Source organism: Streptomyces sp. H39-C1, assembly GCF_027158125.1.
Lineage (GTDB): Bacteria > Actinomycetota > Actinomycetes > Streptomycetales > Streptomycetaceae > Actinacidiphila > Actinacidiphila fildesensis.
Map to the genome: position 1 here is coordinate 59,045 of NZ_JAPVLS010000025.1, position 48,095 is coordinate 107,139.

Annotated in this window: 54 protein-coding genes; 49 read left to right on the plus strand and 5 right to left on the minus strand. The window is 67.2% G+C overall.

Features of this window, described 5'->3' with window-relative positions:
• Nucleotides 1-118 precede the first annotated feature (118 nt).
• The gene (locus O3W51_RS18545) at nucleotides 119-1,852 is read right to left on the minus strand and encodes a tyrosine-type recombinase/integrase (RefSeq protein WP_269286909.1); all 1,734 of its coding nucleotides are present in this window, start codon (nucleotides 1,850-1,852) and stop codon (nucleotides 119-121) included.
• Between the two features lie 356 nt (nucleotides 1,853-2,208).
• Here O3W51_RS18545 and O3W51_RS18550 point away from each other — a divergent pair, with 356 nt between their 5' ends.
• Nucleotides 2,209-3,171: a recombinase family protein gene (locus O3W51_RS18550; RefSeq protein WP_269286912.1), complete on the plus strand. Its 963-nt coding sequence runs from the start codon at nucleotides 2,209-2,211 to the stop codon at nucleotides 3,169-3,171.
• Here the strand turns inward: O3W51_RS18550 and O3W51_RS18555 are convergent.
• Both O3W51_RS18555 and O3W51_RS18560 read right to left on the minus strand, forming a co-directional pair.
• Complete coding sequence (locus O3W51_RS18555; RefSeq protein WP_269286914.1) at nucleotides 3,157-3,924, minus strand: hypothetical protein; 768 nt, start codon at nucleotides 3,922-3,924, stop codon at nucleotides 3,157-3,159. The two genes, O3W51_RS18550 and O3W51_RS18555, sit on opposite strands and share 15 nt — an antisense overlap.
• Nucleotides 3,925-3,929: 5 nt before the next feature.
• A complete protein-coding gene (locus O3W51_RS18560; protein WP_269286916.1) occupies nucleotides 3,930-4,415 on the minus strand; it encodes a hypothetical protein in 486 nt (161 codons plus the stop codon).
• 386 nt (nucleotides 4,416-4,801) lie between these two features.
• On the opposite strand from O3W51_RS18560, the gene O3W51_RS18565 reads away from it, so the two are divergent.
• From O3W51_RS18565 to O3W51_RS18665, 21 genes are all read left to right on the plus strand, one after another.
• Complete coding sequence (locus O3W51_RS18565) at nucleotides 4,802-4,972, plus strand: hypothetical protein (protein WP_269286918.1); 171 nt, start codon at nucleotides 4,802-4,804, stop codon at nucleotides 4,970-4,972.
• 167 nt (nucleotides 4,973-5,139) lie between these two features.
• Nucleotides 5,140-6,300, plus strand: a complete 1,161-nt coding sequence (locus O3W51_RS18570; RefSeq protein WP_269286920.1) for a ParB/RepB/Spo0J family partition protein — start codon at nucleotides 5,140-5,142, stop codon at nucleotides 6,298-6,300.
• Nucleotides 6,301-6,326: 26 nt separating this feature from the next.
• Nucleotides 6,327-6,710 carry a hypothetical protein gene (locus tag O3W51_RS18575; RefSeq protein WP_269286923.1) on the plus strand — a complete coding sequence of 128 codons (384 nt, stop codon included), beginning with the start codon at nucleotides 6,327-6,329 and terminating at the stop codon, nucleotides 6,708-6,710.
• A complete protein-coding gene (locus O3W51_RS18580; RefSeq protein ID WP_269286924.1) occupies nucleotides 6,707-6,958 on the plus strand; it encodes a hypothetical protein in 252 nt (83 codons plus the stop codon). The genes O3W51_RS18575 and O3W51_RS18580 overlap by 4 nt, the downstream gene beginning before the upstream one ends.
• 15 nt (nucleotides 6,959-6,973) lie before the next feature.
• Nucleotides 6,974-7,888, plus strand: a complete 915-nt coding sequence (locus O3W51_RS18585) for a hypothetical protein (RefSeq protein WP_269286927.1) — start codon at nucleotides 6,974-6,976, stop codon at nucleotides 7,886-7,888.
• 652 nt (nucleotides 7,889-8,540) lie between these two features.
• Nucleotides 8,541-9,236, plus strand: coding sequence for a poly-gamma-glutamate hydrolase family protein (locus O3W51_RS18590; RefSeq protein ID WP_269286928.1), 696 nt, complete (start codon nucleotides 8,541-8,543; stop codon nucleotides 9,234-9,236).
• Entirely contained in the window at nucleotides 9,233-9,457 is a 225-nt protein-coding gene (locus O3W51_RS18595) for a hypothetical protein (protein ID WP_269286929.1), read from the plus strand. Before O3W51_RS18590 ends, O3W51_RS18595 begins: the two co-directional genes overlap by 4 nt.
• A 55-nt stretch (nucleotides 9,458-9,512) precedes the next feature.
• A complete protein-coding gene (locus O3W51_RS18600; protein ID WP_269286930.1) occupies nucleotides 9,513-10,172 on the plus strand; it encodes a ParB/RepB/Spo0J family partition protein in 660 nt (219 codons plus the stop codon).
• A complete protein-coding gene (locus O3W51_RS18605; RefSeq protein WP_269286931.1) occupies nucleotides 10,169-11,614 on the plus strand; it encodes a methyltransferase domain-containing protein in 1,446 nt (481 codons plus the stop codon). The genes O3W51_RS18600 and O3W51_RS18605 overlap by 4 nt, the downstream gene beginning before the upstream one ends.
• Before the next feature lie 86 nt (nucleotides 11,615-11,700).
• Nucleotides 11,701-12,147: a hypothetical protein gene (locus O3W51_RS18610; protein ID WP_269286932.1), complete on the plus strand. Its 447-nt coding sequence runs from the start codon at nucleotides 11,701-11,703 to the stop codon at nucleotides 12,145-12,147.
• Between the two features lie 179 nt (nucleotides 12,148-12,326).
• Nucleotides 12,327-12,863 (plus strand): hypothetical protein, encoded by a 537-nt coding sequence (locus tag O3W51_RS18615; protein WP_269286937.1) that lies wholly within the window; start codon nucleotides 12,327-12,329, stop codon nucleotides 12,861-12,863.
• Nucleotides 12,860-14,398, plus strand: a complete 1,539-nt coding sequence (locus tag O3W51_RS18620) for a terminase large subunit domain-containing protein (RefSeq protein WP_269286939.1) — start codon at nucleotides 12,860-12,862, stop codon at nucleotides 14,396-14,398. The genes O3W51_RS18615 and O3W51_RS18620 overlap by 4 nt, the downstream gene beginning before the upstream one ends.
• Nucleotides 14,399-14,486: 88 nt before the next feature.
• Nucleotides 14,487-14,873: a hypothetical protein gene (locus tag O3W51_RS18625; RefSeq protein ID WP_269286941.1), complete on the plus strand. Its 387-nt coding sequence runs from the start codon at nucleotides 14,487-14,489 to the stop codon at nucleotides 14,871-14,873.
• 98 nt (nucleotides 14,874-14,971) lie between these two features.
• Nucleotides 14,972-16,738 (plus strand): hypothetical protein, encoded by a 1,767-nt coding sequence (locus tag O3W51_RS18630; protein ID WP_269286943.1) that lies wholly within the window; start codon nucleotides 14,972-14,974, stop codon nucleotides 16,736-16,738.
• A 49-nt stretch (nucleotides 16,739-16,787) separates the two neighbouring features.
• A complete protein-coding gene (locus O3W51_RS18635) occupies nucleotides 16,788-17,351 on the plus strand; it encodes a hypothetical protein (protein WP_269286945.1) in 564 nt (187 codons plus the stop codon).
• 98 nt (nucleotides 17,352-17,449) lie between these two features.
• Entirely contained in the window at nucleotides 17,450-18,136 is a 687-nt protein-coding gene (locus tag O3W51_RS18640; protein ID WP_269286946.1) for a hypothetical protein, read from the plus strand.
• A 149-nt stretch (nucleotides 18,137-18,285) separates the two neighbouring features.
• Nucleotides 18,286-18,705: a head decoration protein gene (locus tag O3W51_RS18645; protein WP_269286948.1), complete on the plus strand. Its 420-nt coding sequence runs from the start codon at nucleotides 18,286-18,288 to the stop codon at nucleotides 18,703-18,705.
• Nucleotides 18,706-18,718: 13 nt separating this feature from the next.
• A complete protein-coding gene (locus O3W51_RS18650) occupies nucleotides 18,719-19,774 on the plus strand; it encodes a major capsid protein (protein ID WP_269286950.1) in 1,056 nt (351 codons plus the stop codon).
• Entirely contained in the window at nucleotides 19,774-20,079 is a 306-nt protein-coding gene (locus O3W51_RS18655; protein ID WP_269286952.1) for a hypothetical protein, read from the plus strand. The genes O3W51_RS18650 and O3W51_RS18655 overlap by 1 nt, the downstream gene beginning before the upstream one ends.
• 69 nt (nucleotides 20,080-20,148) lie before the next feature.
• Nucleotides 20,149-20,475 carry a hypothetical protein gene (locus O3W51_RS18660; protein ID WP_269286954.1) on the plus strand — a complete coding sequence of 109 codons (327 nt, stop codon included), beginning with the start codon at nucleotides 20,149-20,151 and terminating at the stop codon, nucleotides 20,473-20,475.
• A gap of 6 nt (nucleotides 20,476-20,481) precedes the next feature.
• A complete protein-coding gene (locus O3W51_RS18665; RefSeq protein ID WP_269286956.1) occupies nucleotides 20,482-21,297 on the plus strand; it encodes a hypothetical protein in 816 nt (271 codons plus the stop codon).
• Nucleotides 21,298-21,412: 115 nt separating this feature from the next.
• Here the strand turns inward: O3W51_RS18665 and O3W51_RS18670 are convergent, their stop codons facing one another.
• The gene (locus O3W51_RS18670) at nucleotides 21,413-21,652 is read right to left on the minus strand and encodes a DUF397 domain-containing protein (RefSeq protein ID WP_331284075.1); all 240 of its coding nucleotides are present in this window, start codon (nucleotides 21,650-21,652) and stop codon (nucleotides 21,413-21,415) included.
• A gap of 4 nt (nucleotides 21,653-21,656) precedes the next feature.
• The gene (locus tag O3W51_RS18675) at nucleotides 21,657-22,544 is read right to left on the minus strand and encodes a helix-turn-helix domain-containing protein (protein WP_269286958.1); all 888 of its coding nucleotides are present in this window, start codon (nucleotides 22,542-22,544) and stop codon (nucleotides 21,657-21,659) included.
• A gap of 275 nt (nucleotides 22,545-22,819) precedes the next feature.
• Here O3W51_RS18675 and O3W51_RS18680 point away from each other — a divergent pair, with 275 nt between their 5' ends.
• The 27 genes from O3W51_RS18680 to O3W51_RS18810 all read left to right on the plus strand — a co-directional run bounded on the left by O3W51_RS18680 (nucleotide 22,820) and on the right by O3W51_RS18810 (nucleotide 47,804).
• A complete protein-coding gene (locus O3W51_RS18680; protein WP_269286960.1) occupies nucleotides 22,820-23,323 on the plus strand; it encodes an ATP-binding protein in 504 nt (167 codons plus the stop codon).
• Nucleotides 23,324-23,331: 8 nt separating this feature from the next.
• Nucleotides 23,332-23,748: a DUF6415 family natural product biosynthesis protein gene (locus O3W51_RS18685; RefSeq protein WP_269286962.1), complete on the plus strand. Its 417-nt coding sequence runs from the start codon at nucleotides 23,332-23,334 to the stop codon at nucleotides 23,746-23,748.
• Nucleotides 23,745-24,272 carry a DUF6302 family protein gene (locus O3W51_RS18690; protein WP_269286964.1) on the plus strand — a complete coding sequence of 176 codons (528 nt, stop codon included), beginning with the start codon at nucleotides 23,745-23,747 and terminating at the stop codon, nucleotides 24,270-24,272. The genes O3W51_RS18685 and O3W51_RS18690 overlap by 4 nt, the downstream gene beginning before the upstream one ends.
• 8 nt (nucleotides 24,273-24,280) lie before the next feature.
• Nucleotides 24,281-24,481 carry a DUF5999 family protein gene (locus O3W51_RS18695; protein ID WP_269286966.1) on the plus strand — a complete coding sequence of 67 codons (201 nt, stop codon included), beginning with the start codon at nucleotides 24,281-24,283 and terminating at the stop codon, nucleotides 24,479-24,481.
• A complete protein-coding gene (locus tag O3W51_RS18700; protein WP_269286967.1) occupies nucleotides 24,478-25,158 on the plus strand; it encodes a hypothetical protein in 681 nt (226 codons plus the stop codon). The genes O3W51_RS18695 and O3W51_RS18700 overlap by 4 nt, the downstream gene beginning before the upstream one ends.
• A gap of 220 nt (nucleotides 25,159-25,378) precedes the next feature.
• On the plus strand, nucleotides 25,379-25,555 hold the full coding sequence (locus O3W51_RS18705) for an FxLD family lanthipeptide (RefSeq protein WP_269286968.1): 177 nt from the start codon (nucleotides 25,379-25,381) through the stop codon (nucleotides 25,553-25,555).
• An 86-nt stretch (nucleotides 25,556-25,641) separates the two neighbouring features.
• Nucleotides 25,642-28,713, plus strand: a complete 3,072-nt coding sequence (locus tag O3W51_RS18710) for a lantibiotic dehydratase (RefSeq protein WP_269286969.1) — start codon at nucleotides 25,642-25,644, stop codon at nucleotides 28,711-28,713.
• Complete coding sequence (locus O3W51_RS18715; RefSeq protein WP_269286972.1) at nucleotides 28,710-29,981, plus strand: lanthionine synthetase C family protein; 1,272 nt, start codon at nucleotides 28,710-28,712, stop codon at nucleotides 29,979-29,981. Before O3W51_RS18710 ends, O3W51_RS18715 begins: the two co-directional genes overlap by 4 nt.
• 23 nt (nucleotides 29,982-30,004) lie before the next feature.
• The gene (fxlM, locus tag O3W51_RS18720; RefSeq protein WP_269286973.1) at nucleotides 30,005-32,086 is read left to right on the plus strand and encodes a methyltransferase, FxLD system; all 2,082 of its coding nucleotides are present in this window, start codon (nucleotides 30,005-30,007) and stop codon (nucleotides 32,084-32,086) included.
• Between the two features lie 98 nt (nucleotides 32,087-32,184).
• Nucleotides 32,185-33,291 (plus strand): hypothetical protein, encoded by a 1,107-nt coding sequence (locus O3W51_RS18725; RefSeq protein ID WP_269286975.1) that lies wholly within the window; start codon nucleotides 32,185-32,187, stop codon nucleotides 33,289-33,291.
• Nucleotides 33,292-33,339: 48 nt separating this feature from the next.
• Nucleotides 33,340-33,771 (plus strand): DUF6093 family protein, encoded by a 432-nt coding sequence (locus O3W51_RS18730; protein WP_269286978.1) that lies wholly within the window; start codon nucleotides 33,340-33,342, stop codon nucleotides 33,769-33,771.
• Nucleotides 33,768-34,190, plus strand: a complete 423-nt coding sequence (locus O3W51_RS18735) for a DUF6093 family protein (protein ID WP_269286980.1) — start codon at nucleotides 33,768-33,770, stop codon at nucleotides 34,188-34,190. Before O3W51_RS18730 ends, O3W51_RS18735 begins: the two co-directional genes overlap by 4 nt.
• 87 nt (nucleotides 34,191-34,277) lie before the next feature.
• Nucleotides 34,278-34,673: a hypothetical protein gene (locus O3W51_RS18740; protein WP_269286982.1), complete on the plus strand. Its 396-nt coding sequence runs from the start codon at nucleotides 34,278-34,280 to the stop codon at nucleotides 34,671-34,673.
• On the plus strand, nucleotides 34,674-35,090 hold the full coding sequence (locus O3W51_RS18745) for an HK97 gp10 family phage protein (protein WP_269286984.1): 417 nt from the start codon (nucleotides 34,674-34,676) through the stop codon (nucleotides 35,088-35,090).
• Entirely contained in the window at nucleotides 35,087-35,527 is a 441-nt protein-coding gene (locus O3W51_RS18750) for a hypothetical protein (protein ID WP_269286986.1), read from the plus strand. The genes O3W51_RS18745 and O3W51_RS18750 overlap by 4 nt, the downstream gene beginning before the upstream one ends.
• A gap of 128 nt (nucleotides 35,528-35,655) precedes the next feature.
• Nucleotides 35,656-36,150, plus strand: coding sequence for a phage tail tube protein (locus O3W51_RS18755; protein ID WP_269286988.1), 495 nt, complete (start codon nucleotides 35,656-35,658; stop codon nucleotides 36,148-36,150).
• Nucleotides 36,122-36,772, plus strand: coding sequence for a hypothetical protein (locus O3W51_RS18760; RefSeq protein ID WP_269286990.1), 651 nt, complete (start codon nucleotides 36,122-36,124; stop codon nucleotides 36,770-36,772). Before O3W51_RS18755 ends, O3W51_RS18760 begins: the two co-directional genes overlap by 29 nt.
• A 26-nt stretch (nucleotides 36,773-36,798) precedes the next feature.
• Nucleotides 36,799-37,104 (plus strand): hypothetical protein, encoded by a 306-nt coding sequence (locus tag O3W51_RS18765; protein ID WP_269286992.1) that lies wholly within the window; start codon nucleotides 36,799-36,801, stop codon nucleotides 37,102-37,104.
• Nucleotides 37,105-37,107: 3 nt separating this feature from the next.
• Entirely contained in the window at nucleotides 37,108-41,367 is a 4,260-nt protein-coding gene (locus O3W51_RS18770) for a phage tail tape measure protein (protein ID WP_269286994.1), read from the plus strand.
• Complete coding sequence (locus O3W51_RS18775) at nucleotides 41,367-42,263, plus strand: phage distal tail protein (protein ID WP_269286996.1); 897 nt, start codon at nucleotides 41,367-41,369, stop codon at nucleotides 42,261-42,263. The genes O3W51_RS18770 and O3W51_RS18775 overlap by 1 nt, the downstream gene beginning before the upstream one ends.
• A 14-nt stretch (nucleotides 42,264-42,277) precedes the next feature.
• On the plus strand, nucleotides 42,278-43,207 hold the full coding sequence (locus tag O3W51_RS18780; protein ID WP_269286998.1) for a hypothetical protein: 930 nt from the start codon (nucleotides 42,278-42,280) through the stop codon (nucleotides 43,205-43,207).
• Between the two features lie 50 nt (nucleotides 43,208-43,257).
• Nucleotides 43,258-44,298: a hypothetical protein gene (locus tag O3W51_RS18785; RefSeq protein ID WP_269287000.1), complete on the plus strand. Its 1,041-nt coding sequence runs from the start codon at nucleotides 43,258-43,260 to the stop codon at nucleotides 44,296-44,298.
• Between the two features lie 2 nt (nucleotides 44,299-44,300).
• Complete coding sequence (locus tag O3W51_RS18790; protein ID WP_269287002.1) at nucleotides 44,301-45,845, plus strand: hypothetical protein; 1,545 nt, start codon at nucleotides 44,301-44,303, stop codon at nucleotides 45,843-45,845.
• A gap of 132 nt (nucleotides 45,846-45,977) precedes the next feature.
• Nucleotides 45,978-46,334: a hypothetical protein gene (locus O3W51_RS18795; protein WP_269287004.1), complete on the plus strand. Its 357-nt coding sequence runs from the start codon at nucleotides 45,978-45,980 to the stop codon at nucleotides 46,332-46,334.
• A gap of 58 nt (nucleotides 46,335-46,392) precedes the next feature.
• Nucleotides 46,393-46,554, plus strand: a complete 162-nt coding sequence (locus tag O3W51_RS18800) for a hypothetical protein (RefSeq protein WP_269287007.1) — start codon at nucleotides 46,393-46,395, stop codon at nucleotides 46,552-46,554.
• A complete protein-coding gene (locus O3W51_RS18805) occupies nucleotides 46,551-47,537 on the plus strand; it encodes a peptidoglycan-binding protein (RefSeq protein WP_269287009.1) in 987 nt (328 codons plus the stop codon). Before O3W51_RS18800 ends, O3W51_RS18805 begins: the two co-directional genes overlap by 4 nt.
• A gap of 33 nt (nucleotides 47,538-47,570) precedes the next feature.
• Complete coding sequence (locus O3W51_RS18810) at nucleotides 47,571-47,804, plus strand: hypothetical protein (protein ID WP_269287012.1); 234 nt, start codon at nucleotides 47,571-47,573, stop codon at nucleotides 47,802-47,804.
• The last annotated feature ends 291 nt before the right edge of the window (nucleotides 47,805-48,095 follow it).

Genomic DNA, 48,095 nt, shown 5'->3' on the forward strand with positions numbered 1-48,095 from the left:
ACGGTTCAAAGAATCGTTCTGACCAGGCACTTAGCAGGTCAGGGGCATAAGCAGAAGGATCTTGGCGGCCCGTCCCGATCACGTTTTCATGATCGACAGGACAAATTCGGGACGCAGGTCAAGCGGCGGGACGTAGTCCCTCGTCCGGTCCATCTTCACCAGACTCGGGGGCCTCTTCAGTGCCCCCTTCTTCCTGGCTCTCCGGATCGCTGCGCTCGTCGTCCGGAGGGACCTCCTTCTGCTGAGACCGGGGCACGACGGCGCTCGTTGACTCGGCCTCGGCAGTCATGAGCTGAGGCAGGACGCTCGTGTACGTGTCCGAAGTGATCTGGCGCGAACTGTGCCCCAGCCGCTCCTGGACGACCTTGATGTCCGCCCCGCCGAGGAGTGCCAGCGTTGCCGACAGGTGGCGGGTGTCGTGCAGACGGACCGGGGGAAGCCCGGACAGCTCCACGAGCCGGTTGAACCGTCGGCTGATCCAGTCTGGGTGTAGCGGTTTGCCGTTCTCGTGTGTCCAGACTCGGTTGCTCTCCACCCAGGCTTCTTCACCGGACCACTGCTCACGCTCATTGGCCTGAGTGGTCTGCCAGCCCTGCCAGTGGTCACGAGTCAGAGAGTCGAGGGTGACGGTACGGACGCTGTCCTGCTTCGGAGCCTCGTCGTACAGCCGGTACGCGACCTCAACGACCTGCGCGGAGATCCGGAACCACGAGCCGGACAGACTGACCTCCGTCCAGGGCAGGGCCGCCATCTCACCGCGCCGAGGACCACGGAAAATGAACCCGTGCCACATGCCGTACAGCCGGTCATCGCAGATGAAGTCGAGGAACTGGCCGGTCTGCTCCGGCGTCCAGACCATGACGGGGCTGGGCTTCTGGCCCGTCCGCTTCCACTCTTCGACCCGCTCCGGTGTCCAGACCAGAGCCTTGGGCCGCTTGACCGCCGGCAGTTCGACCATCGCGGACCAATTCGTCGCGTATTCGCCGCGCTTGATGCCAGCGCCCAGGAAGGAGCTGAGGGTGGCGTTGATGCGATGCATCGTCGCTGCGCTGGTGATCTTCCGCTTGCCCTTGCTTCCCTCGCGGAACGCGGCGTTGGCTTCGAGGTAGAGCCGACGGGTGAGGCGGCGTGCCGTCTTCTTCCCCGCCGTACGGACCCAGGCTGTGTAGGCGGCGTCGCGTGCCTCCTTCAACTCGACCACCTTGGCATGGTGAAGCAGCCGCTCGGCGTTCTCCCGCTCGATCGCGTCGTACATGGCCTCGACGTGGCGCAGTCTGAGGTCACGGCGCTTGATATGCCCGAGATGCGGTTCGAGGTAGAGATTGATGTGCTCTTCGTACCCATGCCGAGTCGTGCGGGCCAGCCGCCTCTTCCTCTTGAGCCAGGCGGTCAGGTCCTCCCCGACGGTGGTGTTGCTGAGCACGTCCGCGCCGCCGATGACGTCGCGGTAGACCTCGGCCGACTTGGCTTTCGCCTCATCCTTCGTGGCGAATCCACCTCGGCGCACCCGTCGGCGCTTCCCGCCCTCGCCGGCTTCGAGCTCGAAGTAGAAGTACCAGGTGCCATGACCCTTTTGCGTCAGCTTGGGGCAGCTCGCGCCGAGTTTGCGCATCTTCGGCGCGCCGTCAGCGTCGATTATCGGAGTGCCGTCGTCCTCGACGATGGGCTCCTGGCAGGCACAGCGCCGCTGGTAGCTGGGATCGAACACGTGTATCCCCTTCGTGGCTTCGCTTGTGGATCTTCTGTGTCGGTCCTTGTCGAACCGATGCTCTATCTTGCCCCAACACTCCAGTGTTGGCGTATCCTTAAACCACGTTGGCGCGGGGGAGAACGCGACAACGGAAAATGACAACGAAGGACGCCTCCGCAACTACGGACTCCGGGGCCGCCAGCCCGATGACCCTGGAGGAACTGCTCGCACTGCCGCCGACGGTGAACGTCACTACGGCCGCGCGAGTCCTGGGGATCGGTGTGCACAAGGCTTACAACTTGATCAAGGGGGGATCTTTCCCCGTGCAGACGCTCACACTGGGCAGCACGGTGAGGGTCCCTACGGCTGCGCTCTGGCGAGTGCTCGGAGTGACGCCGCCTCGCAGTGATCATTCGTAGCTTTGGCGTATCGATTCCGAGGTCACGGCCCTGTTCCTAGGGCCGTGACCTAGGATCAGGCGGCTACGGGAGGCGCATTAGAGAAGGACGGACCACGGCATGCCACGGCTCTATGGTTTCGAGGACGCGTCGAGGCGTCGTCTACGCGATGACGAAGTGGACCCGCTTCGCCAGATGGCGAGCCGGGCGCTGGAGGGTCAGTCGAACGCGGACGTCGCTGTCTGGGCGAACGGCGCAGGCTACCGGGGCACGCTCGGCGGGGAGTGGAAGGACGCCTCAGTTGGACGCCTCTTCCGTAATCCCGCCATCGCCGGACTGCGCTACGACGATGACGGCGAACTCGTCGACGCCGGCCACCCGGGCGCCATCACGCGTGAGGAGTTCGTGCGGCTCCAGGAGAGGGACCAGAGCCGCAAGAAGGCTGACGCGGCACCGCCCTACGACTATCTCCTGGTGGACGGCGCGTGCACGTGCGGGAAGTGCACCTGGGCTCTCCAGGGCGCACGGACTAACGCTGGCACCCCCGGTTACCGCTGTCGCCCCAAGGACAAGGACGGCCGCGGTGGATGCGGCGAGGTCCGCATGGGCGCGGAGCTGCTAGAGGACTACGTCGGTGAGAACGTCGTGGCGGAACTCCTCAAGCCGGGCATCCGCAAGCAGATCCTCAAGGCTCAAGAAGCCGTCCGCGCCCAGGTCGAGAAGATGAAGACCTCAATCGAGGACCTTGGGGGCCGCCGGATCGAAGCGGCGACCCTCTACGGCAAGCGCCAGATCAGCAGCGACGCGTTCGTGACCGCAGAGCGAGAGATCACGGCCAGCCTCAAGGACACCCGAAACCGTCTGCGGTACGCAGAGCAGATGGCGAACTTCTCCCTCGGCGATGCCAAGGACCTCGTGCGCTGGTGGAACACAGCGCCGTCCGCGTCGAAGAGAGCCATCACGAGGCTGTTCTTCGAGAACATCGAGGTCTTCCCTGCAAGCGCACGGGGCATCCGCACCGTTGAGCCCGGCAGGGTGGTCCTCCACTGGCGCAAGCTGCCTGGCCTCTCAGATGGCCTGTGACGCAAGGACCTCGCGTGATGCACGTCGCCTGCCGACCATGGCGAGGGTCAGTCCCGTGATCAGCGCAACCACGGCGAGCCCGGCCAAAGCCGGGGAAACGATCTCCTCGGCGTCCAGCGACCACGGGTGGCCGAGGTAGTGAGTTACCAGGTATGACCCCTTGCTGGCCGCGTAGGCGACCCCGAGGACGGCTGCAACCGCTGACATGCCGAGACCCTTCGCGGTCCAGGCATGGCCGGTCTGCCGTGCGGACAGAGCCATGCCGGAGCAGAGGAACGCGATCTCCCCGCAGGTGATCGCCACGTAGGCCAGATAGATCATGAGGTAGACGGTCACGCCCGGAGCCGTCGCGTACTCGGTCGTGAACTCAACGCTCTCGTCTGTCGTCGCGACGAACAGCGGCAGCATCGCGGCGAGGACACACACGGCGAAGGCGATGCGCGCGAACACGCTGGCTATCAGCACCTCATGGTCGTAGGACCAGTCGACAAGCATGAGCTGAAGGCTGCCGCACCACAGCACGGCGCAGAAGTGCGCTCCGAGCTTGGCCGCGTTGTCCATCCCGGTCGCGGACTCAACGAGATCTTCGACCGGAGGCACGGCGAGGATCACGCCGACCGTACAAACTCCGAAGGCGGCGGCGCGGGCGAAGCGGTATTCGTTCCGGTCGCGCTGACGCCAGGCTTCACGGGCGGAGAGCACTGTGCCCGCGATGCCGAACAGGGCGCAGAGGCCGAAGACGAGGCCGTCCATGTGGTTCAGGTCCCTTCCAGGTCAGCGACGGCACGTTCGGCCGCCTCTGTGAAGCTGAGCCGTCTCCGCCGGCCTGGCCGTGGTGGTTCGGCGACAGGCGGCAGTGGATCGGGCACTTCGGGGACCGCGCGATCCGTACGTCCATGTCTTGTACGGATCTCACGTGCGGCCTCCAGAAGTTCGGCGACCCCGCCTTGGCCCAGGTCGTGGACCAGTCGGAGCGCCTCGCGAGCGTCTTGGTGCTCCTCGTAGACCGACAGCGAGGTCAAACCGTTGTACCCAGGAAGGAGATAAGCTACCGGACACTCGAATGCGCGTGCGAGACCCAGTAGTTGCGAGATTGACGGATTGGCCTTGATCCCGTTCAGGAGGTCGTTCACTACCTGATGGGTCATCGCCGGCCTGCCGCCGGGCGTCTCGGCGGTCGCGGCGGCGATGACACGCGTACTCGGGGTCTTCCCGTCGGCTCCGCGCTTCCTGCTGAGCAGCACGGCGAGCTTGCTGGCGAGAGGGGTGTCCGGGCCGGGCCGCATGAGTCTGACTACTCCTCGGGTACGCGTCAGGTTCGCTCACGGGGCCGCAGAGGCGACCCGCTGGGCATGTTCAGTGGCGGTCATGGGGCGGGTGAGATTCCTGGGGCAGCCTAATGTCTATGTTGGTTGACAATGAGTGTTGCCCCCGCGCAAGATCGGTAACGGCAATTTGTGGATTGTGCACTCAGCATGCAGGCCGCCACCCTCCTCTGCTCTCCAAGCTGCGAGATTGTGACCGGCTCCCCCCTGCCGCCTGATGTGTGCCGATATTTTGCCTGTGTGGGGATCTAAGCGTGTCGTTACTCGTTAGGAGGGCGGAACGCTGCAACGCGGGAGGGATGCGGGTGGGGATCGAGCTGGGACGAGTGCTGGCCCGGTTGGAAGAGTCCGGTGGCGTGGAGAATGTCGCCCTGAATGACGAGTCGGCTCACGAGGTGCTGGGGGCCCTGTCGATCGTCGACCCGAAGCATGTCGGGTGCGAGGCTGAACGTCTGAGCGGCAACGCCGCACGCTGATCACCGAGGCGGTAATGGGACGCGGAACCCTGGACGGGGTTCCGCGTCCACGCGTTTGACCTGCAAAAACTTCTCGAAAATTGTGGACCCCTCCCCTTGATGCATATAGAATAGAACTACAAGGAAGGGGGAGAGAAGAAACCCCCACCGACCTCTTGGAGACCGAAATGCCGCACAAGTACGCGACCTTGAAGATGCGCCAGATCCGCCGCAACCCGAACCAGCCCCGCGAGACCTTCAACGAGGAGGCCCTGACCGAGCTGGCCAACTCGATCAAGGAGCACGGCCTCCTCCAGCCGATCGTCGTCCGCAAGCTCACGGTAGAGCTGGTCAACAGCAAGCCCCAGCCGATCGTTTACGAGCTGGTCGCCGGCGAGCGCCGCTTCCGTGCCAACGAGCTGGCGGGCAACATCACCATCGAGACGAAGATCCTCCTGTCCGAGGGCGACGCCGAGATCAGCGACATGGACTCCTTCAAGAAGGCCATGGCCGAGAACCTGAACCGCGAGGACATGCTTCCACTGGAGGAGGCGCGCGGCTTCAAGAAGGTCCTCGACGAAGAGGAGGACGCCACCCCCGCGACCGTCGCGAAGATCTTCTCCAAGTCGGTCCAGTACGTCACGCAGCGCCTGGTGTTGCTCTCCCTGCGCCCCGAGATCCAGATGGCCGTTGACCTCGGGCACATCGGCACCCAGGCCGCAGTCCAGATCGCCGCCCTGTCCAGGGACAACCAGAAGGCCGTCTTCGAGGACTGGAAGAAGGGCGACAAGAGCGACAACCAGCTCGTCCACATCGCCTACGCCATGCGCAAGCAGGAGAAGGCGGCTCAGCAGGACTCGATGGTCGACGTCGAGGAGATGACCCCCGAGGAGAAGACCGAGCGCACTCGTGCCCAGGCCAAGACCAAGAGCGACCTCGACGAGATCGAGCGCATGTGCGACCTGCTGGACGGCATCGGCAAGGCGGACCCGATGGAGCTGGCCCGCGCGCTGGAGGGACAGGTGGGCAAGCGGCTGGAGCAGATGGACCGGGTCGCCAACTTCGTTCAGAAGGCCCGCTTCCAGCTCCGTCAGGCCAAGGCGCACGCCGATGCCAGCGAGATCATGGTCAACCCCGCGGCGGCTGCCCCTGACCTGGTCGCGGAGGCCGACGCCGCACTCGTCCGCCTGGAGCCCGCCGCCGACGTCACCTCGGAGACAGACGCGGAGGCGGAGGCGGAGCCCACCTCCGCGCCGCAGGCCAAGACTGACGACGCCGAGCCGGAGAACACCCCGGCGCCCGAGGAGACGGTCGACGCCGACGCTCAGCCGGTCGCCGTCGCCGCCTGAACCACTCACCGAGGGGGCGGCCCCCAATGGGCCGCCCCCTCCTCGCCTCTCTCTACCTGGAGCCCCCCGCGATGAACGACATCCACGCCATGCGCAACGTCAACCGCAACCTGTTCGAGGGAGTGCCGGCCACGGCCGACGCCCTTGAGGAGTACGACTCCGACGCGGCCCGACTCGTCCGCGAGGCCGCCCAGCATCTGTTCAAGGGCCGCCGCGACAACGACCCGGAGGCCATAGCCGATGCCAGCAACGCAACCTTCATCGCCGGTGCTGAACTCCTCAATGGGGCCGGGCGTTCTGTCTACGTCCGTTTCCCCATCATGGTCGCGGCGCGTCTGGTGGAACTCGAAGCGGCACTCCTCGCCGCCGGTGCCCAGACCGCCAACAAGGCGGAGGGGCAGACGGCATGAAGCGGCCCGCGCACATCGGCGGCCTCAAGACCTGGCCCGAGGACGGGACGCTGCCGACCGAGGTCTGTCGCCTCTGTGACGCCGACCTGGCCGACACCTTCAACCGGCTCGCCTCCGCGATCTGTGTCGTCTGCGGCTACTGGGTCTGCGAGCTGTGCGACGGCGGCACCGACCCCACTACGGGCGATGCGGTGTGCGCAGATCACAAGGGCCACCCGCTCGCCGCCAACTGCACCCAGTACGCCTGAACAGGAGTTCCAGCCATGCAGATAGATCCCGACGTTCTCAACGTTCTTCGCGCAGCCACGGTCGACGGCCCGGCACTCCGTCTGAACGGCCAGCTCGACCGCAAGCTGTACGAGCGCGTCAACCTCGCCCTTCACGCGTTGGGCGGCGTCTGGCACCGCTACAAGAAGGTGCATCTCTTCACCATCGACGGCGCCGACGCCATAGCCGGGCTGCTCGCCACGGGCGAGGTGATCACTGATGTCGACCGGCAGTTCTACCCGACGCCCGAGCCCACCGTCGAACGCCTCTTGGACCTGGCCGAACTCGAACCTGGATGCGAGGTGCTGGAGCCGTCGGCGGGGCGCGGCGCCATCGCCGAAGCCGTCGCAGCCCGCGGGGCCATCGTGGACTGCGTCGAACTCGACGCTGCTCGCGCGGAGCACATCCGCGCCGGCGGGTACGCCCGGCAGGTCACGACGGCGGACTTCTTCGGTGTGCCGGTGGAGCGCCGCTATCAGCGGGCCATCATGAACCCGCCGTTCGCGGGACGCCAGGACATCCGGCACGTGGAGCGGGCGCTGCGCTTCATTCAGCCCGGCGGCCTCCTCGTCGCGATCATGTACGGCAGCATCACCTACCGGGACGATCACAGGAGCAGGGACTTCCTCGCCCGGATATGGGAGGCGCGGGGAACCCTGTGGGAGTTGCCCGCAGACGCGTTCCCGGCGGTAGGGGTGGCCACGGCAATCGCGGTCATTCCAGTCCGCGACGTGGCTCCCCCTCGCGGCATGCGACAGATCACGCTCAGGCCCGAGGACTTCACGGCCCAGCCCCACGCGGTGCAGCAAGACCTGTTCCTCACGGACGGGCCAACTGCGGATCGGACAGCACCCCTTGACGGGCTCGGATACGGAGTGCCGCACGACGGAAGGGATCACTCAGATCGTTAGATAGATCCCAACACTCAAGAGTGATACGGTCTATCTCGTTGGTGGGAACGCCCACAGCCGAGGAACCGGCCCACCAACACGCCGTGGCATGCGGCATCCCCTTCGGTGCCTGGCGGGTGGCCAATCCCCCGCGCCCTACCCGCCAGGCACCGGCTCCGCGCCGAAGCGAAGCCGCCGGGAATGCAGCGCCACGATCACGACCGGACCCGCCCCCGACCACGCCGGGGGCGGGTCCCGTGCACTCCGGAGCGACATGAGCGCAGAGGACTTCACAGGGAATCCCGCCGACCGCGAGCTGTACCAACGTCTCCTCCTCGAACGGGACGGCCCCCCGCAGAAGGCCGCCGACGAGCGAGACCCGGGCCGCCGAAGGATTCGTAAAGCTCCCGATCGGGACGGCCCACGGCGTATCGCGGAACTCGAAGCAGCTATCTCACCCAGACGACGACCCAGGAGAACAGCGGCATGACCGAGGACCAGACCCCCAGGCAGACCGGGCGCGGCGAGCCCCCTGTTCCGGGCGCGGAGTGGTGCAACGCCTGTGACGCCTGGTGCCTGCCATCAGGCATCTGCCGCTGCAACAACCGTTAGGCATCGCGACGGTGGCCGTTGCCATCACCGCGGCGGCCACCCCGACTCAAGGAAGTGCCCCATGACCACCGGCCTCTACAACTCCTTCGCCGCTCTCGCCAGCGCCCAGATCGAAGGCATCGACTACCAACGCTCCTGGCGCTCCTCACCGATCTCCACCTTGCTCCACCTGGCCATCCACGGCGGAGGGATCGAACAAGGCACGAGCGAACTCGCCAGCGCAGCCGCCGGCGACGTGCACGACTTCTACACGTTCGACGGCACCAAGCAGGCCAACAACAGCGACCTGCATCTGGCATCAACTAGCTTCGACGACCCGCAGGCACTCGCTCTGGCCAAGGGCGCAACCCACATCGTCTCGTGGCACGGTGCCGCCGGGGCCGCCCCCATGACGAACCTCGGCGGCCTCGACTACAGCCTGCGCGACCACATCGGACAGTCCCTGTCGCAGGCCGGATTCGCCGTCCAGGTCGCCAGCGAAGAGATCAACGGCAACGACGCCACGAACATCTGCAACCGCAGCGGGCGCGGCATGGGCGTGCAACTGGAGATCAGCAGTGCGCAGCGGCAAGCGTTCTTCCTCAACGGGGACATGTCCCGAGCCAACCGGCAGAACGTGACGGAGGCTTTCACCGCGTACGTGAAGGCCGTGACGAGCGCCATCACGACGGCGCTCGTCGCCGCGGGCAACGGCCAGCCGGTGCCCATGCCCCAGTCGGTACAGGAGCCCATCGACTCAGTAGCGTCGGGGGCATGACCACCTCGCGCCAGTACACCGGTGAGCGGGTCGACCTCGACCCGCTCACCGCCAGCACCATCACCGACAACCACCTCGATGCCATCCGCGCCGAACTCCGGCACTACCGGAACAGGGACGAGGCGACCAACGCCGCGACCGCTGACGGCACTCCGCCAGCAACAGGGCAAGCTGCGACGGCCACCGGCGCCCCGGCTGAACCGAGCCGACAGCCCTGCTGATCGTCTAGTGTTGGCGTGCGTAGGGCGCGGGGAACGGCCTACACAAGGGACGCCCGTGACCACGCTCGCCAACATCCCCGAACAGCTCCTGCCGCTCGCCGTCCCCATCGACGACCTGGCCCCGTACTACCGCAACCCCCGTACCGGCGACATCCCGGCCATCGCCGAGTCGCTGACGGTCAACGGCCAGTACCGGCCCGTCGTGGTCAACAAGGGAACCCACACCGGGCGGCCCAACGAGATCCTGGCGGGCAACCACACCGTCGCCGCCGCCCAGCACCTCGGCTGGGAACACATCGCGGCCACCTGGATCGACGTCGATGACGAAGCAGCAGCCCGCATCGTCATCGTCGACAACCGGACCAACGACCTCGCCGGATACGACACCGCCCTGCTCGCCGACATCCTCTCCGAGATCCCCGACCTCGCCGGCACCGGCTACGACCGGGAGAGCGTCGACCGGCTCCTGGACGACACCTCGCTTCCCGAGACGCTGGAGCTGACGTCCGACGGAGCAGGCACCGGGGCCGTCGCCACCGTCGACTACCTCCAGTGGGGCTACCTCCAGTGGGAGTCCAAGCGGGTCCGGATCACCTCCGAAGAGGTCGAAGTCCTCAACTCCATCTACACGAAGTTCGTGGACGACACGAACAGCGACCTCGGCTTCGGCTGGCACGTCCTCCAGGAAGCCCACCAGGAGGGCGACGCCGCATGAGCAAGGCACCCACCACGACGTTCCACGAGTCGTACCCGCTCGATCAACTGCGCCCCGCCGACTACAACCCGCGCCGCCTCAGCGAGACGGCCTTCGTCCGCCTCCAGGCATCGCTGCGCCGCCACGGAGTCGTCAAGCCGGTCATCCTGAACGCGGACGGCACACTGGTCGCGGGCCACCAGAGGACCAAGGGCCTCAAGGCCATCGGCCTGACCCACACCCCCGCGGTCATGCTCGGCACGAAGGTCCGCCTCCAGGACGAGATCCAGTTCAACCTGCTCCACAACCGCGTGGAGACCGAGGCCAGCGTCGTCTACGCCGAACCCGGCACGATCGGCGCCTGGTCCTACATCCCGTGGCAGTCCATCCGCGTTGCCGAACGCAAAAACATGTCGTTCGTCAACGCCATCGGCCACATGACCGCCGGCCACGGCCCCTGGGGCAGCGTCGTCATCGACGACCAGGGACGTATCGTCCTCAACGCCGAATACGCCGTTGTCGCCTCCATCTCCCGTTTCGACCTCCTCGCCTGGACAGTGACGTCAGCCGACGCCGCCCAGCTCCACGCCGACCTCACCGGCGAGTACGGCGTCTACGACTGGAGCGCGATCGAAGGCAAGGCCCCGGTCTGGAACCAGCACATCGTCCAGCCCAAGCGGCTGCGACAGTTCTCCTCCAAGGCCAAGGCGGGCAAGCTCGCCTACGGCTCGGAGACGTGGGACCAGCTCGTCACGCCCTGGCTCAAGCCCACGCAGCGCGTCGTGGACTTCGGCGCCGGGTACGGCGACTACGCCAAGCACCTGCGCGCCAAGGGCTTCAACATCCACGACTACGAGCCTTACCGGTGCCGGGACGGCTCCTACGCCGTCGACATCCGGGCCGTCGTCGGCATGATCCGTGACATCGAAAAGGACATCCAGACCAACGGCCTGTACGACGTCGTTGTTCTGGACTCCGTCGTCAACGCCACCACCTCGCTCGACTACCAGCACTGGGTGATGACCACCGTCAACGCCCTGTGCGCCGCCGACGGAGTGGTGTGCCTGGGCACGCGCAGCCTCGCCCGCGAACTACGCGATGAGAAGGCCAAGCGCGTCACCTCCCAGACCGCGACCACGAAGATGAGCTTCCTCGACGACGACAACGTGGAGATGAACTTCGTCAAGGGGAAGTGGCAAAAGCTCCGCTTCCATACGCCGGAGACGCTGGAGCCCATGCTCCGCCGCTACTTCGCGGACGTGAAGGTCACCGACCTTAGCGGGTCCAACCTCAAGGCGACGTGCCGCCGCCCCCTCGCCCTTCCCAAAGAAGAGTACGAGAAGGCATTCGAAGAGGAATTCAACATGCCTTACCCGAATGGCTTCCGCCATGACAGGCATCTGGAATTGGTGGGAAATTTGATAAAATTGGTAGTAGAGAGAAATGAATCTCTCGCCAATTAGGTAAAGCATTTGGGGAGCGCATGTCACAGCGAATACAAATACGAATCGAGTCGCGGACTCGGTACCACATCATGTGGCTGGCAGGCGTGCGGCACGTCGCCCTCGACCAACACTGCCTGCGCAGCTTCGGCCAGCCCGACCGTCCGCGCGTGGACGCTCGCCGCCGGCACCAGGCGCTGGAACTCCCGCAGGACAATCCTCCGCTCGCTTGGTATCTGTGCGCGCTGCCCAACCCCTGGAACTGGAGCCAGAACGCCCACCTGGCCTTCGAGGGAGCCGCGGGTGAGCAGTGGGAGGGCCCCGCCCTCGTGCCGGGCCTGTACGTCTACCTCGAAAACGCTCGCCCCATCACAGGCTGGGGCGAGCACAGCATCCCTGCCGATGAACCGCTCCGGAATTCTGTCCGCTTCCGGACCTGCCGGAACTACCAGTTCGCATGGTGGTTGCGCACTCAGCGCAGTGCACCGGATGCGCCTCCCGAGTTCACCCCGCCGAAGAAGCCCGGCACGGGCGAACAGATGTCGCTGATCTGATTTGAGCGGGGCCGGACAACCACTGTCCGGCCCCGCTTCCTCACCCGCGCAACTCCGGTTCTCGCAAATGGACTTGTGCGAAATGGTCACCGAGCCGGAGTGGAGGGCGGCTCCCACCCCGGAAATGGGATCATGGACTTGGGCGCGGGGGCGCACCCGAGCTGTGGAGGACCCCCGCCGTGGGACGCCCCGACAAAGCCGCGCGTGCGGCCATCGCGCGCCGCCGCTCGGACGCCATAGACCTACGACTCGCCGGCGTGGACTGGCTCACGATCGCCCGCAAGCTCGCCGCCGATCCGACCGCCAACTCCGACGGCATGGCCTACCCGCAGGGGTACGGCATCGAGCGGTACCGCAAGGACCAGGACCCGCCCACCGACGAGGCCCTGATCCACGCCGCCTGCCGTGACGTCCGCACTGCACTCGCCGACCGTCGCGCCGAGCTGAACGACGACGTTGACGAGCTGCGTGCACTTGAGGCCGACCGGCTCGACCGGCTGTTCTTCGTGGCCTACAAGAAGGCGGTCCGCGACCAGGACCTCGCCGCCATCGACCGCACCCTCCGAATCATGGAGCGCCGCGCCCGCCTTCTCGGCCTGGACATGCCCGTCCGCACCGAGCTGTCGGGCCCCGACGGCGGAGCGGTCCAGATCGAGAACGTCACCGCCGACGAACTCGATGCCCTGATCGCGCTCACCGACCCGGACGCCGAATGACGCCCCGGGACAACGAGAGCGTCGTCGCCCACTACAAGACGCTGCTACCAGCCCAGCGCCGTGCCATCGCTCGGTCCGCCTCCCCGACACTGCGGGCCGAGCTGGTGCGCGCCGAGCGTCAGTTGGCCATGGACCGCTCGCCAGGCGCCCTCGCTGCGGTCCTCACCGGCGGCCGGGAGATGCAGGCCCCGCACCTGGACCTGATCGACAGCGCGTTCATCGACATGGCCGAAGGCCGCTGCGACCGCGTCATGCTCACGATGCCCCCGCGGCACGGCAAGAGCCGACGCGCCTCCCGCTGGGCACCGCTCTGGTACCTCCGGCGCAACCCCGGCCACCGCATGATGATCGCCAGCTACTCGGCAGACCTGGCAGATGATCACGGTCGCTGGATCAGGGACGCCATCCACACCTGGGGCGACGACCTCGGCATTCACCTCAAGCCCGGCAGCCAGGCCGCCAACCGCTTCGACATCGTCGGCGGTGAGGGTGGCCTGCTTGCCGCAGGTCTCGTCGGCGGCCTCACTGGTCGCGGCGCGCACATCGCCATCGTGGACGACCCGGTCAAGGACATGGCCGACGCCGACTCGCCGACCATGCGCAAGCGCGCCTGGGACTGGTGGACCTCCGTCATTCAGACCCGCCTCGAACCCACCGGCGCGATCTGCCTGATCCAGACCCGCTGGCACGAAGACGATCTCGCCGGACGCATCCTCGCCACCGAGCGCGACGACTGGCGCGTCATCGACCTTCCGGCTCTCGCCGACAGCCCCGATGACCCGCTCGGCCGGGCACCCGGCGAGCCGCTGTGGCCCGAGCGATTCGATGCAGCCCACCATGCCCGGACTCGCAGGCGGGTCGGGGAACGGGTCTGGGGCGCCCTCTACATGCAGAAGCCACGCCCTCCCGAGGGTGGCGTCTGGAAGCGCGAGTGGATCGACACCGCCCGTGTCAACGCCGTCCAGTTCTCCGGCGTCGACATGGCGCGCATCGTCGTGGCCGTCGACCCCGCCGGCGGAGAGTCCACCGTCGGCGACGAGACCGGGATCATCGGTGTCGGTCGGGACTTCGACCGGCAGCTGTACGTCCTCGCCGACAGGTCGGGCTCCATGGGGGCGAACGACTGGGGGTTGGCCGCCTGCCGACTCGCTCTCGAACTCAAAGCGGACGCCATCGTGGTCGAGAAGAATTACGGCGGGGACATGGCGAGGCAGATCGTCACCCAGGCGTGGGAGCAGCTACGCCGCGAAGGCGTCACCAAGGGTCTGCTCATGCCGATGATCCTGGAGGTCGTCGCCAAGGTCGGCAAGCGCCTGCGCGCAGCGCCGGTAGCCCAGCTCTATGAACAGCAGCTCGTTCATCACGTCGGCGATTACACCGATCTGGAGGACCAGATGGTCACCTGGGTCGAAGGAATGGACAGCCCGGACCGTATGGACGCAGCGGTGCACGGATTGACGGAACTGGCCGACCCCGACCAACTCGACACCCTGCCAACGGACATCGACGATGACCGTTTCGACGGCCGCCGCTGAGACGCGGCTCGGCCGGTGCAGGAAACGGCCCCAAGAGGAAACGGCCCAGCCCAGCCCGGAGCCGCTGACCGCTGCTAGCCTCACGATCATGGGGACCAGGGGGAAATGGACCACAGCTCTGTGCGCTGCCGCTCTCACGGCTGTGTGCCTCACGGGCTGTTCGTCCGGGATTGAGAAGCCGACGGCCGAGGACCAGCGCGCCGCACACCTCGACCGTGTACGCGAGACGTACCGGCTCGGGCGCAGCGAAGGGCTGGCTCTGCAGCGGCAGAAGATCGCCGACGGCGCACCGCCTTCCTACTCCAGTCCGAGCGATCGAGAGTGCGCGGACCGCTGGGACCAGCTCGGTGAGCACCAGCAGAGCGCGGGCGACCGAGGCGGCTTCCTGTCCGCGTGCTCGTCCTTTCCAGCGCCGGGCCTGCCCGGATATGACGAGGCAGTCGCAGAGGCCAGCGGGCCCACGCCAACGCCGTAACCTGATCTTGCGGCGCGGGGCCGACTGCCTGGAGGGGCATTGTGGGCGTTCGCGAGCTGATCACCGACGTCTGGAGCTGGCTGGATTACAAGCCAGTCATGGCAGACCCGCGCCGACCGGGCCGCAACGCCTGGGCGGAGCTGACCTCATCCTGGGTTCCCGACGAGGACTTGCGGCGCCTGGCGGCCTACCGCCTGCTCGCCGCGTACGACTCCAATCAAGCCGGTCAGGTCGCCGCGATCACCGGGGACGACGAAACCGGAACCGAGCGGCGTGAACTCGGCGATGCCTCGAAGCTCGTCGACACCGCGCTCGGTTACCTCCTCGGCTCCGAGCAGACCATCACGGTCGCTGGCGCGGAGCACGCCGACGATGATCCGACGAACGAAGCCGCCATGGCGCTGGCAGTTCAGGACAAGCTGAGGGCCTGGGCCGAGAAGGAGCTTCTGCCGCTGCGAATACAGCAGGCGGAGCGGACCGCGATCCTGCTGGGTGACGCGGTCTACAGCCTCGCCTGGGACCCGGCGAAGGGCCGCGTGCTGCTGCGCACGTGGGACCCGGGCCTGTACTTCCCGGAGTGGCCGGAGGACGGGGAGCAGGACGGCGCTGAATTCCCCATGCGTGTGCACCTGGCCTGGGACCTGCCGGAGGACAAGCGGCGCGGCCTGAAAGCCAGGCTCCGCCGCATCACGTACGAACTCGGGCCGATCGCTCCCGCCAGCCGAAGCGGCACCACGAAGGACGGCGACACCGTGCGCGAGTACGTCTACGCCGACGACGGCGCGCCGGTGCTGAGCAAGGGCGACTTCCTCAACGGCGAGACCGGCGCGATCACGCGCACCTACCCGTGGGCTCCGGGTCGGCCGACGCCGTGGACGTGCTACCTCACCGACGCCGAATGGGAGCTGGACGACCTCAAGTACGCCGACTTCCTCTACGACCTGCCCATGAGCAAGGCGACGTACCGGGTGCGGTCAGACGGCGAAGTCCTCGACCGGCTCGACCTGAGGGCGGACTTCATCCCCGTCGTCCAGGTCACCAACTCCATTCCGGCCAGCGGCGAGCACTGGGGCAAGCCGACCATCGCCACCGTCCTCCAAGCCCTGGACGAACTGTCCGCCACCGACACCGACAGCTCCGGAGCCTCGGCCACCACCGGCTCGCCGATCATCGGCCTGGCAGGGGCGCGGCTGCCCATCGACCGTGCCACTGGCCAGCCGCTCCCGGTCAAGGTCCGGGCCGGGACGGTGTGGCAGCTCAACGACAACGGGCGCATGGACGTCCTCGACACGTCCGCGCAGCTCGCCGAACTGCGCTCCCGCGTCGACCACATCCTCGACCGGATCGCCGCGAACAGCCGCCTCACCGCCGCCGGCCTGGGCACCCTCGACCCGACCGCCCTGCCGTCCGGCTACGCCCTGCAACTCGCGCTCGGGCCGCTGGACTCGCTCGTCGCCGCCATGCGCCTGGCCCGCACCCACAAGTACGCCGTCCTGCTGCGCATGGTGCAACGCCTCCACCAGGCGGGACAGGCGGAGGGCTGGCCCGCGGGCGAGTCGCTTCCTGCGCGCCTGATGTGGGGACCGCACACCCCGACCGACCGAGCTGCCATCCTCGATGAGGTGGTCAAGGCCGTCGGCGCCAGTGTCTTGTCGGTGGAGACCGGCATCCGCATGCTGATCGACGCCGGTTACCCGATCGACGACGCCCAAGCCGAGATCGAACGCATCCAGGCTCGTGCCTTCGAGGCCGCCGCCCGCCTCGCCGATGCCACCGGCGACAACGCCGCCGTCCGCGAATACCTCGGGCTGCCCGAAGCAAAGACCGAAATCCCAGCCGTCCCGCTGGCACCATCCGAGGGCTGAGCACGTTGTCCCCGTGTCCGATCTTTCGAGAAGAACGCGGGGGCGCCCGATGGACGGCGCATGGATCACCTTCACTTCCAGCGTCTCTGCTGCCACCATGGCGGCCACCGTCGCCTACCTGGTGCCGCGCCGCTTGCAGCAGCGCAAGGAAGCCGAAGACGAACGGACCAAGGCTGACCAGAGGAAGGCCGAGGCGATCGAGACGATCGCAAAGATCCGGACGGACGGTTCCCAGTGGATGACGTATCTCCAGACCGTCGTCACCGACGCCGCATCGGGACGCTTCGTAGAACTCCGCGAGTTCGATTCGACCGCAGGGGAACTGAGGAAGAACAACGAGGCGGCACTCGCTTTGGCATCGCATCTCGGATACGACCTCTTCTACTCCCCGTTCACTGACTGGATGCGGCAGGTGCACGGTGAGGTACGTACAGCTGTCGCAGAGCAGTCACGAGTCAAAGCACAAGCGATCATCAGGGAGACGAACGCATTCCGTAGCTACTTCACTCCCAGGGCAATCATCACCACGCGGATGATGGACGAGGTGACCGGCGGCACACGCAGCACCGCCCACCTCTTCGCCGGTACCGTTTTCGCCGCCCAGAATCCGTAGCCGTCGTTGGGGTGGACGACCGCCGAAGCGAGGCACTTCCGGACATCGGTACAGTGATCTAGGCGCGGGGGCGCTGGAGACCTGTGGATGGTTCACGCATGACGCGCCCCTCACTCCCCAATCCGCTCGAACCGGTCGGGCACCGCCGTGACGGGCGGCCGATCTACCCGATCCTCGGTGCCTCTCCCGAAGACGACTCCAACAAGCCAGAAGACGACGGCGCCCCTGCCAGCGGTTCAGTCACGCAGGAGGACCTGTCGCGGCTGCTGGCGCGTGAGAAAACGCAGGGCGGCCGGGCCGCCTTGAAGAAGCTTCTCGGCGATCTCGGCTTCGACAACTCCGAGGCGCTGACCGAGTTCATCACCACCAAGCGCGACGCCGACCAGGCCGCGCTGACGGAGATCGAACGCAGGGAGCAGGCCGCCGAGGAGATGCTGAGGGCGGCCGAGGCCCGCGAGACGCAGGCCGCAGCCCGGGAGCGCGCCGCCATCCGACGCGCCGCCCTTGCCGGACTCGGCGCAGCCGGGGATGACCTCGGCGACGCGATCCTCCTCATCGACCGGGCGCTCGACGACCAGCCGGACGCTGATGAGGACGCGGTGGCTGCGGCTGCCGAGCAGTTGAAGGAGCGGCGGCCGGAGCTGTTCGGCCAGACCGGCGAAACCACACCGCCCGCCCCCGGCGGCTCTCCCGCCGGCGGCCCGCCGTCGCGTGGCGGCGTACCGCCCAAGCCTGGCGCGGCCGGACTGGAGATGGCCCGGCGTCGAGGATTCGTCTCCGGCTGACCAGGCCCAGCGACGTCATGGCGCACTCCATGACCCCACCGGCGGGACAGCCGGACATGGGGACCACGCCCCTCACACCTCCCGTGGACGGCGCCACCGCCAGGTGAGCGCGCGAATCCGATTCGCTTCACGTCCACGGGAGGACGGCTGTGACACTCCAGCCCATCACCACGTCGACGTCGTACACCGCCGACCGGGCCTGGCTCGCGGCACTGCACGGCACCGACTCCACCGAGACCATCACGCTCGACGTGTCGAAGCTGACCGCTGGCACGCACACCGCAGCGTCGACCGACACCACCCAGCCCTACAGCCGGGTCCTGTCCGGCGTGCCCGTCGGCAAGATCACCGCGAGCGGCCTGTACGGGGCTTTCGACCCGGTGGCGACCGACGGCCGCCAGAACCTCGCCGGTCACGTCTTCGCCGAGGCGCTGTTCGCGCCGGGCTCCACGAAGGTGCCTGCCGCGCTGCTGTGGCACGGCGTTGTGGTCGCCGCGAAGGTCCCAGGCGGTATCGACCCCACCAAGGTCACCCCGTCGGTGACCGGCCCCCAGATCCGGTACGTGTGAGAGGCGGACGACGATGACCATTCAGGACCTGATCAAGAACGTCGCTGCCCGCGACCTCACGACTTTCGCCCGCGCGATCCCCTCGCCGGCGGACCACCTGTTCACCAAGGACGGCGGGATCATCCCGACGCTGGAGCAGGACGAGGTGAAGTGGCGGGTCAAGGACAACGGCCGGTACGTCAACGTCGCGAAGTACCGCGCCTTCGACGCCAGCGTGCCGTTCGCGTCCCGCGAGGCGTGGCAGACCACCCGCGAGGGCATGCTGCCGCCCCTCGGTCAGAAGCTCCTCGTCGGCGAGCAGGAGCAGATCCTGCTGGAGGCGTCCCGGGGCGCGGACGAAGACCGGCTGATCGAGCTGCTGTACGACGACACCGAGCGGCACGTCGAGGCGATCCGCTCCCGTGTCGAGCTGGCCTGGGGTGACGTCCTGGTCGACGGCAAGTTCTCGCTCGTCGCGGAGAACGGGCTGACCACGGAGGTCGACTGGGGCGTGCCGGCGGGCAACCTGCCGACCGTCTCGAAGCTGTGGTCCGACCCCACCTCTGACCCGATCAGGGACGAGCTGGGCTGGACGCAGTACCTCGATGACCGGGGTGCTCCCTTCCCGGAGCTGGTGGTCACCAGCCGCAAGGCGTTCTCCTACCTGTCCGCCAACAACGCGTATCGCGCGGCCTACTACGGCTCGGTGAACCCGTCGAACACCCCGACCGCCACGCTCACGCCGCAGCAGGTCAACGTCGTGCGCGACAACTACGGTCTGCCGCCGGTCACCTTCTACAAGGGGCAGGTGCGCGTCGACGGAGTCCAGACCAAGGTCCTCCCCGATGACCGGTGGGTCATGCTGCCGCCGGACCGTACGAAGTGGGGGCAGACGATCTTCGGTGTGACCGCCGAGGGTCTGGCCCTGTCGCGCGGCACGAACCCGGAGATCACCAAGGAGGACCGGCCGGGCATCATCATCACCCGCGGTGCGCAGGACGACCCGGTTCAGATCTGGACCAAGGGTGCGGCGGTGGGTATGCCGGTACTGCACACACCGGACGCGCACATCGTGGCGAAGGTGATCTGATGGGCCGCCGCCTCGCAGCAGCCGTGCACGTCGAGCACCCGACGACGCGCGAGTGGATCGTCCTGGAGCCCGGTGACGAGCCGGACGACGACCTGGCCGCAGAGATCACCAACCCGGACGCGTGGGAGGTCGACGAGTCGACGCCCGACGCGGAGGAGTCCGGGCCCGAGGAGCCGAAGCAGGACGAGTCGCCGGTCTTCGGCTTCACCGCGCAGCCCGAGCCCGAGCCCGAGCCCGAGGTCGAGGCTGAACCTGCGCCACCGGTGCCGCGTCGGCGCAGGAAGACCGCCGACGCCGACGCGTAAGTACATGCAACCTCAGCCCGTCCCCGCCCTGCCCGGGTGGGGGCGGGCGACGGCTATCCAGGAGCACTGATGGACCCGATCCTCCTCGCCTGGCTGCGGGCGCAGCTCGGCACCGCCACGGACGAACAGGACCTCGCCACCCGCTACGCCCGCCTGGGCCGAGCGCGAGCTGTCGTTGCCGAGGTCCTGAGCGAGCGCCGCGCCAAGCTGCTCAGCGAGCCGCTGCGCATGACGGTCGACGGTGTGGTCACCATCGACCAGAGCAACAACCTCGCCGGACTGGAGCGCCAGATCGCTGGTCTCGCCGAGCTCGTCGCACCGGATGACCCGGCTGCCGGGGAGGCGAGCGCCGACCTGGTAACCACGCCGCTGCTGCCGTCTCGGCGCACGAGGTAGCGGGCCGTGCCGTACGAGTGGCCGCCGCTTGTTCCGGGAGATCCTGACGAGGTCGCGCGCAGAGTGGCTGCCGTTCTTGAGGAAGCCTGGCAGCGCCTGGCGGCCAAACAGCGGCAGGTGATCGCCAAGTTCGCGGACAACCCGCGAACGCCATACACCCTGGCGACGCTGGAGGAGTTCAAGCAGGCCATCGCAGAGTTCCGGCGGCGTGTGGACCAAGAGGCCCGGCAGTTCGTACAGCGCCAGCTTCCTCACCTATACGAGGAGGGTGGGCGTACGGCCGCCGAGGCCCTGGGCGTGACCTTCACCTGGACCACGTTCCACCGTGACGCACTCCAGTCGCTCGCGGCAGACTCCTACGCCGACTTCCTGCGCCGCTCCGAGGAGGCCGAGCGGATGGCCAGCCAGTTCTACCGTGCCGCACGGGAAGCAGCGCGCCGGGAAGTGCCGCTGCTGGCCGCTGGCAACATGACCGCAAAGCAGGCCGCGAAGAACCTCGCCGATCGGCTCGCCGCCAAGCACAAGCTGACGCACGTCATCTACCGCAATGGGGCGCGCGTCCCGGTACGCGCCTGGGCCGAGGCCGCCACGCTCGCGAAGTCAGCCGTCGCCTATAACGCCGGCACCCTGAACCGGACCCGTCAAGCTGGAGTCGCTGTGGTTGAGGTCTTCGACGGGTCCGATTGCGGCTGGACGTCCCATCAGGACCCGGATAAGGCCAACCGAACTCTTCGCAGCGTTGAGGAGGCTGCGGACTGGCCGATCAGCCATCCTCGGTGCCGTCGCGGATTCGGTCCCCGCCCGGATGCGACTGATCCCTGAGCTGAATGGTGCGAACATAGCCTGGTCCCGCGTTGAACGCGGTGAATGCCGATGGCCCTCCCCTAATCGCCAGAGGAGGGCCATCGGCTTGCGTGTTACCGCTTTTCGTCCGCCATCAGACTGTGCCGAAGTCGACTTCGCCTGAGCGAACCAGCGTGACGAATGACGACCACCCGGCCGGACTGATCTGTAGGGCCGGGCCGCTCGGGTCCTTGGAGTCGCGAACGCCGACCACTCCACGGGCAGCGGTGACGTCCGCGATCTCGACGCAGCTATTTCCTGAGCCGCCGCTGAACGACGACTTGTACCAGGCATCTTCGGGTGCCAGCTCCAGGGCTGGAATGTGAGTGTTGATGGCTCTACAACTCTCGTGCTAGTCGTTGCATGAATTCAGGTGTCTCCTCGGACGGGAGCGCCGAGGCGATCATCTGGTTGAACCTACGGGTGAACCGTGCCACCTCCTTGGGCTTGTCAGAAGTCGACACCGCGCCCCAAGCGTTGTCCACCTGGACCATCGGGGGCAGGCCGTCACCCAAGTCGAGGATGGCCAAGTCGCTGCTCGCGCGATACCCCCGACCGTTGATGGGGAGCACCTGGATTTTGACATGGTCGAGTTTCGACAGCCTCGTAATTTCTTCGTACTGCTCCCGCATGACGTCGTGCCCGCTGCCGATGGTGTACCGCAGGCCGGCCTCACCGAGGATCGCCCACAGCTTGACCGGGTCGGGCTCGCGCGCCAGGACTCGCTGCTTGCGCTCCATGCGGAGCGCCACGTTGACGCGGTTGAACTCGCTGGTCGTCTCCTCGATGGGCTTCTCGATCTCGAAGATCGCCTCCGCGTACGCCTCCGTCTGGAGCAGCCCGTGCACGACCTGCGGGTGGTAGAGCTTGATCTCCTGGGCTTCGGCCTCGATCCCGACGAACCCCTGCATCGCGGGAAGCATTTGGCCTCGGTAACGCGTCACCCAGTCCTGGTTGGTTGCGTCACGGTTCATCTCGACGAACGAGTCGATGGTCTCCTCGTCGTCCACCCCGTACTTGGCCAGTAGCTTCCGAAGGTCGCCGACGTTGCGGAAGTTGAGGCCCCCGGTCTCGATGCGCTGGAGCGCGGCCTCGGAGAGCTTCGTGCCTTGGACCGCCACCTTGCGGGTCATCGGCTTGCCGTTGATCGCGATGCTCTCGCGGATGCCCCGCAACTGGAGGCCCAGTTCGAGGCGTCTGCCTGTCGCCCCCCGCTTCGCTGCCACGTGTGCGCCCTCCCTGTGTCTGTGTGTCGACCTTGAGGTGCCGTGTGCAGAGTGTTGCACCTCATGTTCGGGGCTGACAGCCCCTTGTGCAGGTTCGCGCATAGTCCAATATCGTCTTCGCTGAATTTTCAGCGCAGATGCGGTTGCAGATGAACCTACCCTCGGTAGACCGTAGTTGATGCCAGCGTGAACGCGGGCGGCAAAGTCGTGAACCCGATCTACAAGGTCTATTGGTTCCGGCTGCGCTGCCCCTCTGAGCTGCGGAGGAGTGAGGCATGGCTGTGGTTGCACTGGGCCCCGAGATCCTTGATGAGCTGCGTGCTGGGTGCTCTGCACACGCCATACCCACCGTCCTCGATGACCTCGCCCTGACCATCGACCGCGAGCGTCTGGGGGCCGATGGTCAGGTGCCAAGGGCCACTGCGGTCTGGGTCGGCCGGATTCGTCGGATCGCTCGGGCCAAGCTCAACGTCTGGGGCTTGTCGGCCCTGGTCGATGACGCACAGCTACTGATCAGCGAGCTGGTCACGAACGGCTTCCGGCACGGCACCGAGCGGCAGATCACCTTCCGTCTGGTGATCGGCCTGGATGTGCTGGTGCTGGAGGTGGATGACGGCTCGTCCGCTCTGCCGGAGCTGCGTGACGCCGGGCCGGACGCGCTCAACGGCCGTGGCCTGTTCATCGTGGATGCCCTTGCGGCGTCTTGGGGTGTCAGCTCGGACGGGACGAGGACGTGGTGCACGCTCAAGATGCCCGAGAAGAGGCGGAGGAGCCGATGAGGAGCTGCGTGCTCGAAGTGGCCGAGGCTCCTCCGAATCCCCGGAGTGACGGCAGTTACCAAAACGACGATCAAGTCAAGGCGCGGCTACTTGCCAAACTGAGAGAGCGGTTCCTTCTGGAGTCGCCAGAGATTCCCGTGGTTGATGCCGTATTCGATGACCTCGAATTAGTCCTCGGTGAACATGCCGACCTGACAATGGCTGATATCGAGGAACTGACACCGCGTATGCACGCGGTATTCCGACGAGTCATCTACGTGGCTCGACAGCCCAACAGCGGAGTGCTACCCGCGACCGTTGGGGCGTACCAAGACCTGTTAATAGCGCGATTTCCTCGCGACTTCGCCCAGGCTCTCGCTCACCTTCGACGCCTTGCCATGGCCGTGTCGGATTCGCTCGATGAGCTGCTGGAGGAACTGCTGTGAGCCTGCGAACGGCTGCCGCCGAACAGCACGACCGCGCCCGCCCGCCGCTGACAGTCGCGGTGCTGCCCGCTCGCGCAGCCTACGACTACGAGTTCGTGGCCGCGCGACTCCACGATCAGAGCCTCCTGCCCAGAAGCGTCGCCGTGCGCATCTTCCGCATCCCTCTCCTCGCCGTCCCGGTGGGCGGGTGCAGGCGGGGCGGACGGATCGACGCGGGACCGGCGGCGGTCGCGCTGGCAGTGCGTGACGCTCTCCTTGGCCGGCCAGGCTTCCCCATGGCCCGGGTCAGCTTGTCTGGCGAGAGCTGGTTCGTCGAGTGGGGCGAACGCCCACCGGACCGTCCGGCTCTCGACGCTCGCGAACGACTCCACTTCTTCGGATATTCCGCCAGCTCCCTTACGGCCGAATGCCCGCAGCAGCCGCCCCACGCACCCCTTGCAGCCGTCAGCGCCGATAACGATCTCCCTGTCCACCAGCGCGCTCGGGACTCCCGAGGCGAGCCGATGGGCGAGGGCAGCCAATGAGGAATCACATGTGCCAGCATCAACCCCCCTGTCCGCCAGCGAGCGCCCCAGATCGCGAGGCGGCTTGTGCAACGGCCCTGCACCCGGAACAGGGTTGGACGCTCTTATGTAACGGTGTGTTGATCTTCGAAGATACTGGCGAGTTGCTGCCGGACGGCCAGATCATCGCGCCGCACCGCCCGCTCGTGAACGCGGAGGCTGCGGCATGACCGCCCCCACGCCTCGATCCGTTGTCGTCCCGTACATCACGGCCCGCCGCGGCGAGGAGCCGGAAGTCGCGGCCAAGCTCGGACTCCGCTCCGGCGGAGGACTGTGCTACCTGGACGAGGGCCTGGGAGATCGGGACGACCAGGGAGTCCTCTGGGCCCGGTGCTCCCAGACACACGAGGACGGCTGGCCGATCGGGTCGCCACGATGGAGCATGGTTCATCCGTCTCGACAGCGCGAGACGATGCAGGGCCTGCGGTGTCAGGTTTGCGTCGTCCAGACGGCCAGCCGCACTGCCAGCGGCTACCTGTTCATCGCAGCAAGGCCGAAGGACACCACCAAGGCTGATTGGCCTGAGGGAGCCCTTACGTGGCAACCACCCCTCTGCCTCGACTGCGCCGTGATTGCGGTCGAGCAGTGTCCTCATCTGTCGAAGGCCGGACCCGTCGCACTACGGGCACGCGTGCCGCGTCTGTACGGGGTCCTGGGCACGCTCTACACCACCGGCGCCGACATGCGGCCGGTGCCCGTAGTAGTGAGCGACGAGGCCAAGGACATACCGCTGCCATACAAGGACCACCTCCTCAGACCCTGGTTCCTCGCCTCACAGCTCGTTCGCGAGTTGCGAGGCGTATCGGTTGTCGACCTCGAACGGGAGATCGCGACAGCCCGCGCCTAGACGGCCGCCTCGGTGAATCGGTGGGCACGAGCCCGACTCATCGGGGCGGCGCAAGACCCCGATCCGGGACAGGCGGCCCTGCGTGTTCCACATGAAGGGCATGGCACCTCGGGCCGGTGGCCGGGAATCTCCCCTGCGGCATTGCGGTCTCCATACGCTCCGCACGTAGGTCCCGGCAGCACCACTATCCGCAACTCAACTCGAACACATGGGAGTTCGCATGAGTCCCCACGTCACACACACCACGCAGGTGAAGCCCCAGGACTCGGGCACGACGTCGGACGGTTTCGACCTGGACGTCACCTTGGTCGAGGTCTCCGACACCGCGGGTCTGATCAGCCTGACGAACGACGGCTGCGGCACGACCTGCGGCGCCTGCACCACCAACGTCGCCTGACCTGAGTCCCGCGTCATCCAAGGCCGGTGCCTTCGCGACTCTTCGCGCGAAGGCACCGGCCGCTCACCCAGACCACGGAGGTTGTGATGACTTCGAGCACCGCGTTCCGCGCCGGGAAGACCGCTCTCCTCCGTGCTGTCGCCCGGCCGGAACTTCCCGTGCCCCCGTGCCCCGACCTCGACGACCCGTCCCCTCGCGGCGCGGCTGCCCGGCTTGCGTGGCTGCGCGAGGTGTGGTTCGAGGAGGATGTTGCCGAGGCTCTTGGGCACGCCAGCCCCGCTCTCGCTTCACAGGTACGCGTCCTGTGCTCGTCCAGCGACCCGGCCGCGCGTGATGTTCGGCGTGCCGTCGCCTCAGTGGCGCGCTACGTGTTGCGCGCCGAACACCGGGCGACTCCATTCGGCCTCTTCGCCGGCGTGGCCCCGGCCGTCATCGGGACCAGGGCGCGCACGCGATGGGGCTCGGGACACACGGTTGTTAGCCGGGCGAGTGCAGAGTGGCTTGCTGCCGTGGTGGAACGGCTGGAGGCGTGCCCCGAACTGCTGGAACGACTCTCGGTGGTCGTCAACAACACCACCGCGAGACGTGGTGACCGGCTCATCGTGCCCTACAGGTCCGACCCCCGGGGTGATCGTCGGCGTGCGGTCGAAGCATCCGTCGCCCTGACCGGGCCGGTGCGAGCAGTCCTGGACGCAGCCAGGAAGCCGATCCCCGCGGGTGTCCTCGCGGACAAGCTCTCTGCGGAGTTCCCCGCAGCGGGGGCCGAGAAGATTCAGCGGCTCGTGCGAGAGTTAGTCCTGCACGAGGTGCTGATCACGAACCTGCACGCACCGAGCACCGAGACTGACGCCCTGCAATACCTGTTGGGCCAACTCGATGCCGTGAGCGCCGACAGCCTGGTGTCGGTCGCGGATACGGTCCGCGACCTGCACGCCGTGCAGATCGACCTCAGCGGTTGCAGTTCCCGCAGTGGCCGGGCCCGCGCCGCCGCGCGGATGCGGGCTCAGGTTCCGACCTTGAAGGGACACCCCCTCGCTCTGGATCTTCGTCTGGACGCCCAGGTCGAGTTGCCCGAAGCGGTTGCGCAAGAGATCGAGCGTGCCGCCAGTGTCTTGACCCGGGTGAGCGCCCACCCCTACGGGACTGAGGCGTGGAAGGCATATCAGCGGCGGTTCTACGAGCGATACGGCATCGGCACGATGGTGCCGCTCAACCAAGTCGTCGCCGATAGCGGCACAGGCTTCCCCGACGGGTACCCGGGCACCCAGCCTGCCGAAGACCGCTCCCGCCTCTCCGCACGGGACGACACCTTGGTGCGGCTGGCTCAGGCTGCCGCCCTCGACGGCCACGACGAGGTTGTCCTCACCGAAGATCTGGTCGCCGCGATGGACCTCGGGCCTGAGCGCCCCAGGGTGCCGCCGCACCTGGAGGTCGGTGTCCGGGTGCACGCGGCCAGCGTTGAGGAGCTGTACCGGGGGCACTTCCGCCTGGAACTTATGAGCGTGTCCCGGGGCGTTGGGGTCACCACCGGCCGCTTCCTAGGCGTGTTAGCTCCCGAGGACCGCGAAGGGTTGACAGCGGAACTGGCTGACCTGCCGACCGCAGATGCCGACACCAGCGCCGCGCAGTTGTCGTTCCCGCCGTTGCTGGCCACGAGCGCCCACGTCACCCGCTCCCCGCAGGTGTTGCCCATGGTGATCAGCGTCCAGGAGCACCGCGCCATCTGCGGAGACGTACTCACGCCCGATGACCTGGCCGTGGCGTGCGACGGCCGCCGCATGTATCTGGCGGCACCCGAGCGCGGACAGCGGATTGAGGCCGTGGGGATGCACGCGCTGAACCTCACCACGCACACCCCGCCGATCGTCCGGTTCCTCACCGAGCTGTCCCGCGCCCAGTGCGCGCAGGTCACCTTGTTCGACTGGGGAGCTGCGAGCACGATGCCGTTCCTGCCCCGGCTCCGCTACGGGCGCACGGTGCTCGCCCCCGCACGGTGGCGACTGGAGGCAGCCGACCTGCCCGGCCGCGACCGCCCCCAGGTCCAGTGGGACAGCGCCCTGGAGGAGTGGAGGGTGAGGCGACGGATGCCGCAGCGGGTCGTCCTGGCCGAGGAGGACCGGCGCTTGCACCTTGACCTTGACCAGGCCGGACACCGTGCCCTGTTGCGCCAGCACCTGACCCGTGTCCCTCTGGCCGTCTTCGTGGAATCTGCGCCCGCCGACGCGTACGGCTGGTCCGGCGGCCGAGCTCACGAGATCGTCATGCCGCTCAAGGCGACGCGTCTGTCGCCGTGGCCGCCCCTGCCGGCCCCCACCCGGGCCCGCGCCTTATCCCCGGAGCAGATCCAAACACCGGGAGTCTCGTCCCTGCTGCTGACCACCCTGTACGGCGACCTGCGCCGCCAGAACACCCTGCTCACCCAGTACATCCCTGACCTACTGGCCCGGCTTGGCGGCCCGACCTGGTGGTTCATCCGCTTCCGCGACCCGGATCAGCACCTACGGGTGCGCATCGCGCTGCCCGATCCCGATGCCTTTGCCGAGACGGCCCGCACCATCGGCATCTGGGCCGATGAGCTGCGCACGGCCGGAATGCTGTCCGACGTGCGCTTCCCCACTTCCTACCGCGAGATGGGCCGCTGGGGCTCCGGGGCTGCCTGGGACGCCGCCGAGGAAGTGTTCCGCGCAGATTCACGTGCCGTCGTCGCCCAGCTCTCCCAGTCCCAACGCCCGCAGCAGCGCGCACTCGTGGCCGCTCAGACGATCGCCATCGCCACCACCTTCCTCGGCAGCACCGAGGAGGGGATGCGCTGGCTGATCGAACACATTTCGTCCACCGCCCCCGCGGCGGTGCCGCGCCCGCAGTTCGCCGAGGCCGTACGGCTGGCCGACCCGTCCGGCGACTGGGCAGCCCTGCGCGATGTGCCTGGCGGGCACCCCATCGTGGAGGCGTGGTCCGACCGGACCACGGCACTGGCCGCCTACCGGCCGGGCATCCCCGGCCCGGACACCCAAGGCATCCGCCTGAACGACGTCCTCTCCTCACTCCTCCACGTCCACTTCGTGCGGCACGTCGCGGTCGACTTCGCCGAGGAAGAGATCTGCCTCTATCTCACACGCGCCGCAGCCCTGGCCTGGATGTCCCGGAGGGCACGATGACCCACCCCCTCGCACTCAAGACGGCGGGGGCTGTCGCCGACCTCCTGGCCAACCCCGCCACCGCGCCTCTGGGACCAGATGCCTCCCTGCACCGTCAGCACCTCGCGTACGGGCCGACGGGCATTGCCCTGCTGCACGTCGAACGGGCCGCCGCCGGCCTGGGGCCGTGGCAACGCGCCCACGACTGGCTTGCCGCAGCCGCTCGACAACCGTTCACCAGCGGCCTCGACAGCCATCCCTTCTACGGCGCACCCGCCCTCGCGCACACCATGGCCTGCGTCACCGACCACCTGCCGGGCACCTACCAGCGCGCCTTGAGCGCCCTGGACCGGCAGATGGGTACCGACACCCGCCGCCGCTTGGAGGCCGCGCACCGCCGCATCGACGCGGGGCGCCTTCCGGAGTACGCCGAGTTCGACACGATCCGGGGGCTGGCGGGCTACGGGACCTTCTTCCTGCGCCGCGACCCGACCGGTCCGGATGTGCGCGCGGTCCTCGACTACTGCGTGCGCCTCACCGAGCCCGTGACCTACGGCGGCGAGGCTCTGCCGGGATGGTGGACCCTCAGCGGACCGTCCGGCCGACAGGGCGACCGCTTCCCGGGCGGGCACTCCAACCACGGCATGGCCCACGGCGTCGGCGGCGTGCTCGCGCTCCTGGCCCTCGCTGCCCGGCGCGGCATCACGGTCGGTGGCCACCGCGAAGCCGTCGCCACGATCCTGGCCTGGCTAGATCGTTGGCAGGAACAGACCGAACGAGGTGACGCGTGGCCCTACTGGATTACGCGGGATGAGCTGCGCTCCGGCCGCACCGACCCGTCCCCACCGCGGCGGCCGTCGTGGTGCTACGGAACCGCAGGACTGGCCCGTGCCCGGCAGCTCGCCGCTCTCGCTCTCGGCGACACCCGCTGCCAGGTCGAAGCGGAGAACGCACTCGTGTCCGCTCTCACCGATCACGGGCAGCTCAAGGCGACCACGGACAACGGAATGTGCCACGGCTTCGCCGGCCTCGCGCACATCGCGTCCCGCGTGGCCGACGATGCGCACTCCTCCACCGCCGGACAGCTCCGCGCGGCGATACCCCCTCTTCTGGCTGCCGCCTGTCCGCCAGGCACGGTCCCGGAGGAGGCAGCGAGGTCGGTTGTCCAGGACCACAACGCAGGACCCGGGTTCCTGAACGGTGCCGCCGGTATGGCGCTGGCGCTCCTGGCTCCTGCCACATCCGCCCCACCCCAAACCGCTTGGGACGCCTGCCTCCTCATCGCCTGATCCACTGACCGAAGGACCCCGCCATGCCCCCGGACCGTTGGCACCAGCACAACGTCATGTTCGCCGAACGTGCGAGCGCCAAGCGCGCCATCGCCGATCACCTTGGCCCTGCCCTGCTGGCGGCCGAGAAAGACGGGCAGCTCACCGGCTGGTGGTTCATGAACAAGCAGCCCTGGCCGCTGCGGTATCGGTCCGCTAAGCCGTCCCTGCTGGTCGAGTCCCTGTTGCGTGCCCTTGTCCACAGCGGCGCGGTCAAATCGTGGGCGGACAGCATCTACGAGCCGGAGACCACTGCTTTCGGCGGGATGCGAGCCATGGACGCAGCCCACGAGCTGTTCCACCTGGACAGTCGTCATCTGCTCGCCTACGAGCCCGGTCCCGGTCGGCTGGGCCGTCGGGAGACCGCCGTTCTCTTGGTCAGCGCCTTGATGCGGGCCGCCCGCCTGGACTGGTTCGAGCAGGGCGACGTGTGGGCGAAGGCCGCCGCACTCCGACCGGCGCCGGAGAAGCTGCCGCCCCATCGGGCAGCCGCCCTGGGCGCGGCGGCAGAGAGGCTGATGACCGTCGACACGCGCAGCCTGTGCCGCTCGGCTGGTCCGCTTGCCGGACACGACGAGTGGGTGGCCGCCTTCGAACGGGCCGGTAGCACGCTCGCCCTCCTTGCCACCGGGGGCGCGCTCACACGCGGCCTGCGGGCCGTCATCACCCACCACCTGATCTTCCACGCCAACCGCGCGGGTCTCCTTCCGGATGACCAGAGCGCCCTGTTCAACATCGCACGAGAGGCAGTCATGGGATCGAGTGACAACATCGCGTCCTCCGCCGAGGGGACGCCCGAAACCACTAGCGTCAGGGCGGTGAATACCGACACGCTCGCCACGTCCGAGGCCGACGCAGCGCAACTCCGCAACGCCCTGGTCGACGAGATCCGCGAATCCGGTTACGCCCGTACCCCCGCGGTGGAGACCGCGCTGCGCACCGTGCCCCGCCATCAGTTCGTGCCCGAAGCAACGCTCGAAAACGCGTACGCCGACACGGTGGTCGACGTCAAATTCGACACCGACGGCAAGTCGATCTCCTGCGCCTCCCAGCCCCAAATCGTCGCGCTCATGCTGGACCAGTTGGAGGCCCAGCCCGGCGAACGCATCCTCGAACTCGGCGCCGGCACCGGCTACAACGCTGCGCTGATCGCCCACCTCGTCGGGGAAACCGGCCACGTCACCACCATCGACGTGGACGACGACCTCGTGGAAGGGGCCCGCGCGCACCTGGCCGCCGCCGGATTCACCAACGTCGAGGCGCTGACCCGCGACGGAGCCGTCGGCCACGCGCAAGGTGCTCCATACGATCGGATCATCGCCACCGTCGGAGCGCACGGCGTCCCGCACGCCTGGATGCAGCAACTCGCTCCTGGTGGAAGGCTCGTGGTTCCCCAGCGACTCAAGGGCAGCGTGGCCCGCTCCATCGCCTACGAGGAGCGCGATGGCCGCTGGTCCAGCGTCAGCAGCAAGATGAACACCTTCATGCCGCTGCGCCGGGGGATCGCCGACGACGACCTCCCCGTCATCCCGATCAGCACAGACGGCACCGTGCGGCTCCAGACCTCCGCTGGGCGGCCCATCGACGCAGCGGCCCTGGCCGGCGTGCTGGAGCAGCCGCGTACCGAGGAGTGGACCGGGATGATGGTCCGCGTCATGGAATCGCCGGAGTGGATGGAGCTGTTCGTCTCCTGCTCCCTGCCGAGCGGCCTGATGCGGATGCTCTTCCCGAAGGACGCCAAGGGCACCCTGCTCGTCGAGGACCCCTACCCGTCCTCGACCGCGGTCGTCGACAAGGGCGCCGTCACCTACCTCGCTCGCCGACTGTCGGAGAAGAAGACCCCCGAGGGGGGCAAGCTGTGGGAGTTCGGCGTCATCGGCCACGGGCCCGGCAGTGACGAGCTTGCCACGCGGGTCGCGGACTCCATCCGTACCTGGGACCGGGAGTACCGGGGCCGTGAAGCCACGTTCGAGATCCAGCCCCTCGATGCCCCGCCCGTCGAGCAGGTCCCCGGCCTGTTCTCTCTCGACACCCCGCTGAACCGCATCGTCGTCGACTGGCGCTGACGCCAGCCCGGTTGTCACCCGGGGGGGGCCCGTCGCGCCGCCGAGGGGCACCACCGGTTCCCCTTCACGCCATCCGGTCACCACGCTCAGGGGGATACATGGACCCGCACGGCCCGATAGCGAGGCGCTTCCCACTCGTCGCCCGCTTCCGTCCTGCCTGCCTGCCGCTGCCCGCCCGGGTGCGGGCTCTGGTGGAGTTAGCGGCCAAGGCGACGAGTCAAGGCGATCAAGGCGTGGCCTCTGCCGTCTTCAATCAGGCCGCACTCCTCGCCTCCGATGCCGAACTGCCTGACCTCGCGCGGTCCATGTGCCACCGGCACGCCGAGGCTTACCTCCGCGCCTGCCCGCTGCCCGCCATGAGCGCCATCCGGGGGCTGGAGCCACTGGTCAACCTGGCGCGCCTACAGATCCGCGCCGGCCAAAACGACGACGGCCGCCAACGCCTGCTGGAGTTGTTCGAAGCTGTCGGCGCAAGCCGTGCCGCTGTCTTCGAGAACATCACCGTGCCAGCGAACCTCACCCGTACTGGCGAGGACCAGCGGGAGGTTCACGCCTGGCTGTGGCGTGTGGTGCTCGCCGACGGCACACGCAGCCTCACCACCGAGGGCCGCTGGTCCGAAGCGTTGGCCCACATCGAGCAGCACCACGGCGTTGGCACACGGATGCTCGATGGCCGCCAGGTCGCCGTCGTCGCGGCCCTGACCGCTGGCGAATCCGAGCGCGCTGGAGAACTGCTCGCCCGCACGATTCCTGGCGATCGGTGGGAACAGGAGGTCACCGAGTGCCTGACCGAGCTGTGTCTCCGCGATGCTGGCCAGCAGCTCAAGGAGGGCGCCGACGAGCTGGTGCTCGCCTACCTCAATCACGAGGCTCATCCAGGACGGACCGTCTTCGACATCCGCCTCGGCCTCACTGTCCTGGATGCGGTCGGTCCTCAACATGAGCGAGCGAAGCGCATGGTTGGGGATCTGCACCGACGAACCATGGAATCGCTCGACGGGTACGCGGCCCGCGAAGCCCTGGCGCACGGACACTTCACCGCGCTCGCTACTGAAGGCCCGGCTCAGGACCTCCGGGACTTGATCCGATCCTGCGGGCTCGGAACCGGTGCCCTCCCTGAGGATCTGTCTGCCGATCTCTCAGCCGCACTCGACTCCAGCGAAGCTGTGATCACGTACTCCCTGAACGTCGCGGCGGCAGGCTGACGAGCACGAAGAATCCTGCTGTCGCTGCACGCGGCTACTCTCGAACGCATGAGCGCGCCTACTGAAGGGCTGACCCTGGGGGCCGTCAGCGCGATCGTCGAGAAGAAGATTCTCACCGACAGAATCAGGATCTACCGGCCTGGCACGCCGGTCTTCAACCCGGACACCGGCCAGTACGAGCCCGGGCCGCCTGTCACGGTCTACGAAGGTCCGGGAGCGATCTTCCCCGCAAATGGGCCAGCCGTCGTGCTGCATCTGGCAGGGCAGGCGTACGTGGACGACACCGCTTCCCGTTACCGCCTCATGACCCCGCTATCTGCCCCGGTCGCATCGCGGGAGGACACCGTGACCGTAATCGACGCCGACGATCAGGCGGCCTTTGGTCGGACGTGGCGCGTCATCGACATCGGGGAGACATCGACGCTGAGCATCGTGCGTACGACATGGGTGGATCAGAACACCCAGGTGGCTGGGGCATGACGACAGGCGTTGATCCCGAGGAAGTGCGCCAGCATCTTGAGGCGAAGCTTCTCGTCGACACTGTACGGATATCGCGACCAACCGGAACTCCTGTCTTGGATCCGCTGACGGGGCTGGTTGGCCCGACACCCGCCCAGGTGATCTATGAAGGGCGGGGCGCCGTGTTGTCCGGGCACGGGCAGGTCGCTGCAGAGGGCATCGTCGGTCGTCAGTGGCTCGATGACACCGTCTCTTGGTACCGCTTGCTCACGCCGCTGGCTGCACCAGTGCCCGATCGCTACGACCAGGTCGCGGTTACGGCTGCTGCTTCGGCGACGGCAGCGACAGCTGGTCGTACCTGGCAGGTTCTCGACCCCTCGGAGGCGTCGACCGTGGAGGTGGTCCGCGTTACCAGGCTCGATGAGATCACCCCGCCCTGACGTCGGGTGGCGCCTTGGCATCCCCCATCACGCCTCGCACAAGCAGGGAGAATCGGGGCTTCCTCCGGGTCGATCTATGGTCGAAGAATGACGATCACCGTTGGGGAAACGAAGCGCGTTGTCCGCATCGAGTCGCGCGGATCGAAAGCCGCGATAGTCGTAGACGGGAAGGATCTCTCGGCCGCGGTCGCCGCATACACTCTGCATCACCAGGCGGGAGAACCAGCAACAGTCGTACTTCAGCTGTCCCCGTCGCAATCGACCACGCAGTTCGACGGGTACTCCCGTGTCGTGATCGGAGTAGATCCGGACCCTGGGCCCGCTGCCGCTGCATTCCTGTCGGCAATTGACGCGGGTGAGCTACAGAAGGCCGCATTGGCCCGGCTCGATCTGGACGGGAGCCCTTACGAGTTGACTCGCGCCATGCTGGCTCAACTGGCTGACTGGGCGAGGGGCTCCTTTCAGGTCGAGGAGCCTGCGTAGATGCCCGCCCCCATGAACCCTCGTTCCGGCAGTTCCTCGAACGCGGCCGTGATCGCTGCCCGGCTCGACGCACGGGCCGCTGCGGCGTTGCCAACCGTGGCCGGCATCGTGCAGCACCATGTGATGTTGCTGGAGACGGCGATCAAGGCGAACGCCTCTGGGCGCCCGGGACCGAACGCGCCAACGGGCGACTACCGAAGTTCGTGGACGCATGAGGTTTCCATGACCGGCACGTCTGTGACCGGCGTTGTGGGCACGAACAAGCCGCAAGCCCGGAGGCTCGAATTCGGATTCGTTGGGCCCGATGCTCTCGGTCGGATTTACAACCAACCCCCGTACCCGCACGTTGGTCCCGCCGTGGAGCGCATCAGGCCGCTCTTCCTTGGCGCACTCGGAAGAGCGGTGTCTGAGGAATGACTGTCTCGGGACGCATCGTTTCGTTGGCCCTCCAGTCAACGATCGCTGCCAGCACGGGGCGCAGTTGTGGATATGGAACGGCGCCGATCGCCAGTAGCCTGCCGACCGGTGCGGCGACGCCCTACAGCGTCCTATACCCATTGGGCTTCCCCACCACGTCAGGGCCCCCATTCGGAGACGCGACCGCCGATGCCCGCCTGCTCTATCAGGTCACGTCGGTCGCGACGACGGCCGAGCAGGCAGAATGGATGGCGGACAAGGTTCGCTCCGCTGTGCTGGCGCGAAGTTCGGCAGGACCTGCGGCCTATCCGATCTCGCCCGTCGGCTACTCCGTGATGGGACGAGAGCTTGACAAGGAGGAAGGTTTGACGGTCGCTGGCGGCGTATACAGTTACGTACAGCGGTTCGCTTTGGACGTCACGACGCTCAACAGCTAGGGCCGTACCTCACCGCGGAGGCTTCACGCGGACGCCCGACTCTTCGGTACGGGCCGACTCCCCTTGATCTGTTGGGGGCTGGCCTGCCCGATCGTGCAGGTCTCCGGTCCCCGGAGAGTGAGAGTCGCGTGTCCATCACGCAGCAGCGGTTCATGCGCCGCGGCATCACCAAGTTCTTCTTCCTCAAGACCATCGCCGCACCTACGAATATCCCGATCCGGCCCGAGCTGGCGCTCGCCAATGCTACAGAGCTGTCCGGGGCGATCAGCGAGATCGAGGGTTGGGCGCTGGAGAATTCGCCCATCGACACCCCGGATATGGGATCGACATTCGCCACGACCATTCCGGGCGAGGACAAGGCCGACAACAGCAGCTTCACCTTCTACGAGGACCAGGTCAGCGACACCATCGAGCAGCTGCTGTCCAAGGGGACCATCGGCTTCGTCGTCATCCTGCGCAAGGGCGACGTACCGGCCAGTCGTTCCATGGACATCTTCCCGGTGCGTGTCGGCTCGCGCTCTGCGTCGTACTCGGCGAGCAGCGAACCGGCCAAGTTCAAGTGCTCCTTCGGGATCACAGCAGTGCCGACGCTCGATGCCCCCGTTCCGGCTGTCGCTGGCTGATTTGGGGCGCGAGCAGATGACGACAAAACCTGTAGCGCCTGCCGCCGCTGTTGCCCGCGACGCGCACTGGGCGGCGAAGATGGCCCGGCTGAAGAGCCGTGAACTGCCTGAACGGTCGCTGTGTCTGTGTGACGACGCTTCGGCCAAGCAAGCTGTCACCGAAGCGGCCTTGGGGCTGGCGAAGGCCCGCACAACTACTGCGAGCGATTCGGTCGAGCAGGGTGTGGTCGAGGACGAACGGGAGGAGTGGATCGCCACCCGGCCTGCGATGCTTCTCGCCGAGGGTCGGCTTGAGGTTGCTGAGGCCGCGCTGCGCGATGTCACGATCACCCTGACGTTCCGTGCGCTGCCTCGTCCGGTGTGGGCTCAGTTGCTGCGGGAGCATCCGCCGACGGAGTCCCAGGCGGACCAGGGCATGGAGTACAACGTCGAGACCTTCCCGGCTGCTCTGATCGCCGCGTGCCATATCGAGCGCGACGAATCTGGCGCAGAGGTTCCCGGCATGACCGTGGCCGAGGCGCAGGAGCTGCTCGACGAGTGGCCGGACGGCGAAGCGAAAGCATTGTTCTCGGTACCGCTGTTGGTGAACCAGACGATGCGGGCGGATCTGGGAAAAGGCTGATCGCCGATCCTGGACTCCGGGCGGAGTTGGAGCTGTGCCAGCTGCACGGCATCCCGCATTCGCAGTTCACGGGCGCCGGTGACGGCCGCTGGTCGGCGGCGGACCGGTCGAAAGCTCTGGCCTTTCTCGCCTACACGCGCTCGCTGTGTGACGGCTGCGGCACCCGTCCGGCGGAGTGGCAGGAGGAAGCGGACGGTGACCGGTTCGCCTACGTCACCGAGTCGCACCGCTGCCCGGGGTGCGAGCTGATCGCGATGGAGCAAGAACAGGTGCCGGATGGTCCGGAGGGGCGCGGGGTCAAGATTGGGCTGCGGCCTCGGAAGGGCGTGTGACCGGTGGCTGGCGCCTACAGCCTCTACGTCAGTATCACCGCCGGTGTCGGCGGGCTGGTCTCCGGCCTTCGCACGGCCGGAGGGCAAGTGCGTGCCTTCGGCGGGCAGGTCACCAGGCTCAACGGTGACCTCAATGCCCTTGCGGCCAGGTCCGAGCGCACCCGGCGGGCGATGGTAACGGGATTCGCCACGACGGGGTTGTTGATCGGCGGTGCGCTGGCGCTTGGCGCCAAGAACGCCATCGAGCTTGAGAAGCACATGGCGAACGTCATGACGATCTCCAAGCAGATCAACAGCACCAACATCGAGGCGTTCACCGATCAAATCGTGCGCCTGTCCACGGAACTGCCCCAGACCGCCAGCCAGCTTGCCGAGGGCCTGTACCAGATCGTCTCGACTGGCTTCGACGGCGCAGACGCCATGACGATCTTGCGCGTCGCGGCAAAGGGGGCCTCCGCCGGCCTGGCCGACACCGAGACGGCGGCCCGCGCCCTACTGGGCGTGCTGAAGGCGTACGGGATGGACGCCTCCCAGGCCAGCGACGTCATGGACATCATGTTCCAGACGGTCAACTACGGCGTGATCAGCTTTTCGGAGCTGGCCCAGCAGCTCGGCGACGTAGTGCCGATGGCGGCCGCGGCCGGCGTGAAGTTCGATGACCTCAGTTCTGCCCTCGCCGCGATCACCCTGGCCGGTATTCCGGCGGCGGAGTCCGCGACCGCCTTGAACATGCTGATGACGCGGATGATGAAGCCGACGCAGGAGCTCAGCGACCTGTTCAAGGGCATGGGTTACGAGTCGGCGGCGGCCGCGCTCCAGCAGGACGGCCTGTACGTCGTCATGCAGAAGATCCGCGACGCCACCGGCGGCACTGCAGAAACGATTGTTCCGCTGCTCAGGGACATCCGCGCGGTCCGTGCCGCCCTCGCTTTGGGCGCTGCCGAAGGGGAGAACTACGCGGCGACGTACGCGGGCATCTCAATGGAGATCAACCGGGCGCAGGCCACCCAGAAGGCGTACGACATTCAGCTTGATACGACCTCGGGGCAGTGGCAGATCTTCCGGAACCAGGCCACGGCGCTGGGCATCGACCTGGCGCGCGCCCTTCTGCCGGCTCTCCAGACGCTAGGCGAGTACCTCGGTGTCCTGGCCGGAACCATCAACGACCTGCCGGGTCCGGTCAAGTCTCTGGCCGGTGGACTCATGGCGCTGATGGCGGTGGGCCTCCTTACCAAGGCCGCGTTCCTGAAGTTCGGCGCGCAGCTGACGATCTTCCGTACTGAACTCGCGGCGGCGAGGGCGGGTGGGTCCATGCTGCCTGCCGTCCTGAGCGGTACAGGTATCGCGGTGGCCGGGTTGACCGCTCTTCTGGCGATTGGCATCGGTGTCTACGCGGCGTACTCCGCGTCGAAGCAGAAGGCGAAGGCCGCGACCGAGCAGCTGGTCGACGCGCTGCGCTCCGAACGGGAGGAGGGCGAGCAGGGCGCAGGCCTGCGCAAACTCACCGAACAGCTGACCGACGGCGATGACGTGAAGAAGCTCAAGACGGCCGGAGTCGACATCGCGGAGGCGCTGGATGCGATCACCAGTGGTGGGCAGAAATTTCAGCGGCTCAAGGGCGACCTCGATCAGCAAGCGATCGACTTCCACAATCGGTATGGCTTCGAGTCCGGTTACCTCGAGGATGCAGCCGCGGCCCTGAGCAAGCAGCACAAGATGTGGGACACGGCCGTTCGGCAGGAGAGCGAGCTGGCCAACAACATGGCCATCGTCAACTCCAAGATCGCGACCAACCGCAAGCAGCTCGCGGGAGCCTGGGACATCACGCAGATGCTGCCGACCGACAAGAAGGGAGCCGTCCAGTTCACCGACGAGATGGAGGCCATGGGCAAGGCCCTGCGCGCCATCGTGGACCCGGCGAAGGCGTGGAAGGACGCTCAGGACAACGTCGCTGAGGCCAACCGCAAGGCCGGCCGATCGGCGGACGCCAGCAAGGCAAAGCTCACCGACTACGTGGAGGAGCTGCGCAAGCAGCTTGTGGCGCAGCGTGACTTCCAGAAGAACCTTGGCGTGCTTGCTTCGCAGGGTCGCCTGGATCTGGCCGACCACTTCTCAACGCTGGGGGTGGACTCCGCACCCATTCTCGCCGAGCTCGTCATGCAGCTGAAGAAGGGCAAGGGCAAGGTCGCGGACGAGTTGCAGAACATCATCACCGAGTCCGCCGCCCGTTCGACGCCGGCGTTCCGTGCAGGTCTGGAGCAACTTCCGGCGATCGCCGCGAAGTACGGCCAGATGACGGCCGACGCCTGGGCGGACGCTGCTGCGACTAACGACCCCGGCAAGCTCGCCCGGGTTCTGCAGCAGATGACGGTCACGGACCTGTCCACGGCTGCCAAGAAGTTGCCGCTGGCCCTGGAGGGGCAGATGCGGCAGGGCATGAACGTCCTAACCACGGTCTCGGAGCGGTTCGGCAAGGAGCAGTCGCAGGCTCTGGCCCACGCGTTTCTGACCGGCGACCTGGCTGGCGTACGTGATCAGCTGGCCTTTCTGTTCGGGGCGGATCAGCCGATCCCAGCACCGGACCTGGCGGCCGTGGTGACCGCGTTCCAGACGGCAGGAAAGCAGTCCAACGCCGAGTGGTCGGGGATGCTCGACCTGATCGCCGCAGTCGCCCAGAAGAAGGGCAGCGCCGCAGCTCAAGCTCTCACTGCCGCGCTCTTGTCCGGAGATATGGCGGCGGTGAAGGCGCAGCTCGACGGCATTGGTGCCTCCGTACAGCGGATTCCGGGCGAGAAGACCATCACGGTCACCGTCAACAGACCTGCCTCGGTCACCATCCCGTTCTTCGCCCGGCTCCAGCCGATTCCTGGGGACAAGGACGGCAACGGGATCCCGGACATGGTCCAGGCGCGCGCGTCCGGTGGAGTGGTCGACTACTTCGCACGCGGTGGCGTTCGGCGCGAGGAGCACGTTGCCCAGATAGCTCCTGGGGGCAGCTGGCGCGTATGGGCCGAGCCGGAGACGCAGGGTGAGGCGTACATCCCGCTGGCCGCGTCGAAGCGAACGCGTTCCCGCGCCATCGCTGAGGAGACCGTTCGGCGCCTTGGTGGCCACGCACAGTGGTACGCGAGCGGTGGCCTGAGCGGCGTCAGCTACAAGCCGCAGCAACTGTTCACGCTGTCGGGCATTGCCAGCGATGCCCGAGACAGCAAGGGCAACTTCGACCTGGGCGCATTCGGCAGGAAGCTTCACACGTCGGTGGCGACAGCCCGCCGCTGGCGCTCAGACCTCGCGACGGTGGCGCGGCGCGCGGGACAGGATGTCTCCGACGCGCTGGCGGACATGGGTGAGGACGGGATCGCTCTCACCCGGAAGATGGCCACCGGTTCCGGCAGCTACGTGCGGCAGATGGCTGCTGACCTGCAGGGGCTTGCGGCAGCGTCAAAGGCATCGCTGGGAACCTTCACCGGGCAGCTCAAGAAGGCGGTCCAGGACCAGACGGCGTTCGAGAAGAACTTGGCGACCCTGGCATCCACCGGTTACAGCGATCTGGCGAAGCTTCTCGCTGAACAGGGGGACCAGGACGCCGCTGACCTCGCCGACCAAGCAGTGCGTGCTCGCCGGACCGCGAGCACCGCCAACGCCGCGGCGCGCGCAGCGAACGGGGTGGTGCAAGGCCAGGATCTCCCGGACCTTGTGGCGATCATCAGCGCGGTGACCTCCGGCAAGGTCGGACTGCACCAGGTTGCGGACTCCACGGGCCTGTCCGAAGACCACATCATCGAGATCGCGAACCTCGCCCTGACCCGGATCCGGGCGGCCCTCGGCTCGAAGGGCACCCGGTTCCTGGCTGATCTCGCCCGCGCGAACAAGGGCCTGTCCTACGCCAACGGCGGTGTGCTCACGCCGGGCTTGTACGCCTCTGCCGGCGGGATCGTGAAGTTCGCTGAGCCGGAGACCCACGGTGAGGCGTACATCCCGCTCGGGGCTGCGAAGCGGCGCAACGCGACCGCGGTCCTCCAGGACGTCGCAGGCAGGTTCGGCTACCAGCTCACCGCTGGCGGATCCTCCGCGCCCCTGCGCCTGGTCGACGCACGGCCTGGCGGCGGCGTGAAGGTCGTCGTTGTTCGCGAACAGACAAGGTCCCTGGTGGAGAACATGCCCATCACCGTCAACGGGATCAGCCGGGATTCCTCCACACAGCAGCTCGGCGGAGAGATCATGCGCCACCTGCGCAACGCTCAGCGCGGCGGGAGGATCTGATGCCCGATCTCAGCCTGTGGCAGATTGACTTCGCTGGTGTCGTCCTCGGCCCTGGCACGCCGTTCATCGTCTCCGATGTCCAGGGTCTGGGGGCCGCTGAGCTGAGGACCCAGGACGTGCTGAACCCGTCCGACGACGGCGCGTTCCCCGGTGTCGACCTGTACGCCTCGCGGTCGGTTCGGATCGAGGCCGGGATCAGTACCCCTGGCGATGCCGAGGCAGCCCTGAACTCGTTGGCTCTCCTGGAGGCTGCTGCCGATAACCCGGAGATTCGGCGCACTGCCGGCTCCCTTGCGGTGCTGCGCCTGTGCTGGCCCGGACGACCGACACGACGCCTGTACGGGCGAATCCGCCGGGCGGAGGCGGTCACCACCGCCCGGGTCATCCACGGCTGGATTCCCCTTGACTTGGAGTTCACCGCATTGGATCCGAGCTTCAATGCCGACACGGCTCTTGGCATCATCCTGTCGTTGGATTCGTCTGCCACCCGGGAGGGCTTCACCGCTCCGGTAAAGGCGCCGATCACCACGGGCGTGGCCAGCCCGGCAACGCGGCCGGGGTGGGTGACAAACGAGGGCAACACGGGAGCCTGGCCGAGCCTGCGCATCACCGGACCTGTGACCCACCCGCGCGTCCTGCACGTGGACAGCGGCCAGGTCCTCGACCTCGACGTGTCCTTGGCGCCCGGAGAAACCCTCGACATCGAGACCCGGCCTGGTACCCGCTGGGTCCTGCGCAACGGGTCCGGCAATGCCGCTTCCGCGCTGTCGTCGGTGTCGCGACTGGACCTCTTTCAGATCCCGCCCGGCCGGTCGGAGATTCGGTGGACCGCCTCCGACTACAACAACACCTCGCGTCTGGCCGTGACCTGGCGGTCGGCCTGGACCGCTCTGTAGAGAAAGGACTTACTGTGACGCTCGTCCAGCCGCCCATGCTCACCCACGGCGGCACGCACCCGGCCCGCGCCTTCAGGATGATGATCCGCGACCTGGCCCGCGGGAGCCAGGGAATCACCGAAGGCAATAACCTCAAGGTTCGCCAGCTCGCCACCCCCGGCGCGGCCGTCAGGGTCGGCGACGGCTCATCCGTGATCAGGGGGGCCGCCTGGGGCCAGGGCTCCTACACCCAGTACAACGTCGGCGACGCCGTTGTACCCATAGCCCCGACCGGCGCTTCAAGTCGTTCAGACCTGCTGATCCAGCGCGTAGAAGACCCGGAGTACGAGGGAAACCGAAACCCTGCCACAGACGACATTGGCTACTTCCAGGTGCTGCCCAACGTCTCAGCGACCACCGTGACCGCTCCAGCTGGAATGACGGCCATCGTGCTCGCTCGGATCGATATTCCAGCCAACACCGCCACGATCACGGACTCGATGGTTCGTGATCTCCGGCAAATCGCGAACCCTCGCCGCACGCGCGAGCTCTTCACGGCGTTCCCGGGCGCGCTCGACCGTCTGACGAGCCACGATGATCGCTGGCACAACTGGCCCGCAGCCGCACGGTGGAACATCGCGGTCCCTGAATGGGCGGTGAATACCAAGATCCTTACCACCGTCAGCACACTGCGGATGGACACCTCCTTCGCGTTCGCCTACATGCAGAACGTCTTCGGGACGATTCAAGGGCAAGACACCACGATCGACGACGACCAGGGCACCGGTATCCGCAGGAGCACCGTGATCATGGCCGACAACCTGACCCTCGACCCCGTTATGCGCGGCACAGTCCAGCCGCTCTACCTCCAGACCTACACGTCTCCGCGCGCGGCCGGAAACTTCGGCGTCGACGGCGGGACCTCCCTGATCTGCGACATCGAGTTCACCGAAGGCGTCATCTGACCATGGCCGCCTATCGGTACCTCACCCGTCATGCCCTGACCGGCGAGGCGTTGGCCTGGGACCTGCCGCTGTCGGATGCGGAGTTCGGCCCGGAGCTCAACGGCCCGGGATCGCTCACGGCGGTCATCGAACCCCGCCTCGCCGGCCTGGCCTTGTCACAGCTCGATCCCGGCAACACGCTGATTTTCGCGGAGCGAGACCGCACCTTGCTGTGGGGCGGCATCGTGTGGCGTGCGGACCCCGAAGGCCAGCAGATGCGCATTGAGGCCGCCGGGTTCGGCTCCTACCCCCAGCGGCGCTATGACGTGCACGGCAACCTCGCCGGACGGGGCCCCTACGTCCGAGCCGACCCCTGCAAGGTCATCCGGGACGTGTGGGCGTACTGCCAGGAGCAGCCCGACGGCAACCTTCACGTGGCCGTCGATGCGCCAGCAAGCACTGCCACCGTCGGCACACCGGCCGACCCTTACGCAGTGGCCTGGTGGGAGACCCGCCCCTTGGGGGCTGTCATCGACGACATGATCGCCGTGGAAGGCGGCCCGGAGTGGACCGAGACCGTCGCTTGGGATGGCGATGTTCCGACCCGCAGCATCCAGGTCGGCTGGCCGCGGCTCGGAAGCCGTCGCGCCGACATCACCTTCACCTCCGGCATCAACGTCGCCAAGACCGTCCCGGTGGTCTACGACGCCGACGCATACGCGCAGGTGGTCATTGGCCTGGGGGCAGGCGATGGCCGGAGCCGCCGACGTGCGATCGACGCGTCCCGCAACGGACGACTCCGGCTGGAACACGTGCTCGAAGTGCCCTCGGAGAAAGCCAACGACCGGCTGGCCTCACGGGCACGTACCGAGAGCACCGCCCGCCAGGTCCTCGGCGAGGTCACCGAGATCGTCCTACGCGATCACCCCGCCGCCCGGGTCGGCTCCTTCCAGATCGGAGACGACGTCCGGGTGAGCCTTCACGACCAATGGTCGAACTACGAAGGATGGTGCCGCATCACCGGCTGGACATTGAAGCCGCCCAGCGGGGACCAGCAGGAACAGATCACCGTTCGACTAGCCCGCACTGATCGTTTTACTTACGGAGCCTGACCATGACCGATCTCGTCATCCAGCTCGCCGCCCGACTTGCCGCCGTGGAAAGGCGGCTCGCCTCCATGACCTCGACCAGTCAGCTCGCCTACTCCTCCATCGAGGACGGCGCGGTGCAGGTGTACGACAGCAACGGGAGCCTTCGAGCTGTTATCGGCCAGCAGGCCGACGGCACTACCGGCATCAATGTCACCAACGGACCGGCCCCGCCCATGCCATCCCTGCCCGAAGTTCAGCCTGCGCTCGCCGCTCTGACCATCGCGTGGGACGGGACGTGGGAGGGGACGGATACCACCCCGCTGGACTGGTCACGCGTCGAAGTCCACATCGGCCCCGAGGAGCACTTCGTAGCGGATCAGGGAACGCTGCGCGACACCATCGAGACGCCGCAGGGTGGCACGGTCACCGCGCCGCTGCCCTATACGCAGTGGTGGGTGCGTCTGCGTGCTCGGACCGCCGCCGGAGTTGCCGGGCCTGCCACGGCAGCGGTGGCCGGAACGCCGCGTCGCGCCGCCACGGCCGATCTCCAGGCCGGGGCCATCACCGCCGAGCTCCTCGCGGCCGACGCCATTGTGGGCAAGACCATCACCGGTGGCGTCCTCACGGGCGTGGAGATCAACGGCGCGACACTGCGCACAGCCACCAGCGGGAGTCGCGTCGAGATCACCTCTGTTCCGGGAAGCGACCAGCAGCTCGCCTCCGGACGCGTCCGCCTCTTCTCCGGGTCACCCCAGGAGCGGGCGCCAGCGGCGGCCTACGCCACCTACGACGCCGCGACCAATGCCAGCCGCCTGACACTGATGTCCGCCGAGGTCGTCGACCCGGCACCCCCGCCAGGCCAGGTATCCGCCTTCTCCGCCGGCACGCCATGGCCCATGGCATCCGCTGAACTGTGGTCCGACTCGCAGTCGGCCCACATCGATCTCAATGCGGAATCCGTCTATGCCAGCGGCGACCTCAGTGTTCGCTACGAACTCAACGTCGGCAGCAGTGTCGAGATCGGCTCGACGTGCGGGCAGGTCACCCCTACCGGCGACTGGAACTTCATCGCCAGCAACCGATACTTCTCCCACGTCCGCATCGGCGGCAACGAAATCATCGGCGCGAAGAACGGCGCTTGGGAATCGCTGCTGTTGAACGCCAACCTGGTCGTCGACAAAGACGGCTGGATCGCACGCACAGGTCACGAGAACTGGGAGCCGATCACGTTCGGAACGGGTTGGGGAAACTGGGGCAGCGGCTACGACCTGGTGGCTCACAAGATCTACCCCGACCGGACGGTGGGTCTACGAGGTCTGTGCAAGCGCACCGCCAAGACCACCCCCGCCACCGGCGAAGTGCTCGTCACCCTTCCGCCGGGGGCCAGGCCCCTCACATATATCCAGCAGTTCGCGGTCATCGTTCCCAACAACGGGGCGGCCCTGACCGTCAACATCAGCCCTTCCGGGACTTTGGCGTTGGCCAGCCTCACCGCTGCTGCAACGACCGCTCTCGCTGCTGGGAACGGCTACTTGGACCTTGGGGTCATCAGATTCCCCATCGACTGACCTGCGGCCTCTTCGGGGAACCTCTATTCGTCGAGCCTGCGCGGGGCGATCCTGTCGCGATGTGGCCCTTCCGTCAGCTCCTTTAGGATGAAGAACGTGGCGCGGGGCCACCAACCGCTAGAGGAGACCGCGGTGACGCTCCCGCCGAGCGCCGAGCCCACTCTGTGGGAGCTTCATCGCGCCGTCGTTCAGCTTCGTGAAGACCAGCGAGACGATATCGCGCAGCTGCGTGATGATCTGCGCGGAGACATCGCTGCGCTTGCTACCCGCTTGGACCAGGTGGTCACCGTCGACGTGTATCGCGCTGATCAGCGAGCTACCGGCCAGCGCCTCGACGCGTTGGAACGAGACCTTTCGGCTGTGAAGGGGAGCCGGGAGGACGACCAAGCGCAGACCGCCGCCAACCGGCGTCTGGTGATCTCCGCTTTCATCGCACCGCTGCTGCTGTCTGTCGTCCAGCTGTGGCTGGCCGCTCGTGGCAGCCCCTAGAACCCACCAAGCACAACCGGATCACCCACTTAGGCGCGGGGGAGAAGCAGGACGCGCCGTGGCTGACACCACTGCTGCACCGCAGGACCAGGACGCCTCGATCCTCCGCGACACGATCAACGGGCCGACCGTCGACAACGAGGAGGACCTCCTCCGACAGCTCTTCGGGGAGCCGAACGCTGACGGCATCTACGGCGGCCCCACCGGGGATGCCGTATGAGCCTCGACGGGATGATCGCGGAGGCGGAGAAGAGCCTTGGCCTGTCGGGCCGACCCAACTACATCTCCAACGACTACGCCTCGCGCAACGGACGCGAATACGCCGACGCGCCCTGGTGCGACGAAGGCGTCACGTACTGGGCACGCCACGCCAACGAGTTCCAGGCCGTCTGCCACGGGACCGACTACGCCTACACCGTCTCGCATGCCCAGCGGTTCAAGGATGCGGGCGAGTGGCACGTCGACACCGACGGCATCAGGCGGGGTGACATCGTCTTCTTCGACTGGGATGGCAGCGACACCATCGCGGCCATCGACCACGTTGGCGTGGCCACCGGTGTCAGCGGCGGCTACGTCTACACGATCGAGGCGAACACCTCCAACTGCGTCGCGCGCCGCGTCCGCACCGCGGGGACCATCGTCGGGTTCGGCCGCCCCTCGTACGGCTCCGCCAACACCGCCACTCCCCCACGCCACCAGGTCACCATCGACGGCCTGACTTACGGATTCGGCGCCCACGGCAATCACGTCACCGCTGTTGGCCGGGCGCTCGTCGCCCGTGGATTCGGGAGCCACTACAAGGTGGGCCCAGGTCCGGACTGGTCGGACGCAGACACCCTTGCCTATGCGGACTACCAGCGATCCATCGGCCTCTCCGGCAAAGACGCGGACGGCGTGCCGGGAATCGTCTCGCTGCACCGGCTTGTCGACCAGCCCGCCCCGCCCAAGCCCTCGCCGCCGGCGGTGCCCGTGTTCCCCGGAACTGGGGCCTTCCGTGTCGGCCAGGCCAACGACAGCGTTCTGCTGCTCGGCCGACGGCTAGTCGCCCGCGGGTTCGGATCCCACTACCGAGTTGGGCCCTCCCGCGACTGGGGCGAAGCCGACCGTCAGAACACCGCTGATTTCCAGCGATCCCAGGGCTGGACCGGATCGGACGCCGACGGCTACCCGGGGCCCGAAACCTGGCGACGGCTCTTCAGCTAGTCGCAGCTCATTCCCAGTAAGGAGTCCACTCCCATGAACCTGTACGCCTCGCTCCTGCGCACCGGCGTTCCTGCCGCAGTCGGCTGGCTCGTTGCGGTGGCTCTTCGCCACGGCCTCGACCTTGATGCCTCCGCCGTCACCGGGGTCCTCACACCGATCGCCACTTTCATCTACTACGGCGTCTTCCGCTTCGCAGAGGAGCATCTGTCGCCGCAGTTCGGATGGCTACTCGGCTACACAAAGCTGGCAGACTACCCCATCCGATAGATTCCCAAGACGACACACCTATCTGGGCTGGCTCTGTATCGGAGCCAGCCCAACCGCGTGCCGGGCAGAGAACGAGCCGCACGGAAATTTCGGTGCGCGCCATGCGGAAAAACTGCCCGAAGAGGAAACTGCCCGGCGATCAAGTGATATCACCCGTGTGCCGGGTACTACAGGGGCGGTTCGTGCCTGCTGATCGGGTGAGTCGTTGGTCAGGGCGTGGAGACGCAGCGGGACGTTGAGGTCTGGGCGGCGTGGTTCGAGGACTTCTTTGCTCGGATCGCGGGTCTGTTC

What these genes read in the sequence shown, in the direction of transcription:
- O3W51_RS18550 (WP_269286912.1), top strand. Translation starts at nt 2,209, where the DNA reads ATGCCACGGCTCTATGGTTTCGAGGACGCGTCGAGGCGTCGTCTACGC.
- O3W51_RS18555 (WP_269286914.1), bottom strand. Translation starts at nt 3,924, where the DNA reads ATGGACGGCCTCGTCTTCGGCCTCTGCGCCCTGTTCGGCATCGCGGGC.
- O3W51_RS18570 (WP_269286920.1), top strand. Translation starts at nt 5,140, where the DNA reads ATGCCGCACAAGTACGCGACCTTGAAGATGCGCCAGATCCGCCGCAAC.
- O3W51_RS18575 (WP_269286923.1), top strand. Translation starts at nt 6,327, where the DNA reads ATGGGCCGCCCCCTCCTCGCCTCTCTCTACCTGGAGCCCCCCGCGATG.
- O3W51_RS18580 (WP_269286924.1), top strand. Translation starts at nt 6,707, where the DNA reads ATGAAGCGGCCCGCGCACATCGGCGGCCTCAAGACCTGGCCCGAGGAC.
- O3W51_RS18585 (WP_269286927.1), top strand. Translation starts at nt 6,974, where the DNA reads ATGCAGATAGATCCCGACGTTCTCAACGTTCTTCGCGCAGCCACGGTC.
- O3W51_RS18590 (WP_269286928.1), top strand. Translation starts at nt 8,541, where the DNA reads ATGACCACCGGCCTCTACAACTCCTTCGCCGCTCTCGCCAGCGCCCAG.
- O3W51_RS18595 (WP_269286929.1), top strand. Translation starts at nt 9,233, where the DNA reads ATGACCACCTCGCGCCAGTACACCGGTGAGCGGGTCGACCTCGACCCG.
- O3W51_RS18605 (WP_269286931.1), top strand. Translation starts at nt 10,169, where the DNA reads ATGAGCAAGGCACCCACCACGACGTTCCACGAGTCGTACCCGCTCGAT.
- O3W51_RS18620 (WP_269286939.1), top strand. Translation starts at nt 12,860, where the DNA reads ATGACGCCCCGGGACAACGAGAGCGTCGTCGCCCACTACAAGACGCTG.
- O3W51_RS18625 (WP_269286941.1), top strand. Translation starts at nt 14,487, where the DNA reads ATGGGGACCAGGGGGAAATGGACCACAGCTCTGTGCGCTGCCGCTCTC.
- O3W51_RS18630 (WP_269286943.1), top strand. Translation starts at nt 14,972, where the DNA reads ATGGCAGACCCGCGCCGACCGGGCCGCAACGCCTGGGCGGAGCTGACC.
- O3W51_RS18635 (WP_269286945.1), top strand. Translation starts at nt 16,788, where the DNA reads ATGGACGGCGCATGGATCACCTTCACTTCCAGCGTCTCTGCTGCCACC.
- O3W51_RS18640 (WP_269286946.1), top strand. Translation starts at nt 17,450, where the DNA reads ATGACGCGCCCCTCACTCCCCAATCCGCTCGAACCGGTCGGGCACCGC.
- O3W51_RS18650 (WP_269286950.1), top strand. Translation starts at nt 18,719, where the DNA reads ATGACCATTCAGGACCTGATCAAGAACGTCGCTGCCCGCGACCTCACG.
- O3W51_RS18655 (WP_269286952.1), top strand. Translation starts at nt 19,774, where the DNA reads ATGGGCCGCCGCCTCGCAGCAGCCGTGCACGTCGAGCACCCGACGACG.
- O3W51_RS18660 (WP_269286954.1), top strand. Translation starts at nt 20,149, where the DNA reads ATGGACCCGATCCTCCTCGCCTGGCTGCGGGCGCAGCTCGGCACCGCC.
- O3W51_RS18680 (WP_269286960.1), top strand. Translation starts at nt 22,820, where the DNA reads ATGGCTGTGGTTGCACTGGGCCCCGAGATCCTTGATGAGCTGCGTGCT.
- O3W51_RS18695 (WP_269286966.1), top strand. Translation starts at nt 24,281, where the DNA reads ATGTGCCAGCATCAACCCCCCTGTCCGCCAGCGAGCGCCCCAGATCGC.
- O3W51_RS18700 (WP_269286967.1), top strand. Translation starts at nt 24,478, where the DNA reads ATGACCGCCCCCACGCCTCGATCCGTTGTCGTCCCGTACATCACGGCC.
- O3W51_RS18705 (WP_269286968.1), top strand. Translation starts at nt 25,379, where the DNA reads ATGAGTCCCCACGTCACACACACCACGCAGGTGAAGCCCCAGGACTCG.
- O3W51_RS18710 (WP_269286969.1), top strand. Translation starts at nt 25,642, where the DNA reads ATGACTTCGAGCACCGCGTTCCGCGCCGGGAAGACCGCTCTCCTCCGT.
- O3W51_RS18715 (WP_269286972.1), top strand. Translation starts at nt 28,710, where the DNA reads ATGACCCACCCCCTCGCACTCAAGACGGCGGGGGCTGTCGCCGACCTC.
- fxlM (WP_269286973.1), top strand. Translation starts at nt 30,005, where the DNA reads ATGCCCCCGGACCGTTGGCACCAGCACAACGTCATGTTCGCCGAACGT.
- O3W51_RS18725 (WP_269286975.1), top strand. Translation starts at nt 32,185, where the DNA reads ATGGACCCGCACGGCCCGATAGCGAGGCGCTTCCCACTCGTCGCCCGC.
- O3W51_RS18730 (WP_269286978.1), top strand. Translation starts at nt 33,340, where the DNA reads ATGAGCGCGCCTACTGAAGGGCTGACCCTGGGGGCCGTCAGCGCGATC.
- O3W51_RS18735 (WP_269286980.1), top strand. Translation starts at nt 33,768, where the DNA reads ATGACGACAGGCGTTGATCCCGAGGAAGTGCGCCAGCATCTTGAGGCG.
- O3W51_RS18740 (WP_269286982.1), top strand. Translation starts at nt 34,278, where the DNA reads ATGACGATCACCGTTGGGGAAACGAAGCGCGTTGTCCGCATCGAGTCG.
- O3W51_RS18745 (WP_269286984.1), top strand. Translation starts at nt 34,674, where the DNA reads ATGCCCGCCCCCATGAACCCTCGTTCCGGCAGTTCCTCGAACGCGGCC.
- O3W51_RS18750 (WP_269286986.1), top strand. Translation starts at nt 35,087, where the DNA reads ATGACTGTCTCGGGACGCATCGTTTCGTTGGCCCTCCAGTCAACGATC.
- O3W51_RS18760 (WP_269286990.1), top strand. Translation starts at nt 36,122, where the DNA reads ATGCCCCCGTTCCGGCTGTCGCTGGCTGATTTGGGGCGCGAGCAGATG.
- O3W51_RS18775 (WP_269286996.1), top strand. Translation starts at nt 41,367, where the DNA reads ATGCCCGATCTCAGCCTGTGGCAGATTGACTTCGCTGGTGTCGTCCTC.
- O3W51_RS18790 (WP_269287002.1), top strand. Translation starts at nt 44,301, where the DNA reads ATGACCGATCTCGTCATCCAGCTCGCCGCCCGACTTGCCGCCGTGGAA.
- O3W51_RS18805 (WP_269287009.1), top strand. Translation starts at nt 46,551, where the DNA reads ATGAGCCTCGACGGGATGATCGCGGAGGCGGAGAAGAGCCTTGGCCTG.
- O3W51_RS18810 (WP_269287012.1), top strand. Translation starts at nt 47,571, where the DNA reads ATGAACCTGTACGCCTCGCTCCTGCGCACCGGCGTTCCTGCCGCAGTC.